General features: G+C 64.2%; 49 protein-coding genes, 2 tRNA genes and 1 pseudogene (2 of these 52 cut by a window edge). 27 read left to right on the top strand and 25 right to left on the bottom strand.

Translation table 11 applies throughout. The features are described 5' to 3' along the window. Positions 1–450, top strand: partial view of a carboxynorspermidine decarboxylase gene (locus U5A82_RS12265; protein WP_326291151.1) — the 3' portion only. The gene continues 723 nt to the left of window position 1, outside the view; the window shows 450 of its 1,173 coding nt (coding positions 724–1,173); its start codon lies off the left edge, out of view; its stop codon occupies positions 448–450. 148 nt (positions 451–598) lie between these two features. Further along, the gene (locus tag U5A82_RS12260; protein WP_326291150.1) at positions 599–1,798 is read left to right on the top strand and encodes a type III PLP-dependent enzyme; all 1,200 of its coding nucleotides are present in this window, start codon (positions 599–601) and stop codon (positions 1,796–1,798) included. A gap of 69 nt (positions 1,799–1,867) precedes the next feature. On the opposite strand, the gene U5A82_RS12255 is transcribed toward U5A82_RS12260, so the two are convergent. From U5A82_RS12255 to U5A82_RS12225, 7 genes are read right to left on the bottom strand one after another with little or no spacing between them, the layout of a single operon-like run. Further along, positions 1,868–3,073 (bottom strand): class I SAM-dependent RNA methyltransferase, encoded by a 1,206-nt coding sequence (locus U5A82_RS12255; RefSeq protein WP_326291149.1) that lies wholly within the window; start codon positions 3,071–3,073, stop codon positions 1,868–1,870. Next, positions 3,070–4,446, bottom strand: a complete 1,377-nt coding sequence (locus U5A82_RS12250) for an NAD(P)H-hydrate dehydratase (RefSeq protein ID WP_326291148.1) — start codon at positions 4,444–4,446, stop codon at positions 3,070–3,072. The genes U5A82_RS12255 and U5A82_RS12250 overlap by 4 nt, the downstream gene beginning before the upstream one ends. Further along, complete coding sequence (locus U5A82_RS12245) at positions 4,443–4,820, bottom strand: hypothetical protein (RefSeq protein ID WP_326291147.1); 378 nt, start codon at positions 4,818–4,820, stop codon at positions 4,443–4,445. The genes U5A82_RS12250 and U5A82_RS12245 overlap by 4 nt, the downstream gene beginning before the upstream one ends. Beyond that, a complete protein-coding gene (locus U5A82_RS12240) occupies positions 4,817–5,533 on the bottom strand; it encodes an N-formylglutamate amidohydrolase (protein WP_326291146.1) in 717 nt (238 codons plus the stop codon). Before U5A82_RS12240 ends, U5A82_RS12245 begins: the two co-directional genes overlap by 4 nt. Continuing rightward, positions 5,530–6,429: a 4-(cytidine 5'-diphospho)-2-C-methyl-D-erythritol kinase gene (locus tag U5A82_RS12235; RefSeq protein WP_326291145.1), complete on the bottom strand. Its 900-nt coding sequence runs from the start codon at positions 6,427–6,429 to the stop codon at positions 5,530–5,532. Before U5A82_RS12235 ends, U5A82_RS12240 begins: the two co-directional genes overlap by 4 nt. Beyond that, the gene (locus U5A82_RS12230; protein WP_326292924.1) at positions 6,416–8,050 is read right to left on the bottom strand and encodes a tetratricopeptide repeat protein; all 1,635 of its coding nucleotides are present in this window, start codon (positions 8,048–8,050) and stop codon (positions 6,416–6,418) included. Before U5A82_RS12230 ends, U5A82_RS12235 begins: the two co-directional genes overlap by 14 nt. Before the next feature lie 19 nt (positions 8,051–8,069). Then, positions 8,070–9,722, bottom strand: a complete 1,653-nt coding sequence (locus U5A82_RS12225) for an electron transfer flavoprotein-ubiquinone oxidoreductase (protein WP_326291144.1) — start codon at positions 9,720–9,722, stop codon at positions 8,070–8,072. 131 nt (positions 9,723–9,853) lie between these two features. Between U5A82_RS12225 and U5A82_RS12220 the strand changes: the two genes are divergently transcribed. Genes U5A82_RS12220 through U5A82_RS12205 form a run of 4 tightly spaced genes read left to right on the top strand, consistent with a single transcriptional unit; the run spans position 9,854 to position 13,993 of the window. Beyond that, positions 9,854–10,579: a uracil-DNA glycosylase family protein gene (locus U5A82_RS12220; protein ID WP_442802210.1), complete on the top strand. Its 726-nt coding sequence runs from the start codon at positions 9,854–9,856 to the stop codon at positions 10,577–10,579. Further along, entirely contained in the window at positions 10,576–12,354 is a 1,779-nt protein-coding gene (locus U5A82_RS12215) for a lytic transglycosylase domain-containing protein (RefSeq protein ID WP_326291142.1), read from the top strand. The genes U5A82_RS12220 and U5A82_RS12215 overlap by 4 nt, the downstream gene beginning before the upstream one ends. Beyond that, positions 12,354–12,881, top strand: coding sequence for a molybdenum cofactor biosynthesis protein B (gene moaB, locus U5A82_RS12210; RefSeq protein ID WP_326291141.1), 528 nt, complete (start codon positions 12,354–12,356; stop codon positions 12,879–12,881). Before U5A82_RS12215 ends, moaB begins: the two co-directional genes overlap by 1 nt. A gap of 44 nt (positions 12,882–12,925) precedes the next feature. After that, on the top strand, positions 12,926–13,993 hold the full coding sequence (locus tag U5A82_RS12205) for a PA0069 family radical SAM protein (protein ID WP_326292923.1): 1,068 nt from the start codon (positions 12,926–12,928) through the stop codon (positions 13,991–13,993). Positions 13,994–14,022: 29 nt separating this feature from the next. Here U5A82_RS12205 and dnaE read toward each other — a convergent pair whose 3' ends face one another. Beyond that, positions 14,023–17,571: a DNA polymerase III subunit alpha gene (gene dnaE / locus U5A82_RS12200; RefSeq protein ID WP_326291140.1), complete on the bottom strand. Its 3,549-nt coding sequence runs from the start codon at positions 17,569–17,571 to the stop codon at positions 14,023–14,025. Positions 17,572–17,709: 138 nt separating this feature from the next. Between dnaE and U5A82_RS12195 the strand changes: the two genes are divergently transcribed. Beyond that, positions 17,710–19,527 (top strand): diguanylate cyclase, encoded by a 1,818-nt coding sequence (locus tag U5A82_RS12195; RefSeq protein WP_326291139.1) that lies wholly within the window; start codon positions 17,710–17,712, stop codon positions 19,525–19,527. On the opposite strand, the gene U5A82_RS12190 is transcribed toward U5A82_RS12195, so the two are convergent. After that, positions 19,524–20,201: an ABC transporter ATP-binding protein gene (locus U5A82_RS12190; protein ID WP_326291138.1), complete on the bottom strand. Its 678-nt coding sequence runs from the start codon at positions 20,199–20,201 to the stop codon at positions 19,524–19,526. The genes U5A82_RS12195 and U5A82_RS12190 overlap by 4 nt on opposite strands. Then, complete coding sequence (locus U5A82_RS12185; protein WP_326291137.1) at positions 20,194–21,444, bottom strand: lipoprotein-releasing ABC transporter permease subunit; 1,251 nt, start codon at positions 21,442–21,444, stop codon at positions 20,194–20,196. Before U5A82_RS12185 ends, U5A82_RS12190 begins: the two co-directional genes overlap by 8 nt. A 579-nt stretch (positions 21,445–22,023) precedes the next feature. Between U5A82_RS12185 and U5A82_RS12180 the strand changes: the two genes are divergently transcribed. Beyond that, on the top strand, positions 22,024–22,497 hold the full coding sequence (locus U5A82_RS12180; RefSeq protein WP_326291136.1) for an Hsp20 family protein: 474 nt from the start codon (positions 22,024–22,026) through the stop codon (positions 22,495–22,497). A gap of 134 nt (positions 22,498–22,631) precedes the next feature. On the opposite strand, the gene U5A82_RS12175 is transcribed toward U5A82_RS12180, so the two are convergent. The 8 genes from U5A82_RS12175 to ccmC all read right to left on the bottom strand — a co-directional run bounded on the left by U5A82_RS12175 (position 22,632) and on the right by ccmC (position 29,651). Continuing rightward, the gene (locus tag U5A82_RS12175; protein WP_326291135.1) at positions 22,632–24,557 is read right to left on the bottom strand and encodes a potassium transporter Kup; all 1,926 of its coding nucleotides are present in this window, start codon (positions 24,555–24,557) and stop codon (positions 22,632–22,634) included. A 120-nt stretch (positions 24,558–24,677) separates the two neighbouring features. Then, complete coding sequence (locus U5A82_RS12170) at positions 24,678–25,322, bottom strand: tetratricopeptide repeat protein (RefSeq protein ID WP_326291134.1); 645 nt, start codon at positions 25,320–25,322, stop codon at positions 24,678–24,680. Beyond that, positions 25,319–25,729 carry a cytochrome c-type biogenesis protein gene (locus U5A82_RS12165; RefSeq protein WP_326291133.1) on the bottom strand — a complete coding sequence of 137 codons (411 nt, stop codon included), beginning with the start codon at positions 25,727–25,729 and terminating at the stop codon, positions 25,319–25,321. Before U5A82_RS12165 ends, U5A82_RS12170 begins: the two co-directional genes overlap by 4 nt. Next, a complete protein-coding gene (locus U5A82_RS12160) occupies positions 25,726–26,253 on the bottom strand; it encodes a DsbE family thiol:disulfide interchange protein (RefSeq protein ID WP_326291132.1) in 528 nt (175 codons plus the stop codon). Before U5A82_RS12160 ends, U5A82_RS12165 begins: the two co-directional genes overlap by 4 nt. A gap of 10 nt (positions 26,254–26,263) precedes the next feature. Beyond that, complete coding sequence (locus tag U5A82_RS12155; RefSeq protein WP_326291131.1) at positions 26,264–28,192, bottom strand: heme lyase CcmF/NrfE family subunit; 1,929 nt, start codon at positions 28,190–28,192, stop codon at positions 26,264–26,266. Between the two features lie 139 nt (positions 28,193–28,331). After that, on the bottom strand, positions 28,332–28,778 hold the full coding sequence (gene ccmE, locus U5A82_RS12150; RefSeq protein ID WP_326291130.1) for a cytochrome c maturation protein CcmE: 447 nt from the start codon (positions 28,776–28,778) through the stop codon (positions 28,332–28,334). An 11-nt stretch (positions 28,779–28,789) separates the two neighbouring features. Further along, on the bottom strand, positions 28,790–28,921 hold the full coding sequence (locus tag U5A82_RS12145; protein ID WP_326291129.1) for a hypothetical protein: 132 nt from the start codon (positions 28,919–28,921) through the stop codon (positions 28,790–28,792). 4 nt (positions 28,922–28,925) lie between these two features. Beyond that, on the bottom strand, positions 28,926–29,651 hold the full coding sequence (gene ccmC, locus U5A82_RS12140; RefSeq protein WP_326292922.1) for a heme ABC transporter permease CcmC: 726 nt from the start codon (positions 29,649–29,651) through the stop codon (positions 28,926–28,928). Positions 29,652–29,866: 215 nt separating this feature from the next. On the opposite strand from ccmC, the gene purF reads away from it, so the two are divergent. Both purF and U5A82_RS12130 read left to right on the top strand, forming a co-directional pair. Continuing rightward, positions 29,867–31,327, top strand: coding sequence for an amidophosphoribosyltransferase (purF, locus tag U5A82_RS12135; RefSeq protein ID WP_326291128.1), 1,461 nt, complete (start codon positions 29,867–29,869; stop codon positions 31,325–31,327). A gap of 122 nt (positions 31,328–31,449) precedes the next feature. Next, positions 31,450–32,166 (top strand): SDR family NAD(P)-dependent oxidoreductase, encoded by a 717-nt coding sequence (locus tag U5A82_RS12130; RefSeq protein WP_326291127.1) that lies wholly within the window; start codon positions 31,450–31,452, stop codon positions 32,164–32,166. 3 nt (positions 32,167–32,169) lie between these two features. On the opposite strand, the gene U5A82_RS12125 is transcribed toward U5A82_RS12130, so the two are convergent. Both U5A82_RS12125 and U5A82_RS12120 read right to left on the bottom strand, forming a co-directional pair. Continuing rightward, positions 32,170–33,435, bottom strand: a complete 1,266-nt coding sequence (locus U5A82_RS12125) for a cyclopropane-fatty-acyl-phospholipid synthase family protein (protein WP_326291126.1) — start codon at positions 33,433–33,435, stop codon at positions 32,170–32,172. A gap of 36 nt (positions 33,436–33,471) precedes the next feature. Then, positions 33,472–34,847: pseudogene (locus tag U5A82_RS12120) on the bottom strand (cryptochrome/photolyase family protein). A gap of 204 nt (positions 34,848–35,051) precedes the next feature. On the opposite strand from U5A82_RS12120, the gene U5A82_RS12115 reads away from it, so the two are divergent. From U5A82_RS12115 to U5A82_RS12070, 10 genes are all read left to right on the top strand, one after another. Continuing rightward, positions 35,052–35,537, top strand: coding sequence for an RNA pyrophosphohydrolase (locus tag U5A82_RS12115; protein WP_326291125.1), 486 nt, complete (start codon positions 35,052–35,054; stop codon positions 35,535–35,537). A gap of 53 nt (positions 35,538–35,590) precedes the next feature. Beyond that, positions 35,591–36,499, top strand: coding sequence for a DUF481 domain-containing protein (locus U5A82_RS12110; RefSeq protein WP_326291124.1), 909 nt, complete (start codon positions 35,591–35,593; stop codon positions 36,497–36,499). 59 nt (positions 36,500–36,558) lie between these two features. Beyond that, on the top strand, positions 36,559–37,788 hold the full coding sequence (locus U5A82_RS12105) for a hydrolase (RefSeq protein WP_326291123.1): 1,230 nt from the start codon (positions 36,559–36,561) through the stop codon (positions 37,786–37,788). Then, positions 37,785–38,804, top strand: coding sequence for an arginine N-succinyltransferase (locus U5A82_RS12100; RefSeq protein ID WP_326291122.1), 1,020 nt, complete (start codon positions 37,785–37,787; stop codon positions 38,802–38,804). Before U5A82_RS12105 ends, U5A82_RS12100 begins: the two co-directional genes overlap by 4 nt. Continuing rightward, the gene (locus U5A82_RS12095) at positions 38,801–40,060 is read left to right on the top strand and encodes an N-succinylarginine dihydrolase (RefSeq protein ID WP_326291121.1); all 1,260 of its coding nucleotides are present in this window, start codon (positions 38,801–38,803) and stop codon (positions 40,058–40,060) included. Before U5A82_RS12100 ends, U5A82_RS12095 begins: the two co-directional genes overlap by 4 nt. A gap of 27 nt (positions 40,061–40,087) precedes the next feature. Then, entirely contained in the window at positions 40,088–40,303 is a 216-nt protein-coding gene (locus tag U5A82_RS12090; protein ID WP_326291120.1) for a hypothetical protein, read from the top strand. A 94-nt stretch (positions 40,304–40,397) separates the two neighbouring features. Then, positions 40,398–41,282 carry a PAS domain-containing protein gene (locus U5A82_RS12085; RefSeq protein WP_326291119.1) on the top strand — a complete coding sequence of 295 codons (885 nt, stop codon included), beginning with the start codon at positions 40,398–40,400 and terminating at the stop codon, positions 41,280–41,282. Positions 41,283–41,453: 171 nt separating this feature from the next. Further along, positions 41,454–41,900, top strand: coding sequence for a TadE family protein (locus tag U5A82_RS12080; RefSeq protein WP_326291118.1), 447 nt, complete (start codon positions 41,454–41,456; stop codon positions 41,898–41,900). Continuing rightward, positions 41,897–43,522, top strand: coding sequence for a pilus assembly protein TadG-related protein (locus tag U5A82_RS12075; protein WP_326291117.1), 1,626 nt, complete (start codon positions 41,897–41,899; stop codon positions 43,520–43,522). The genes U5A82_RS12080 and U5A82_RS12075 overlap by 4 nt, the downstream gene beginning before the upstream one ends. 38 nt (positions 43,523–43,560) lie before the next feature. Continuing rightward, entirely contained in the window at positions 43,561–45,012 is a 1,452-nt protein-coding gene (locus tag U5A82_RS12070) for a cobyric acid synthase (protein WP_326291116.1), read from the top strand. Between the two features lie 53 nt (positions 45,013–45,065). Here U5A82_RS12070 and U5A82_RS12065 read toward each other — a convergent pair. Beyond that, positions 45,066–45,142 (bottom strand) — tRNA-Arg (locus tag U5A82_RS12065). Between the two features lie 58 nt (positions 45,143–45,200). Beyond that, positions 45,201–45,277 (bottom strand) — tRNA-Arg (locus U5A82_RS12060). A 113-nt stretch (positions 45,278–45,390) separates the two neighbouring features. Between U5A82_RS12060 and U5A82_RS12055 the strand changes: the two genes are divergently transcribed. After that, on the top strand, positions 45,391–45,891 hold the full coding sequence (locus tag U5A82_RS12055; RefSeq protein WP_326291115.1) for a hypothetical protein: 501 nt from the start codon (positions 45,391–45,393) through the stop codon (positions 45,889–45,891). Positions 45,892–45,930: 39 nt separating this feature from the next. Here the strand turns inward: U5A82_RS12055 and ppdK are convergent, their stop codons facing one another. The 3 genes from ppdK to U5A82_RS12040 all read right to left on the bottom strand — a co-directional run bounded on the left by ppdK (position 45,931) and on the right by U5A82_RS12040 (position 52,175). Beyond that, complete coding sequence (gene ppdK / locus U5A82_RS12050) at positions 45,931–48,630, bottom strand: pyruvate, phosphate dikinase (protein WP_326291114.1); 2,700 nt, start codon at positions 48,628–48,630, stop codon at positions 45,931–45,933. Positions 48,631–48,769: 139 nt separating this feature from the next. After that, positions 48,770–51,166 (bottom strand): glycine--tRNA ligase subunit beta, encoded by a 2,397-nt coding sequence (gene glyS / locus U5A82_RS12045; RefSeq protein ID WP_326291113.1) that lies wholly within the window; start codon positions 51,164–51,166, stop codon positions 48,770–48,772. 109 nt (positions 51,167–51,275) lie between these two features. Further along, positions 51,276–52,175: a glycine--tRNA ligase subunit alpha gene (locus U5A82_RS12040; RefSeq protein WP_326291112.1), complete on the bottom strand. Its 900-nt coding sequence runs from the start codon at positions 52,173–52,175 to the stop codon at positions 51,276–51,278. 134 nt (positions 52,176–52,309) lie between these two features. On the opposite strand from U5A82_RS12040, the gene U5A82_RS12035 reads away from it, so the two are divergent. The 6 genes from U5A82_RS12035 to U5A82_RS12010 form a co-directional block, all read left to right on the top strand. Next, a complete protein-coding gene (locus U5A82_RS12035; RefSeq protein ID WP_326291111.1) occupies positions 52,310–53,224 on the top strand; it encodes a TraB/GumN family protein in 915 nt (304 codons plus the stop codon). Continuing rightward, complete coding sequence (locus U5A82_RS12030; RefSeq protein WP_442802168.1) at positions 53,221–54,108, top strand: TraB/GumN family protein; 888 nt, start codon at positions 53,221–53,223, stop codon at positions 54,106–54,108. The genes U5A82_RS12035 and U5A82_RS12030 overlap by 4 nt, the downstream gene beginning before the upstream one ends. Positions 54,109–54,308: 200 nt before the next feature. Beyond that, positions 54,309–54,929, top strand: a complete 621-nt coding sequence (locus U5A82_RS12025; protein WP_326291110.1) for a 50S ribosomal protein L25/general stress protein Ctc — start codon at positions 54,309–54,311, stop codon at positions 54,927–54,929. A gap of 78 nt (positions 54,930–55,007) precedes the next feature. Continuing rightward, positions 55,008–55,580, top strand: a complete 573-nt coding sequence (pth, locus tag U5A82_RS12020; RefSeq protein WP_326291109.1) for an aminoacyl-tRNA hydrolase — start codon at positions 55,008–55,010, stop codon at positions 55,578–55,580. Positions 55,581–55,649: 69 nt separating this feature from the next. Then, positions 55,650–56,903 carry an HD-GYP domain-containing protein gene (locus U5A82_RS12015; RefSeq protein ID WP_326291108.1) on the top strand — a complete coding sequence of 418 codons (1,254 nt, stop codon included), beginning with the start codon at positions 55,650–55,652 and terminating at the stop codon, positions 56,901–56,903. A gap of 105 nt (positions 56,904–57,008) precedes the next feature. Then, positions 57,009–57,671: the start of an alpha-D-glucose phosphate-specific phosphoglucomutase gene (locus tag U5A82_RS12010; protein WP_326291107.1), read on the top strand. The gene runs 972 nt beyond the window's last position; only the first 663 of its 1,635 coding nucleotides appear in the window; its start codon is at positions 57,009–57,011; the stop codon falls past the right edge of the window.

The following is a 57,671-nucleotide window of genomic DNA, read 5'->3' as shown; positions in this document are numbered from 1 at the left end:
ATAAAGGCGCAGACAGGGTTGGAACTCTATATCGAACCGGGCGAAGCCATGGCGCTGGATGCAGGCATATTGATCGGCGAAATTCTCGACGTCATCGACAATGGCATGCCCGTCGCCATCACCGATATCAGCGCCACCTGCCACATGCCCGACGTGATCGAGGCGCCCTACCGCCCCGCCATGTTGCACGAGCCTGAGGATGGCCCGGTGACGCGCCTGGGTGGCCCCTCCTGCCTGGCGGGCGACATCATCGGCGACTATCGAATCCCCGGTGGCGCGGAACCCGGCGCCCGCATCGCGTTCCTCGACCAGGCCCATTATTCGATGGTGAAGACCAACACTTTCAACGGCGTGCCGCTTCCCGCGATCTGGCTCTGGAACTCGGAAACCGATCAACTCACGGAAATCAAATCCTTTTCCTACCAGGACTTCAAGGCTCGTCTCTCCTGACGCACGTTTCGTAGCAGGGCGCGCAACAAAATTTTCACACGCGCTTTACAGCAGGGACCCCTCCGCATATATCGACCGTCCGCTGCCCCATGGGACTTCCACCGCAAGGCAGCTTTTTCGCCCTGAACTACACTGGAGGTCCCTTGAATTGCACAAGCATCCTAGCGCGCTGGGGGTAGCAACCGCCCTCAAACCGGCAGCACCGGTAACGCTGATTCGTCCCGAAGCCGCTGCTCGGGCCGCCCGCTTCTTCGTTGAGAAGTTTCCGGGTCGCTCGCTCTATGCGGTCAAGGCGAACCCGTCGCCCGATCTGATCCGCACGCTATACGCATCGGGCATCACGCATTTCGACGTGGCCTCGATCGCGGAAGTGCGCCTGGTCGCGCAGACGCTGGCCGGTGAAGAAGGCGTCAAGCTGTGCTTCATGCACCCGGTCAAGGCCGAGGAAGCGATCGCGGAAGCGTATAACGTTCACGGTGTGCGCACCTTCTCGCTCGACACGATCGACGAGCTGGAAAAGATCATGCGCGCCACCAACGACGCGACCGATCTGGAATTGTGCGTTCGTCTGCGTGTATCGTCCGAACATTCGGAACTCTCCCTCGCGTCCAAATTCGGCGCGGAACTGGGCGAGACCCGCGAACTGCTGATGGCAACCCGTCAGGCTGCAGACGCACTGGGCATCTGTTTCCACGTCGGCAGCCAGGCGATGAGTTCCCAGGCCTATAGCGATGCGATCGAGCGCGTCCGCGCCGCGATCGTCGATGCGGCCGTCACGGTCGATATCATCGATGTCGGCGGCGGCTTTCCGTCCGTCTATCCGGGCATGGAACCGGTCGCGCTCGAAAATTATTTCGAGGCGATCCATCGCGGTTTCGAAAGCCTGCCGGTCAGCTATTCGTCGGAGCTGTGGTGCGAGCCGGGCCGGGCCTTGTCGGCTGAATATAGCTCGATCATCGTGCGCGTCGAACGCCGCCGGGGCACCGAACTCTACATCACCGATGGCGCTTATGGCGCGTTGTTCGATGCGGCGCATATCGGCTGGCGCTTCCCCGTCGCCCTGCTGCGCGAGGACGAGAGCGAGGAGGCATTGGAAGCCTTTTCCTTCTACGGCCCGACCTGCGACGACATGGACCATATGGTCGGTCCGTTCATGCTGCCTTCGGACGTGAATGTGGGCGACTATATCGAAATCGGGATGCTGGGCGCCTATGGCGCCGCCATGCGGACCGGCTTTAACGGCTTCACGTCGGAAGCGACGATCGAGGTGGAGGATGAGCCTATGGCCAGCCTCTACACCGAAGTTCTTCCCGTGCGCCGTCGCGCAAACGTCATCAAGCTGGGCTAAGCCTCACGCAGCTTTCCCCAGGAGAGGATTGCCATCCCTCGCTGCTTCCCCCGGCAGCGAGGGATTTTTTTATCGGCGGAAGATGCCGACCAGTTCGACATGGGTCGTCCACCGAAACTGTCCCACCGGCTTGACGTTGTCGAGCCGATAGCCCGCACCGACCAGATGCGCCGCATCCCGCGCGAAGCTGGCGGGATTGCACGACACATAGGCGATCAGCGGCACGGCGGACGCCGCCAGTTGCAACACCTGTTCCCGCGCGCCGGCACGCGGCGGATCGAGGATGACGGCGGCAAAGCGGTTCAATTCCTCGGGTGTCAGCGGCCGCCGGAACAGGTCGCGATGATCGGCCGCGAGCCGCCGCTGCGATCGTGCGCCCGCCTGCTTGAGCGAGAGGATGGCGTCCCGCGCCCCCTCCCCGGCATAGACCGGACGCCCGGCGCCCAGCGCCAGCCCAAAAGTGCCCAGCCCGGCAAAGAGATCGGCGATCGCGCCCGTCTCAGGCAATGCCTCGCGCACCGCCCCGACCAACGCCGCCTCGCCATCGGGCGTCGCCTGCAAAAAAGCGAAGGGCGGAAAGCCCACGGCCACGCCGCCAAAGCTGACGGTCACCGCTTCCGGCTCCCAGCGCGTCTGCTGCCCGTCGCCCTCGTCTATGGTCAGGCGCGCCAGTCGCTGCGCCCGCGCGAAATCGCCCAGCGCCTCGTCCGCTGCCAGCCCCTCGACCCGCACACCATCCAGCAACAGGTCGACGCCTTGGTCGGTCAGCGACAGCCGCACATGCGCCGCGCGCTTGTCCGGCAGGATCGTCGTCAACAAGTCCCGGAGCGGCGCCAGCAGCGCGAACAGGCGAGGGTCCAGCACCGCGCACATGTCGAGGTCGATCAACCTGTGGCTGCCCTCCTCGGCAAAGCCGATCGTGACGCGATTGCCCGCCCGCGCCGCGCGCAGCGATGCCCGTCGCCTGGTCATCGGCGGCGAAATATGTGGCGGCAGTACGGCCGCAGGCACCACGCCCTGCCCGGCCAAGGCCCCGACAACCCGCCCGGTCACGAAATCGGCGTAGCTTTCCTCGTCCAGTTGCTGGATCTGGCAGCCGCCGCAGGCCGGGAAATGCAGGCATGGCGGTTCGACATGATGGACACCGAAAGCGACACTTCCATCCGGTCGAATCCGGTCGCCCGGCGCGGTCAGGGGGAAGTGGCGGCCATCGGCGGTGACGCCGTCGCCCTTGGCCGCGATGCGGATGATGGTGTCTAAGTCGCTGTCTCTCACAATCGCGCGGCGATAGCCGCTGGCAGGGTGGTTAGCAAATCATCCGCGACAAAGGCCGCACCAGCCCGTCGCGCCGCATCGCCATGCAACCACACCGCTTCGCACGCCGCCCGGAACGGATCGCCCGTGACCGCCAGCCGTGCCGCGGCGATTCCGGCCAGCACGTCGCCGGTTCCCGCCGTCGACAGCCAGGACGACGCGCCCGTCGCCACAGCCACGCGGCCATCCGGCGCGGCGATCACGCTATCTGCGCCCTTATAGATGACCACGCTGCCCGATGCCCGAGCCGCCGCCAGCGCCCGATCGATCTTGCTGCCTGGCAGCGCGCCGAACAACCGTTGAAACTCCCCCTCGTGCGGCGTCACGATCGCGCCTTTGGGAAGAGTTCTCGCACTTGTCTCACCCAGCAACGTCAGCGCATCTGCGTCGAGCACCAGCGGATGCCCGGCATTCAGCGCGGCGCTCAGCCGCGCCCGCGCCGTCGTGCTTCGTCCCAGCCCCGGCCCGACAAGCAAGGCCCCGATCCGTGGATCGGAGAAGCTGTCGCCGCCATGCTGCTGCCGAACGATCGCATGGGGTGACAGGGGCCGAACATCGTCCGTCACCAGCCGCACCATGCCCGCGCCGGCATGCGCAGCCGCTGCCGCCGCCAGCATCGCCGCGCCGGACATCTCGCCCCCGACCACCGTCACCAGCCCGCGCGTATATTTATGCGCGTCAACCGAGGGTGCGGATAATATCGGCGCGTCCAGTCGATGCACCTGGCTTGGCAGGTCGATCCCGATATCCGCCAGCACCAAACGCCCCATATGCGCCGCCGCAGGATAGAGAAGATGGGCAGGCTTATAGGCACCCAGTGCGATGCACGTGCCAAAGCGCGGTAGGGCCGACAACAGCGCGCCGCTGTCGCTATCTACCCCGCTCGGCACGTCGACGGCGTGACTGATCGTGGCCGTATTCGCCAGATAGCATAGTCGCGCCACCATCGCATCGTCCAGACCGCGGGTCAGTCCGATGCCGAACAGCGCATCGATCAACTGGCTCGCCGGGTAGGCGGTCATCATATCGTCGACCGACCCGCCCCAGGCCGCCCGCGCGCGCAGCGCAGAAGCCGTCCGGCTTTCGCCTAATGCGGCGATCCGGACCGGCACCCCGCGCTCCCGCAAGCGGCGGGCGATCACATAGCCATCGCCGCCATTATTGCCCGGCCCGCACAGGACCAGGGCATCGCGCCGATGCCCCGCGCGCCAGATGATGTCGGCCGCCGCTGCGCTGGCGCGTTCCATCAGGTCGTAAGCGTCCGTACCCGCTGCGAAGGCCGCCTGCTCCGCCGCGCGCATCTGCGCAGCAGTCAGGATCGGCCCGCCGGTCATCGTCCCGCACCGCCAACTTGTGCTGGAAGCCGGTAGCGGTCATTGCCCGCCACCACCTCTATCCGCTTGTCGTCCAATATGTTGAGCTTCGCCGCCTCCGCGCCATCCGCCGCCTCCAGCCCGCGCCCGTCTTCCAGCACGGTAAAGCGCCGGAACCCACCATCGGGATGGCGAATCGTCAGCGTCTTTCCGGCCCGTTCGACCAGACAGTCGCGCGTCCATGCGCCCGAACCCGCAAGCGCGCATTCCACCTTGCCGTCATTACCCTGCGCATCACTGGCGGTCGCGCCTGACTGGTCCCGCGATAGCGAGGCATCCCCGCCACAGCCGGACAGCAGCATCACAGCGGCGAAAGCGATCCCCAAACGCATCATACCAATCTGCTCCTGCATTCCAGCACCACCGGTCCCAACAGCGATGCGAAGCGCGCCTGCCCTTGGGCGTCGCCCACCAGATCCTGCCGCATCTCCACGCCCAGATAGGGGATGCCATTGGCTTCGGCATGCCGGTTCATCGTCGCATTGAGCAATGTCCCGGCATAAGGCAGCTGATCGCCGACCTTCAGCCCTGCCGCTTCCAGCATGGGAATGGCGATGCGCGCGGCACGATCGTCCCGATTGTAAAGTATCCCGATATCCCACGGCCGCTGCTGCTCCGGATCGCTCGCCAATCGTGGCGTGAAGCTATGGACCGACAGGATGAAAGGCGACGTCATCCCATCCAGAAGGTGGGCAATCCGCCGATGATAGGGATGATGGAACCGTATCATCCGGTCGCTCAGGTCCGCGTCCCGGTTTCCCGCTATGGCATGACCGTCGCTCATGACCGGCAGCAGTCCGGCGGCGTCCTCTTCCCGGTTGAGATCGATCACCAGCCGCGACACGCCACCCAATATGGCCGTCGCGCCGAGTTGACCCGCCAGCAATCGGCTGACCTCCGCCACACCAATGTCGATCGCGATATGGTTGCGTAGCAGGCCGGGATCGATACCCAGGTCGATATCGTCGGGCACATGGGCGGAGGCGTGATCTGCGACGATCAGCAGGTCCAGGTCTCCGCCGTCGATCTGGCTATAGGCTTGCGTCATACGCTCCTGATCCGTGTTTCCATCGTCCACCAATCGGCACTGGCCCGCCGCACCGCCTGCGCCGCAGCAGCCAGCGCGGCGTCGTCACGAAACAGCGCGAAGCATGTCGCGCCTGATCCCGACATGCGCGCCAGCAACAGGCCGTCCTGCGCCTTCAGGACCGCCAGCACATCGCCGATAACCGGGGCCACCGCCAGCGCAGCGGCCTGGAGATCATTACGGCCATCTTCGCGCAACGCGGCAAAGCTGACGGCGTCGAGCGCACCGCGATCAATCCGGTCCCATCCCGCAAATACCCGCGCGGTGGACACGCCGACGCCGGGATTGACCAGCAGCATCGGCAATCCTTCCAGTCCCTCGACCACATGGCGCGTCAGCCTCTCGCCCCGGCCTCCGACCAATTGCGTCACGCTCGCGATGCAGGCCGGCACGTCCGATCCCAGGTCCAGCGCCAGTCCGGCCAGTTCCGCCGGATCGATCCGCACATCCCACAAGCGCACCAACAGGCGCAGCGTCGCTGCGGCATCCGCCGATCCCCCGCCGATGCCCGATGCGACCGGCAGCCGCTTGGTCAGCCGGATCGTCGCACCGCGCTGCTCGCCCAGATAGGCCTGCAAAGTGCGCGCGGCCCGCATCACCAGATTGTCGGTTCCGGCATCCAACGTCCCGCCGAACGGCCCGTCGATGGTCAGGTCGATCGCGCCGTCGTCCGTCGCCCACCCCTGCAATCCGTCGCCATGCTCTGCAAACACGAACAGGCTTTCCAGCGCATGATAGCCATCGTCGCGCCGCGCCCGCACATGCAGGGCGACATTGACCTTGGCGTAGGCGATCTCGGTCATCGCAGGCGGCGAACTATCGTCCGCGCTGCCCAGCGTCGGGTCAGGGTGCGGCATATTCGGGCGTCATCCCTATCTTGCGCTTGGCCGCCAGCCGTGCGGCCGCATCCCCTTCGGCAAAGACCGAGGCAGCGGCCCAGGCGTAGCGCGCTTCATAGCGCCGTCCCGCCGTCCAGAGCGCATCGCCCAGATGCTCGTTGATCGTGCTGTCGGTCGGCGCGCCCGCCGCCGCGCGCTCCAATACCGGCACTGCCGCATCGACATTGCCGGTCACGAACTGCGCCCATCCCAGCGAATCGGTGATGGACGCATCCTGCGGCTTCAACGCGCTCGCCTTCTTCAGCAATTCCAGCGCCGCCCCGACATTCTGCCGCCGCTCGATCTGCGCATAGCCGAGATAGTTGAGGATCGTCGGTTCGTTGGGCGCGATCGCCGCAGCGCGCTCCAGGACGGCGCGCGCCTCGTCCCACCTATTGCCCTGTTCCAGCGCGCTGCCTTCGAACAGCAGCAGCGTCCAAGGCATCTGGTCCACGGCATAGCCCGCCTGCGCCTGCCGAAAGGCCGCCGCCGCACCGTCGAAATCCTGTTTCTGCGCCAGCAGGCGGCCCAGCCGCACATGCCGTTCCGCCTCCGCACCCGGCTCGGCCGCCTGTGCGCGCGCCAGCATCAAAGCGCCGTCCAGATCGCCGGCCGCCGCCAGGGCATCGATCAATTCGGCTTGCGCCATCGCGCCATACCAGCCGTCGACCGACACTTTTCGCGCTTCGGTCGCGCCGCCCGCCGGATGCCCCTGCGTCGTCAGCAGATGCGCGGCGATGATATGCGGCTCCGCCCCGCCGGGATCGGCGAACGTCGCTATCCGCGCCAACCGCAATCCCAGCGGCGATACGTTGGTGTCGGCCGATACGTCCAATGCCAGTCGCGACAGCAGCCGGGCATAGCCCTGCGCCGGGGTCGTCGCAGCACCCCATGCCTTGAGCCTTTTGCCCTTTTCGATGTCAGCGCGCGCGCGTGCGAAGCTGGCGCTACCGACTGGCAGCAACATCAGCGCTTCGGCCTTGGCGCCCTGTGCGGCGAGTTGACCGGCGAAGGCCAGCCGCGGGGCCGCGCCGTCGCCACTGCGGATCGCCAGCGCCCGCCGGATCGCAGGCACCGCCGCCGCCAGATCGCGGCGCGCCAGCGCCTGCAATGCCGTATGTTCGTCAACATAGCGCAAGCCCAGCGACGCGAAGCGATCCTTGCCGTTGATCACCGGCGGCGCATATGTCTCCTCGCCCAGCGATATCCAACTGCGCACGAGCGGTCCGATAAAGGCGAAATTGCCCTCTTCCATCATGCGATCGGTCAAGCTGCGCGCCGCGACCCAGTCCTTAGCCGTCAAAGCTTCGCCTATCAGCAGCAGCGTCCCATCACGCGGCAACGCGCCCGCCGCGTCCAGCAGTATGGCCGACTGCCGCGTCAGCGACCGGTCTCCACTTTCCAGGGCCTGAACATAGGCGCGGCGCGCGATTTCCAACCGCGCCGGGTCTTGCTGCAAAGCCTCCCGATAGCTGGCCACCGCCTGGCCCAATGCGCCATCGCCATCCGCCATCCGCGCGCGGGCATAGGCGTGGAGCGGACCACTGGGGTCGACCGACGCCCCCGCCGGGGTCGGAAACACCACCGGGGCCGTCAGCATCAACAACAATGTCAAGCGCTTACATATTGGGATAATTCGGCCCTCCGCCGCCCTCGGGCACGACCCAGTTGATATTCTGGGTCGGGTCCTTGATGTCGCACGTCTTGCAATGGACGCAATTCTGCGCGTTGATCTGGAAGTGGGGCAGCCCCTCCTCCTGACCCACCACTTCATAGACGCCGGCGGGACAATAACGTTGCGCCGGCTCGTCATAAAGAGGCAGGTTGTAGCTGATCGGGATGGCCGGGTCCTTCAGTTGCAAATGAACCGGCTGGTCCTCCTCATGATTGGTGTTCGACAGGAACACCGACGACAAGCGGTCGAAGCTGACGACGCCATCGGGCTTGGGATAGGCGATCTTCGCGCAGGCGTCCTTATGCCAGATCTTTTCATTGTCCGGCTTGTGCTTCATCGTGAATGGCAGGCCGATCTTGAGCGTGCGCATCCACATGTCGATCCCGGCGAGCACCGTGCCGATCGTGCCGCCGAACTTCGACAGCAAAGGCTCGGCATTCTTGACCAGCTGCAACTCGGTCGCGATCCAGCTGCTGCGCAGGCGATCCTCATAATCGCTCAGCACATCGCGCGCGCGCTCATTCTGGATCGCCTCGAAGGCAGCCTCTGCCGCCAGCATGCCGGACTTCATCGCCGTGTGCGTACCCTTGATCCGGGGCACGTTCACGAAGCCTGCGCTGCATCCGATCAGCGCGCCGCCGGGGAAGACCAGCTTGGGAATCGACTGCCAGCCGCCCTCGTTGATCGCGCGCGCGCCATAGGACACGCGACGCCCGCCTTCCAAGAACTTGCGGATCTCCGGATGCTGCTTCCAGCGCTGGAACTCCTCGAACGGATAGAGATGCGGGTTGCGATAGCCCAGCCCCACCACGAATCCTAGCGCCACCTGCCCATTGGCCTGATGGTAAAGGAACCCGCCGCCATAGGCATCGGTCAGCGGCCAACCCTGCGAGTGGATCACCAGCCCCGGCTGATGCAAGGCGGGATCGATGTCCCACAATTCCTTCATGCCCAGGCCATAGACTTGCGGCTCAACGTCCGCATCCAGCGCGAACTGGCGTTTCAAAACCTTGGTCAGATGGCCGCGCGCGCCTTCCGCGAAAAAAGTATATTTGGCATGCAGCTCCAGGCCGGGCTGATAATCACCTTTATGCTCGCCATCCCGCGCGACGCCCATGTCGCCGGTCGCGACCCCCTTCACGCTGCCATCCTCATTGTAGAGGATTTCGGCGGCAGCGAAACCGGGGAAGATTTCGACGCCCAACCCTTCGGCCTGTTCCGCCAGCCAGCGGCACAGATTACCCAGCGACCCGGTATAGGTGCCCTTGTTGTGCATCCAGCCGGGCGTCAGGATATGGGGCATGGCGATCTTACCGGTCTTGGTCAGGAACCAATGCTGATTGTCGGTCACGGGCACATCGGCCAGATTACACCCCATGTCGCGCCATTCGGGCAGCAATTCGTCGAGCGCCTTGGGATCGATCACCGCACCGGACAGGATATGGGCGCCGATTTCCGAGCCCTTCTCCAGAACGCAGACGGCCAGTTCCTGGCCCGCCGCCTCTGCCTGCTGCTTGAGTTTGATCGCCGCCGACAGGCCGGCCGGTCCCCCGCCGACGATCACGACGTCGTACGGCATCGATTCCCGTTCGCTCATTCATCCCTCCATCCGGGCGACCGGCGGGCTGCACCCCGTTCTTCCGATCGCCGCATTACTCCAACCGTTTACCAGTCAAGGCGATGAAGCACCTTGACCCACTCGTCAACCTCTGGCCCTAACTGTTCATGATGCGGGGATTATTGCAGAATGATGCGGTGGCCGCCGACGCCTATCTGGCGTGGTGGCAACTGGCTGGCGTGGATTGCGCCATAGGCGAAACGCCTGTGAACTGGCTGCGCCCGGTCGCCGCACGGCCGTCGCCTTCGCCCGCTGCCGTCTCCGCCGCGCCTGTAATCGACAAGCCCCGAACACTCGAATCGTTCCTTGTCTGGTTGGCGGATGATCCTGCACAGCCTGAGCAGCGCTGGGCGGGTCCACGGATCGCGCCCACCGGCGGCGCGCAGGCTGCGCTGATGGTCGTGACCGACCTCCCCGATCCGGTCGATATGGGCGAAGGGCGTCTGCTGGCTGATCGCGCCGGATTGCTGTTCGACGCGATGTTGCGCGCCATCGGTCTCGATCGCGACGCCATCCACCTGGCGTCCCTGTTCACCGCCCGCCCGCCAGGTGGCATGGTCGAGGCATCGGATCTGGAAATCGCGGCCACCCGGATGCGAACCCATATTTCTCTGGCCCGGCCCCATCGCCTGTTGCTGCTCGGCGACAGGACGATCCGTGCGCTGATGTCGACGGATGGAGCGTCACTTCCTAATAGTTTACGCCAATTTAATCATGATGGCGGCACTGTGCCCGCTGTCGCCACATTTCATCCCCGGCTGCTGCTGACCCAGCCTGCAGCCAAGGCGGAATGCTGGCGCACCCTGCAAAGCCTGATCGAGGAAGCCCGTCCGTGATTCGCGCCGCGACCAAAATATCCCGCCTAGCCCTGATCGCATGGGGCATGTCCGCCGCCCTGCCCGCCCGCGCCGACACCGCTCCGACCCTTCCCACATGGACGACCGAAACATCCCCGTTGCAACTGAGCGACGGCGACAAGGCCCGATATCGCGCCATCTTCACCGCGATCCAGGCGCAGCAATGGAACGATGCGAAGGCGATGGTCGCCGCGCTCGATCCGCAGGACGCCGTCCGCCCGCTGGCCTTGTCCGAACTTTACCTGGCCAAGGGGTCGCCCCGCGTCGAACTGTTCGACCTACTCGACCTCATCAACAAGGCCGCCTGGCTGCCCAAGGCGGACCAGCTTTCCCGCCTGGCCCAGCGCCGTGGCGCAACCATCCTGCCCACGCTGCCGCAGATCCAGAAGATGGTGTGGCTGGGCGCGGCCCCCCGCCGCCAATATGTCGCCGCCACCAAGACGGACGTTCTGGCGCAGGCGCTGGCCGGGCAGATCCAGACCTATGTCAAGAATGACGATCCGATCGGCGCGGAAGCCTTGCTCGCCACCGGCGAGCCTGGCTTGACCCCCGAAGGCCTGACCGAAGTGCGCCAGCGCGTTGCCTGGGCCTATTATATCGAAAATGACGACACCAATGCCCGCCGCATGGCCGCGCGCGCGCTCGAAACCCGGACCGGTGGCGACTGGACGGTGCAGGCGCACTGGACGACCGGCCTGGCATCCTGGCGTCAAAATGATTGCCGCACCGCCGCGCCCGCTTTCGCCAATGTCGCTGCCTTCGCGTCGGACGCCGATATGCGCGCTGCCGGTGCCTATTGGGCGTCGCGCGCCTATATGGTCTGCGGCGAAGCGGAAAAGGTCGCCAATTATCTGAAGCAGGCGGCCCGTTCGGATGAGACATTCTACGGCCTGCTCGCCCGCGAATCGCTGGGCCTGCCGTTGGGTGGCGCGCCCGTCGGCAACCGCTTCGGCGCGCTCGAATGGCAGAAGCTGGCGGGCAGCCCCAATGCCCGCGCCGCCATCGCCCTGTCCGCGATCGGCGAAAGCGCGCGCGCCGACGAACTCATCCGTTACCAGGCGAAGATCGGCGGCAGCGACCAATATGACGCGCTGCTACGCCTAGCGGGAGCGCTCAACCTGCCCGCGACCCAGTTATGGCTGGCCCATAACGGTCCCGCCGGCAAGCAGCCCGACAGCTTCGCCCGCTTTCCGGCCCCCGACTGGCGCCCCGACGGCGGCTGGCGGGTCGATCCCTCGCTGATCTACGCCCATACGTTGCAGGAATCGGGCTTCCGATCCGACGTGGTCAGCAGCGCGGGCGCGCGCGGCCTGATGCAGGTCCGTCCCGGTACGGCGGGCGATGTCGGCCTGTCCAACGCGGCGCAACTCTTCGTACCGTCGACCAACATGGAATATGGGCAGCGCTATCTGGAAGCCCTGCGCGACATGAGCGCGACCGGCGGCCTGCTGCCCAAGGTGATGGCCGCCTATAATGCCGGGCCGCAGCCGGTGGATCGTTGGAACACCCAGGTCCACGACAAGGGCGATCCGCTGCTGTTCATGGAATCGCTGCCCTATTACGAAACCCGCGCCTATGTGAACATCGTCATGCGCAATTACTGGATGTACCAGATCCAGGCGAAGGGCAGCGCCGATTGCCTGACCGGCATGGCGCAGGGGCTGTGGCCGACCTTTCCCAATGCCAAGGGTGTCAAGCTGGTGCGCATCAGCAAGGCGGACGGTCGCGCCAGCATGGGCGGCGGCGCGGACTGATGCCGATCGACGACAGCCGGGCCTTCATCCCGGTTCGGATCGCCGTGCTGACCGTATCGGACACGCGCAGCCCGGCGGACGATCGTTCCGGCAATACGCTTGTCGAGCGACTGGAAGGCGTCGGCCATATCCTGGCGGCCCGCAACATCGAACGCGACGACACATCCGCCATCGTCGCGCGCCTCCATGCCTGGATCGAAGATCCGCAGATCGACGTGATCCTGACGACCGGCGGCACCGGCGTCACCGGGCGGGACGTCACGCCCGAAGCGATCGCGCAGGTGCAGGACAAAGAGATCCCGGGGTTCGGCGAACTGTTCCGTTGGCTCAGCTACCAGAGCATCGGCACCTCGACCATCCAGTCCCGCGCCACCGCCTGCGTCGCGCGCGGCACCTATATTTTTGCGCTGCCCGGCTCCACTGGCGCGGTGAAGGACGCATGGGACGGCATCCTCGTCACGCAGCTCGACAGCCGTTTCCGCCCCTGTAATTTCGTCGAACTGATGCCACGCCTGACAGAACGCTAGCCTGACCGCATTGACATGATGTTCGCATTATGTTCTCATACGCCATGGCGATCGAAAAGGGCAGAGGCGCAACGCTGAATGGCGACAGTCGCCGTTTCAACCTGCCCCAGCGTGAAGCCGACGGCGATTGGCTCGACGCTATCACGGACATAGACGGCGCAGTCGCCCGCACCCGGACCCAGGTCACGGTCGAATATCCCCGCACGATCCTGACCCGCAATAACAGCCCCGATGTCGGCTTCGATCGGTCCATCAATGCCTATCGGGGTTGCGAACATGGTTGCATCTACTGTTTCGCCCGGCCCAGCCATGCCTATCATGACTTGTCGCCGGGGCTGGATTTCGAAACCAAACTCTTTGCCAAGCCGGACGCCGCCAAACTGCTGCGCGCCGAATTGTCCAGGCGCGGATACGTCGTCGCGCCGATCGCCATGGGCACCAATACCGATCCCTATCAGCCGATCGAGAAGGACTGGCGCATCACCCGCGACGTGCTGGAACTGCTGGTCGAAACCCGTCACCCGACCTTCATCACCACCAAGTCCGATCGGATATTGCGCGACATCGATCTGCTGTCCGACCTTGCGCGCGACGGCCTCGTGGCGGTGATGCTGTCCGTCACCAGCCTGGACCCGGCGGTCGCCCGAACGCTCGAACCGCGCGCGCCGCATCCGCTGCGGCGGGTAGAGGCGATCCGCCGATTGTCGGAGGCGGGCATACCGGTCACGGCCAATATATCGCCCATCATTCCCGGCATCACCGATCATGAGATCGAAGCGATCGTCGCGCGTGTCGCGGCGGCGGGCGCGCGCGACGTCGGCTTCATCCCCGTGCGCCTGCCCCATGAAGTCGCGCCGCTCTTTCGCGCCTGGCTCGACACCTATTATCCCGACCGTGCAAGCAAGGTGATGGCGATCATCAACGACCTGCGCGGGGGCAAGGACAATGATCCCAATTTCGGGACGCGCATGCGGGGACAGGGCGTATGGGCCGACCTCATCCGCACCCGCTTCGCCAAGGCGCGCAAACGGGCGGGTCTGGGGGCGGACAGGCTTATCCTGCGCACCGACCTCTTCCGCCCACCCGAAGGCGCGCAGATGCGGTTGTTTTAAGAGCAGACCGGGGATGCGAGACTATAGCGTCATCCCACCAGTCGTGGTTTCCACGCCGGCTTGGGATTGCGCGCGCGAAACCCGTCCTCCCGCGCTTCCATCGATCGTTCGCTGAATATCGATACGCCCTTGAGGGTCGCCAGCGCCTCCTTCTGATCCGCGTCGATGCTGAACCCGTCGCCGATGAAGATGCGCGCCGCTTCGCTGCCGCTGATCGGCGCGCGAATATAGATTTCGCTGCGTCCGCCCCGTGCCTTCGCCAGCGACGCCTCCAGTGGTTTGATGGCATCGGGTGTCAGCACGTCGAGGACCAGTTCCAGCCGCGACGCGCTGGCGATGTTTCTGAACGCATCGACCCCGCGTACCGTCACCCGGGGCGTCTCCTCACCCGGCAACCGATCCAGTTCCACGATCAGCAGCGCGCAGTCGCCATCGGCCGCCAGTTCCTCGATCGCCTTGCATGCGGCTTCGTCGAAACAGCTTGCCTGAAACTGGCCGCTCTGGTCGGAGAAGGTCGCGTTGGCATAGCGCGCGCCGCGCTTCGTTTCGCGCCAGCGGACATCTTCCACCATGGCGGCCATGATGGTCATGACCCGACCTTCGGCATTGGGCGTACCCATCGGCGCCTGGCAGATGACGCCATAGCTGCGTGCCCCGCGCGCATCGGCCAAATGCTTGTAGCGATCGACCGGATGCGCGGAGAAGTAGAAGCCGAACGCCTCCTTCTCCTGCGCCATGCGATCGGCCACGCTCCAGGCCTGATGCGGCGGGATGCGCACGTCCGCATGGGGCGTTTCGACATCGCCGAACAGCCCGCCCTGCCCGCTCTCGCGCGCCTGCGCATTGCTGGACGCGACCGACAATATGGTTTCCGCCGCCGCATGCACGCCCGCGCGATCGGCATGGATGCCGTCGAACGCACCCGCCGCAGCCAGACTTTCCAACTGCCGTCGGTTGAGCAGGCGCGGCTCGATCCGGTCGGCAAAGTCGTCCAGGCTCTTGAACGGCCCGGTCGCCTCCCGCTCGGCGACAAGCTGCTCCATCGCCTTCTCGCCCACGCCCTTCAGCCCCCCCAGCGCATAGCGCACGGCAAAGCCCAGCCGCTTATCCTCGCCCTCACACGGCACCGGCTCGACCGTGAAGTCCGCCTCGCTGCGATTGAGGTCGGGCGCCAGGCAGGTCAGCCCCATGCGCCGCATGTCATCCACGAACACCGTCAGCTTTTCGGTCAGATGGATATCGAACGCCATCGACCCGGCGTAGAATTCGGCCGGATAATGCGCCTTCAACCACGCCGTCTGATAAGCGAGCAACGCATAGGCCGCCGCGTGACTCTTGTTGAAGCCATAGCCCGCGAACTTGTCGATCAAATCGAACAGTTCGTTCGCCTTGGCCGGTTTGATGTCGCTGGCGGCGCACCCTTCGACGAAGCGCGATCGTTGCGCGTCCATCTCCGCCTTCACCTTCTTGCCCATGGCGCGGCGCAGAAGGTCCGCGTCGCCCAGGCTGTAGCCCGCCAGGATCTGCGCGGCCTGCATCACCTGTTCCTGATAGACGAAGATGCCGTATGTCTCTTCCAGGATCGGTTTCAGCAGGATATGGGGATATTCAATATCCTCTTGCCCGTTCTTGCGCCGCCCGAACATCGGGATATTGTCCATCGGGCCGGGGCGGTAGAGCGACACCAGTGCGATGATATCGCCGAAATTGGTCGGGCGCACCGCGGCCAGCGTTTTGCGCATGCCTTCCGATTCCAGCTGGAACACGCCGACCGTGTCGCCGCGCTGGAGCAGGTCGTAAACCGCCTGATCGTCCCAGGCGAGCGTGTCGAGATCGACCGTCACCCCGCGCGCCGCGATCAACTGCACCGCCTTCTGCAACACCGACAGCGTCTTGAGGCCAAGGAAGTCGAACTTCACCAGCCCCGCGCCCTCGACATATTTCATGTCGAACTGCGTCACCGGCATGTCCGATCGCGGATCGCGATAGAGCGGCACCAGTTGCTGCAATGGCCGGTCGCCGATCACCACGCCCGCCGCATGGGTGGAACTGTGGCGCGGAAAACCCTCCAGTTTCATCGCATAGTCGATCAGGCGGCGGACCTGATTGTCATTGTCATATTCGGCGCGAAATTCGGCGACGCCGTTCAGCGAGCGTTCCAGCGTCCAGGGATCGGTCGGATGGTTGGGCACCAGCTTGGCGAGCCGGTCGACCTGCCCATAGCTCATCTGGAGCACGCGGCCGGTGTCCTTCAACACCGCGCGCGCCTTGAGCTTACCGAAGGTGATGATCTGCGCCACATGATCCGCGCCATATTTCTGCTGGACGTAACGGATCACCTCGCCGCGCCGCGTTTCGCAGAAATCGATGTCGAAGTCTGGCATCGACACGCGTTCCGGGTTCAGGAAGCGCTCGAACAGCAGGCCCAGTTGCAACGGGTCCAGATCGGTAATGGTCAGCGCCCACGCAACGAGTGACCCCGCGCCCGAACCACGGCCCGGCCCCACCGGAATGTCATGATCCTTCGCCCATTTGATGAAGTCGGCGACGATCAGGAAATAGCCGGGAAAGCCCATCTGGATGATGATGTCCGTCTCGAACTTCAACCGGTCGAAATAGGGCTGACGGGCTTCCGTTCCGAGTATCCCGGCTTTCTCCAGCCGCGCCTCCAGCCCGGCCGTCGCCTGATCGCGCAGCATGCGCGCCTCGCCCTCGATATCGCCGGCCAGGCTGGGCAGGATCGGCTTGCGCTTAGGTGCGGCCACGGCGCAGCGCTGGGCGACGACCAGCGTGTTGGCGAGCGCTTCGGGCAGATCCTCGAACAATCGCTTCATTTCGCCGACCGGCTTCATCCAGGCATCGGGCGAGCTTGTGCGGCGATCGGGCGTTTCGACATAGGCGCTGTCGGCGATACACAGCATCACGTCATGCGCTTCATGGAAATGCGGTTCGGCAAAGCAGGTGGGATTGGTCGCCACCAACGGCAGGTCGCGCGTATACGCCAGGTCCAGCAAAAACGGCTCCGCCTTGCCCTCGATCGGATCGAGCCGCCGACAAATTTCGATATAAAGCCGCCCGGAAAACAGCGCCTCCAACCTTTGGGCATAGGCCAGCGCCGCGTTTGGCTGATCCTCTGCGAACAGTCGCGCCAGCGCGCCTTCGGCCCCCGCTGTGAGCGCGATGACGCCGTCCGTGCGCCCCTCCAGCGCCTCGACCGTTACGTGCGGCACTTCCTCGACCGGCCGGTCGAGATGCGCCATCGACACCAGCGCGCAGATATTGTCGTAGCCGGTTGCATCCTGCGCGTAGAGCGCGATCCAGTCATGCACCGGCGGCGCATTGGCTGGTCGTCCCGGGCGCAGCACGCCCAGCATCGCGCCGATGATCGGCTGCACCCCCTCATCCTTGCACCCGTCGGAAAAGGCCATCGACCCGTACAGCCCGTTGCGGTCCGTAATCGCGGCGGCGGGGAAGCCCAGCGCCTTGGCCTGTTTGGCGATCTTCTTGGGGTCGATCGCCCCCTCGAGCATGGTGAAGGAGGAAAAGACGCGCAGGGGTACGAAGGGAGCATGAGGCATGCAGGCAATCTAGGGAGTCTGCACGATTCGGCCCAGCCCCCCCCACACGAATTCCGTGGATAAACCGGACTGTCCGATCCACAGCAGCCTAAATCCTTAACAGATTGCCAACCTGTCGCGCCTATCATCGGGCGCATCATGCGTTTATCCACGATCACCAATTGGGCCTATGGGGCCACTGTCGCCCTCACCCTTGCTTCCGGCGCCACCATGTTGATGGCGTCCAGCGCGGAGGAGCGCGAACGCGCCGCCGTGGCGCAGCGCGCAACCTTCGATCAGCTCACCGCGACGCTGGAAGAGGATGTGTATCGCCTGACCGAACAGGCGCGCGGGTTCGTCATCAGCGGCGACCCCAGCCATCTGATCGCCTATCGACGCGAGAAGGAAGCGCTGCGCTCGGTAGAGCATCGGATTGCACATCTGAAGGACGCCGGTGCCAACGAAGGCGAGTTGGGCGCGTTGCGGCAGGCGCTCCATTGGGCCGACAGCCTGACCGACGAGCAGGACGCCGCCATGCGCGCGACGGAGGCGGGCGACGAAAAGACCGGCCGCACGATCCTGTTCGGCGACGAATATGGGCGCGAAATGGACCGGGTGGCGGCGCAGGTCGGCAAGTTCCAATATATGCTGGACCAGCGGACCGACCAGGCGGTGATGCGCGCGACCGACACGGCCCGCCAGTGGCGCACCATGTCGGAAGTCATGCTCGGCATTACCGCCCTGCTGTTCCTGTGCGTCCTCTATTTCGTGTTGAAGCAGCGCATTCTGCGCCCCGTCGTGCGCCTCAGCGACGTGGTCACACGCCTCGCCGCGCAGGATTATGACGCGATCCCACCCAATTCGGCCCATGTCGACGAAATCGGCGACATGGCGCAGGCGATCCGCATCTTTCGGGAAAACGGGCTGGAACGACAAAGGCTGGAGCAGGAGCGCGATGCCGATCGCACCATGCGCGACCTGCTGTCACGCCTGACCCAACGTCTTCAGGGCTGCGACAGCGTCACCGACCTGGTCGACGTCGTCCGCCGTTTCGCGCCGGAGATCGCGCCCGATTTCCCCGGCCGCCTCTATATCCACGACAATCGCCGTAATGCGATGACCCAGGCCTGCGACTGGCTGTCCCCCACCTATTCGCGCACCGAATTCGCCCCCTTCGCCTGTTGGGCCTTGCGGCGCGGCCAGACCCATCGCCCGATCGGCGAAATGGTCGATATTCCCTGCGAGCATCTCGACACCAAAGCCGCCACTGGCACCGTCAGCACGATATGCATCCCGCTGGCGGCGCAGGGCGAAAGCATCGGCATGCTCTATTATGAGGAGCCGACCCAGGGGAGCGCCAGCCAGTTGGAGCGCACCGGCAAATATCTGGATATGCTCGCGGAAAATATCGGCCTGGCGCTCGCCAATCTGCGCCTGCGCGACGTGCTGCGCGACATGGCGATGGCGGACGCGCTCACCGGCCTGCCCAATCGCCGCCAGTTCGACATCATGCTCCAGGCGTTGGTAGGCGATGCCGAACGCAATGCGTCGCCCCTCACCTGCCTGATGGTCGACATCGATCATTTCAAGCGCTTCAATGACAGTTTTGGCCATGATGCGGGCGATGCCGTCCTGCGTGCGGTCGGCATGGTGCTGGCCGACGCCCTGCGCGAAAACGGCCATGCCTTCCGCCTGGGCGGCGAGGAATTCGTCGTTCTCATGCCAGGCTTCAGCCTGGATCAGGCGCTCGGCCGCGCGATACAGATACAGCGCCGCATCCAAAATTTGCGGATAGACCATCATGGCAGGGAATTGGGCGCCATCACCGCCAGCTTCGGCCTTGCCACATTCCCCGATCACGGGCGGGTCGACCGGCTGCTCCAGACCGCCGATGCCGCGCTGCTGCGCGCCAAGGCGGAAGGCCGCGACCGCGTGCTGGTGGCGACCGTTAGGGACGCCGCCGCCGCAGCGGCCTAGGCGCCTTCCAGCACGCCTTCGTGCAGGCGCACGACCCGGTCCATCTTCTGCGCCAACCGCTCATTATGGGTCGCGACCAGCGCGGCCGATCCTTCGTCCCGCACCAGGCGCAGAAACTCCGCCAGCACGACATCGGCGGTGCGCTCGTCCAGATTGCCCGTCGGTTCGTCCGCCAGCACCAGTGCGGGCCGGTTGGCCAGCGCGCGCGCCACGGCGACACGCTGCTGCTCGCCCCCGGACAATTGGCTCGGACGGTGGTCCAACCGATGGCCCAGCCCCAGCGAGGTCAGCAGCAGTTGCGCCCGTGCTTTGGCCGCCGCCATGTCCACATCGCGGATCACCTGGGGCAGGACGACATTCTCGGTCGCGTTGAAATCGGGCAGCAGATGGTGGAACTGATAGACGAAGCCCAGCGCATCGCGGCGCAGCCGGGTGCGTCCATCATTGTCCAGCTTCGCCGCTTCCTCGCCCGCGATGCGGATCGATCCGTCGAACCCGCCTTCCAGCAGGCCGACCGCCTGCAACAGGGTCGACTTGCCTGAGCCCGATGGCCCCAGCAGCGCCACGATCTCGCCCGGCCCGACGGTCAGGTCGATGCCGCGCAGCACGTCTATGGTCACGCCGCCCTGCGTGAAACTGCGCGCAAGGCCGGTAACGTGGAGGATGTCATTCATAGCGCAGCACCTGCACAGGATCGGTATTGGCGGCCTTGAAGGCCGGATAAAGCGTGGCGAGAAAGCTGAACACCAGCGCCATGATGCAGATGACCGTGATCTCCATAGGATCGGGCTTTGAAGGCAATTCGGTCAGGAACCGGATGGAGGGATCCCACAAATTCTGCCCCGTTACGAACTGGATCGCGTTGACCAGGCTTTGCCGGAAGAAGAGGAAAGTGAACCCCAGCACCATGCCCGCGACCATGCCCAGCGTGCCGATGGTGACGCCCACCGTCATGAAAATCTTGACCAAACCGGCCCGACTGGCCCCCATCGTCCGCAATATCGCAATGTCGCGCGTCTTGGCGCGCACCAGCATGATGAGCGAGGACAGGATATTGAACACCGCCACCAGCACGATGATGGACAGGACGACGAACATCGCAACCCGCTCCACCGCCAGCGCCTCGAACAGCGACGCGTTCATCTGCCGCCAATCGGTAATAGCCGCGCGGCCGGCAACCTTGCCGGCCAACGGTTCCAATATCTGGCCCACCTTGTCGGGATCCACCGTCTCGACCTCGATCATGCTGACGACATCGCCCAGCAGCAGCAACGTCTGCGCGTCCTCGATCGGCATGACGACCATCGCTTTGTCATAGTCATAGACGCCGACCTCGAAGATCGCAGCGACCTTGTAGCCTACCTCCCGGGGGACGGTCCCGAAGGGGGTGGATCGTCCGGCGGGATTGTAGATGGTGATCGTATCGCCGAGTTGGACGCCCATATTTTCCGCCAGTCGCGAACCGATTCCCACCTTGCCGCTGTTGGGCGTCAGATTGTCGAGGCTACCGGCCAGCACCTTGCCCTTGAGCGTCTTGTTATTGCGAATGTCGGCGACGGTCATGCCGCGCACTAGCGCGGGCTCGAACCGGCCTTGGAAGATCGCCCCCAATGGCTGCTCGATCATCGGCGTGGCGCTGGTGACGCCGGGCGTCGCCTTCGCCTCTTTCAACACCGACTGCCAGTCGGGCAACCGCCCGCCATAGCCCTGCACCACGGCATGACCGTTCAGGCCGACGATCTTGTCGAACAATTCGGCCCGAAAGCCATTCATGACGCTCATGACGATGATGAGCGCGGCGACGCCCAGCATGACCGCGGCCAGGCTGATGCCGGCGACCAGGAAGATGAAGCCTTCGCCCTTGCCCGGCAGCAAATAGCGTTTGGCGATCATGCGTTCGTAACGGGATAAAATCATGTGGCGCGGACGGCCCTTTGAAATGGATATGCGGCGGGTCTAGAACATTCCGAAGTCGGCTGAAACAGTCCACGGCGCCGAGCGCATGGAAAACAGATGGATAGATAAGCCTGCCTAACGGCAAGCATTGCCGAATTGTTGCATTGTCGCCACAGGCACGGATGGAAAATAACACGGCCCCGATTTTGCCCGTGAACTCGGGGCCGCAGCGGTCATAGCAAGACAATCGAAGCACAGGTAAAAGGCCGTGGTTCAGGGATACTGCATCCCGCTTCGAGCTTAGGGGGCTGAGAAGCGGTTGAGGCAGGCCAAGGGGGAGACGAGCAATCGTCCATTAAGCACCCGGATCGTGAAAGCACGATCCGGGTGTTTTTTTATTGCGGCCCTTTTACAGGCTCGTGACGGCTTAGGCGATGGGACAAAGCGTCCACCCTCCCCCTTTTTTCGTCCACGCCCGAACCTCTTGAAAGCGCAAATCAGCCGACCATATCAAGGGCGTCCGGCCGCCGCATGGGGCCGGGCATTGTATCACCGGATGCCTGATGGGTCCGGCTTGTTCATTTTGCTCTATAGGAGATTATGACAATGCGTAGCTTCGACCTTACCCCCTATCGCCGTTCCACCGTCGGTTTCGATCGTCTGTTCGACCTGATCGAAAATAACGCGCGGCTGGCGCAGGGGGACAATTACCCGCCGTTCAACATCGAACGCCTGTCGGAAGATCGTTACCGCGTGACTCTGGCCATCGCCGGGTTCCGGCCCGACGAAATCGACATCACCGCCCAGCAGAACCTGCTCCAGGTGATCGGTCGCAAGGACGATGCCTCGTCGGCTGACCGCTCGAAATTCCTGCACGTCGGTATCGCGAACCGCAGTTTTGAACGCCGGTTCGAACTGGCCGATTTCGTGCGCGTGGAAAAGGCGGATCTGGCAGACGGCCTGCTGACGATCGAACTCGTGCGCGAAGTGCCCGAGGCGATGAAGCCCAAGAAGATCGCCGTTAATGGCGGTCAACTGGTCGACATCACCGCCAAGGATCGCGACGCCGCCTGATCAGGTCTCAATGACAAAAACGAAGGGCGCGACCGCAAGGCCGCGCCCTTTTTGCTGTCCTATTTGGAAACGATCGCTCAGCATCGTTACGGTCTATACGGTGTGAACTTCCATATATGAAAAGGTACGATCGCTCAGATTTCGACCTGGCTGCCCAATTCCACGACGCGATTAGTGGGCAGTCGGAAAAACTCCATCGCGCTTTCCGCGTTGCGCAGCATCCAGGCGAAGATCTTCTCGCGCCACAACGGCATGCCCGGCTTGGCCGACGGCAGCAGGGTCTGCCGCGCCAGGAAGAAGCTGGTGTCCATCATCTTGAACGCCTGTCCGCAGCCGGTGACATTCTTGAGCGCGGCGGGCACGTCCGGTTCCTGCATGAAGCCATATTGCAGCACCATGCGGAAGAAACCGCGGCCCAGATCCTCCAGCTTGCACCGGCCGTCATCCTCGACCACGGGCACATCCCTGATCTTGACGGTCAGCAGGATCACCCGCTCGTGCAGCACTTTGTTATGCTTGAGGTTGTGAAGCAGCGCATGGGGCACCCCGTCCGGCGTGGAGGTCATGAAGACAGCCGTGCCGGGCACGCGCACCGCGCTGTTGGCGGCGGACGCCACAAAGACCGGGATCGGCATCGCCGCTTCGCGCAACCTGTCCTGCACCAGCCGGCGACCGCGCGACCATGTGGTGAGCAGGGTGAAGATGATGAAGCCGATCAGCAGCGGGAACCAGCCACCATCGGGCACCTTGGTCAGGTTCGCCGCCAGATAGGCGCCATCGACCAGATAGAAAATGCCCAGGACCGGCGCAGCATAATACCATTTCCAGTGCCACAGGCGGTACATGACGACGGTCAGCAGCACATTGTCGATGAACATCGCGCCCGTCACCGCGATACCATAGGCGGCCGTCAGGTTGGACGAGGTCTTGAAGGTGAGGACCAGCAGGATCACCATCACCATCAAACCCCAGTTGATGAGGGGGATGTAGATCTGCCCGGCGGTCGACGCGCTGGTATGCTCGATCCGCAGACGCGGCATGAAGCCGAGCTGGATCGCCTGCTGCGTGACCGAAAAGGCGCCGGAAATCACTGCCTGCGACGCGATGATCGCCGCCAGCGTCGCCAGGATGATGAGCGGCAACTGACCCCATTGCGGCGCGAGGTTGTAGAAGGGACTGTGGAGTGCGGCTGCCCCTTCGCGGAACAGCAAAGCGCCCTGCCCCATATAGTTGAGCATCAGCGCAGGCAGCACGAAAGCGAGCCAGGACACGCGGATCGGGTTGCGGCCGAAATGGCCCATGTCCGCATACAGCGCTTCGGCCCCGGTGACGGCCAAAACCACCGACCCCAGCGCCAGGAAGGCGGGCAGCGGATCGGTCACGAAGAACATCACCGCCCAATAGGGATTGAAGGCGAACAGGATGCCCGGCGTCTTGATGATGGACAGCACGCCCAGAGACGCGATCGTGATGAAATAGGTCAGCATGATCGGACCGAAAAAGGCCGCGACACGGTTGGTGCCAAGGCCTTGTATCCAGAACAGGCCAAGCAAAATGACGACCGCCACAGGCAGAATGACGGGCGCAAGGTCGGGATTATAGACCGTCAGACCCTCTACCGCCGACAGCACCGACACGGCAGGCGTGATCATCGAGTCGCCGTAGAACAGCGCGGTCGCGAACACGCCTAGCAGCACGATTCCCCGCGACCAGCGCTGTGTCTTGGTCTGCCCGTTGATCAGCGCCAGCAGCGCCAGGCTGCCGCCCTCGCCCTTGTTGTCGGCGCGCATGATGATGCTGACATATTTCATCGTCACGACCAGCATCATCGACCAGAACATCAGGCTGATGACGCCCAATATATGGTCGGGGTCCAGATCGAGATGATGATGCCCGGCGAAGGTCTCGCGGAAGGCGTAAAGCGGGCTGGTGCCGATGTCGCCGAACACGATGCCGATGGCACCGACGACCAGCTTCAACGTCGCTTTTTGCCGCGCATGACCATGACCGCCCTCTTCCTCATCGGAAGCCGGAGCGGTGTTGGGAAGGAGGTCAGCCATGAAGGATCATGCTCGTATCGACACCCAATCGGCGGCGACTGCGGAATAGTCCGCGTCCCCCGTAAAACGCCGCGCCCTATCACGGCTCTGGTAAGCGCGCAATGCGGACGCTGCACTGCATCATGGTGCCTTCTGCGCACCTGCATTCAGCATCGCGTCGATACGCGCGATATTGGCGTCCAGTTCCGCTTTGATCTGGCTGCCGCTCGGCGCGCTGGCGGCGAGCGGCGCCCACAGGTCGCGCGCGGCCTGCAACTGCCCGTTGCGGGCCAGCGCGAGGCCGTAGAAATAGCGGGGCGCCGGACCTTCCATGTCCAGCGTCAGCGCGCGGCGATAGGCGAAGTCGGCGCCCGGCGACAGCACGCCGTCACCATGGGCGACCAGCGCATTGCCCAGTCCCAGCCACAAATTCGCGTCATCGGGCGTGGCGCGTATGCCCGACAACAGGATGTTGGCGGCTTCCTTCGTCTTGCCCTGGCGACCCAAGCCGTCGGACATCATCAGCCATTGCCCCGCAGACCCATAACGCTCAGCCAAGCCCCGCCGCTGTTCGGCGAGTTTTTCGTCGAATTTGTCGCCTGCCGTCTCCTTGCTGGCACGGGGTGTGCCGGCCAGTCCCGGATTGCCCTGCCAGGCATAGCCGGCCAAACCCAGCAGCAGCGCGGCGGCTGTCATCTCGCGGGTGGCGCGGGGAATGCGGCCGATGAGGAGCATCGCCGCAAAGGCCGTGATCGCCAAGCCAAAGGCTATGAACCAACCTGTCATGCCCTCGTCCCCCGCTTGATCCGACCACGCAGCAGCAGAAGACCCAGGCCGAGCAGTAGCACCGGCGCTGCCCAAAGCGGCCAGAGGATCGGCGCGGCGGTGGGTTCGTAGCTCACCCAGTCGCCATAGCGGGCGATCAGCCAGCTGCGGATCACCTCGGGTTGTTCACCGGCCATGATCCGCTCCCGAATTTGCGAGCGCATGTCGCCTGCCATGCTGGCGTTGCTGTCCGCGATGGACTGGCTCTGGCAGGTCAGGCAGCGGATGGTTTCCATCAGCGCCTTGGCCTTACGCTCCAGCGCCGGGTCGTCGATCTGCCGGTCGGCATAGGGTGCGGGCGGCAACGCCGTCTGGGCGGCGAGCGGCGACGCGAACAAAGCCAGCAGGAGGGCGAGCATCAGCCTCATTGCGCTTCCTTCAACCGGTCCAGGATCATCGGTACATCGTCGGCGCGGATATCGCCGATATGCTGATAGGCGATGCGCCCCTTGCCATCGATCACGAATGTTTCAGGCACGCCCGACGATCCGAGCGCCATCTGCACCGCGCTGCGGGCATCCAGGCCGATGCGCGCATAGGGATTGCCGTTGCGCTTGAGGAAAGCGTCGACATCCGATCGCGCGTCGCGGATGGCGATGGCGTCGATCTCGACCCCCGCCTGCTTGAGCGCCATCAGTTGCGGCGCTTCGGCGGCGCAGGGGACGCACCAGCTGGCGAAGACATTGAGCAGGCGCGGCTTGCCGGTGGCGAGTTGCGCGCTCGCGAGCGCCGGTCGATCGCTGGCGGCGGCAGGCAGGGTGAAGGCGGGCAAGGGCTGGCCGACCAGGCGCGAACGGATGATGCGATCGTCGGGCTTGAACAAGCCGCTGGCGAACAGGCCGATGAAGGCGAGGAACAGCACCAACGGCAGCCAGATGAGGAGTTTCTTCATGCCCCAATCCTCATGCCAGAGCCTCCCGCGCCCGCCATTTCAGAAGCCAGCCGCGCCGTTCCCGGCCGATGAGTGCTAGCGCGCCGCCCAGCGCGATCATGATGCCGCCCAGCCAGATGAGCGTGACGAAAGGCTTCCACCAGATCCGCAGCTGCCAGCGGCCGCCTTCGACTTCCTCGCCCAGCACGACATAGAGCTGGCCGTCCCAGCGGGTCAGCAGGGCTGCCTCGCTGGTGGAAGTGGGCGGCGAGGCGAAGAAGCGCGACTGCGGCCGGATCAGCACCGACGATCCGCCGCGGCTGGCGTCCATATCGGCTTGCAAGGCCGTCCAATTGTCCCCGGCGATCGGGGTGATCTGGCGGAAGCGGATCGACCAGCCTGCGGTTTTGATCGTGTCGCCGGGGCGGGCCGCCACCAATTTCTCGACCGTGAAGGCGGAATCGCAGGCCATGCCGGCCAGGCTGACCGCGCAGCCCAGATGCGCGACGACCATGCCATAGGTGAACAAGGGCGTGCGGAGCAGCTTGCGCTTCCACAGCGGGGCCAGGCTGGCCGCACCGACCGCGACAGCGACGACAAGGCCCAGGAAAGGCAGGATGCCTATGCGACCCCAGGCGAAAAGAGACAGCGAAATGGACACCAGTAGCGCGATGCACAGGGGGATCAGCAAACGCCTGCCGACCAGCTTCGCCTGATCCTTACGCCACCGTAACGATGGGCCAGCCGCCATGGCGACCATCAGCGCGAGCGCGATCGGTCCGGCGATCCGGTCGAAATAGGGTGCGCCCACGGAAACTTTGTGACCGAAGGCTTCGGTCATCAACGGATAGAGCGTGCCGATGAGGACGAGACCTAGGATAACGGTCAGCAGCAGGTTGTTGACCACCAGCACGGTTTCGCGGCTGACCAGTTCGAACGGCGCGCCTTCGCGCACCGATCCGATCCGCCAGCCGAACAGCGCCAGCGCGCCGCCGATATACAGAGCGAGCAGACCAAGGATGAAACTGCCCCGCGTCGGATCGACGGCGAAGGCATGGACGCTGGTCAGGATGCCCGATCGCACCAGGAAGGTGCCGACCATCGACATGGAGAAGGCGACGACCGCCAGCATGACCGTCCATGCGCGCAAGGCGTCGCGGGTCGCCAGCACGGTGACGCTGTGGAGCAACGCCGTCGCCGCCAGCCAGGGCATCAGCGACGCGTTCTCGACCGGGTCCCAGAACCACCAGCCGCCCCAGCCCAGCTCATAATAGGCCCAATAGCTGCCCGCCGTGATCCCCAGCGTCAGCAGCACCCAAGCGCCCAGCACCCAGGGGCGCATCGCGCGGGCAAAGGCCGCGTCGACCTGCCGCGTCAGCAATGCGCCGATGGCGAAGGAGAAGGCGACCGACAGGCCGACATAGCCCAGATAGAGGGTCGGCGGATGGAAGGCGAGGCCCGGGTCCTGCAACAGCGGGTTCAGCCCCTGCCCGTCCGCAGGCGCCGGATCGATCCGGGCGAAGGGGTTGGAGGAGAAGAGCAGGAAGGCGTAGAAGCCCAGCGAAATCGCCGCCTGCCCGCCGAGCGTCGCCATATGGGCGTTGCGCTGCAAGGCGCGCTCGAACAGCGCGACGGCAGCGCCAGCCACGCCCATGACCGTGACCCAGAGCAGCATCGAGCCTTCATGATTGCCCCAAGTGCCGGCGAATTTGTAAAGCCAGGGCTTCATCGAATGGCTGTTGGTGACGACCAGCAGCACCGACATGTCCGATCGCATGAACAGGGTGATAAGCGCGGCGAAGGCGATCGCGGTCAGCACGCCCTGCGCCACGGCGGCGGGGCGGACGGCGTCGAGCAGGTCAGGCTTGCCGCCCTTGAGTCCCGCAAATGCCAGAACGAGTTGCAGCAGCGCCAACGCGGCGGCGAGCCAGAGCGCGGCGAGGCCGGTTTCGGCGATCATGCGCGCTCATCCTTGCAGATTTTCACGTCATGCTGAACGTGTTTCAGCATCCATTTCCCCGCCGATAGCAAGGATCTGATCGGATGGATGGACCCTGAAACAAGTTCAGGGTGACGATATAGGAGAAGCCGGGCGGCCATCACTTGTCCGCCTTCATCTCGTGCGTCGTCTCATTATAGTTCATGCCTTCCAGTTCGCGCGGCATGTAACGTTCGTCATGCTTGGCGAGCAGGTTGCTGGCAACGAACAGGCCCTTGGAGTCGAACGCGCCTTCGGCCACGACGCCGCTGCCTTCCTTGAACAGGTCCGGCGCGATGCCGCTGAAGGTGGCGGGCACGGTCGCTTTTCCATCGGTGACGTCGAAACGGATGGTGACGCCGTCGGCCGCGCGTTGCAGGCTGCCCTTGACCACCATGCCGCCCAGACGGATCGCCTTGCCCGGCTCTACACCCTTGGTCTTCACGTCGTTGGGGGCGTAAAAATAGGCCGCTTCGTCCTTAAGCGCCGATGCCGCGAGCAGGCCTGCACCGATCAGCGCAACCAGAGCGGCGAGCGCCAGGATCAGCCTCTGATGCTTGGCTTTCATGCGCCGAACCTTCATCCGCGATCCGACAGTTGATCGGCGCGCCGTTCCGCGCTGCGCATCGCGCGCCAGCTCGCCAGGCTGACGATCGCGGTGCCGACCAGCGTCACGGCATAGGCCGCCGCCACGAAAGCCCATTGGTTCATCGCCCTACCCTCGCGCCAGGCGCTGCATGCGCGCCTCGACCTTATTGTCTGCCAGCATCGCGCGCATCCGCATCAGCACGATCGCGCCGAATAGCAGGGTGAAGCCCAGCAACGTAAAAGCCAGCGGCCAGAGCAGCGTGCCGTCGATGCTCGATCCACGCAGCGTGATCGATGGCCCCTGATGCAGGCTGTTCCACCATATGACCGAGCGATTGATGATCGGAATGTTGATCGCGCCGACCAAGCCGAAAATCGCGGTGACGTTGCTCACGCCGCCCTGTTGCCCCTGCCGCGCGCTGGCATTGCCGAGCGCGATATAGCCGAGATAGAGAAAGAGGAGCACCAGCATCGACGTCATCCGCCCGTCCCATTCCCACCAGGTGCCCCAGGTCGGGCGGCCCCAGATCGATCCGGTCATCAGGCAGATGGCGGTGAACAGCGCGCCCGGTCCAGCGATCGCGCGCCCTGCCAATGCTGCAAGCGGATGACGCCAGACCAGTTGCATCAGCGCCGCGATCGCAATGCCCGACCAACCGCCCATGCCCAGCCAGGCGGCGGGAACGTGGATATAGAGTATGCGGACCGTCTGCCCCTGAAGATAGTCGGCAGGCGTCACGAACAGGCCGAAGACGCATCCGGCGAGCAGCATCAGCAGGCCCGGCCAGAACAGCCATCCCGTCAGCGGACGCGCGATCTTCAGGAAGCGGGCGGGATTGGCGAAACGATGCATCAGGGCTGCGTCTTTAGCCGGGCGCGCAGAGCAATGCCAGTGGGGCATTTGGCCGATGGCGAAGCTGCCGAAACGCAGCGTTGCCACGGACTGCGACGCTTTTTTGTTACAGGAGGGCGACAAACGGGAAGGGAGCGACTATATGCGCGCACAACAGATGCCCGCTGGGTCGCACCGAGGGGGCATCACGAACGGCTATGGAACCGCTCACACCCATGTTTACGACCAATCCCTTCGACGACGACAAGTTGCGCGAGGAATGTGGCATTTTCGGCGTTTCCAGAGCGGAAACGGCGTCTGCCATCGTCGCGCTAGGCCTTCATGCGCTGCAACATCGCGGACAGGAAGCCGCTGGCATCACAAGCTGGGATGGGCATGATTTCCATACCCACCGGGCGATGGGCCATGTGGCGGGCAATTTCGACCGGGACGAGGTGATTCGCGGCCTGCCCGGCGATACCGCCTGCGGCCATGTCCGCTATTCCACCACCGGCGAAACGTCGCTGCGCAACGTGCAGCCGCTCTATGCTGAGCTGAATTCCGGCGGTTTCGCGATTGCCCATAACGGCAATATTTCCAACGCGATGAAGCTGCGTCGCGAACTGATTCGCCGCGGTTCCATCTTCCAGTCGACGTCCGACACCGAAGTCATCATCCATCTGGTGGCGACGTCGAGCTATCGTACGCTGCTCGACAAGTTCATCGACGCGCTCAAGCAGGTCGAGGGCGCCTATTCGCTGATCGTCATGACGCCCGAGGGCATGATCGCGTGCCGCGATCCGCTGGGCATAAGACCGCTGGTCATGGGCATGCTGGGCGATTCGACCATCTTCGCGTCGGAAACCGTGGCGCTGGACGTGGTCGGGGCCGACTATGTACGCACCATAGAACCGGGCGAACTGGTGATCGTCACCAACGACGGGGAGACGCGGTCGCTGCGTCCGTTTGGCGATACCCACCCGCGCCCCTGCATCTTCGAACATGTCTATTTCAGTCGCCCCAATTCGATCGTCGACGGCTCCAGCGTCTATTCGGTTCGCAAGGCGATCGGCGCGCAGCTCGCGATCGAAAATCCGGTCGAGGCGGACTATGTCATTCCGGTGCCCGACAGCGGCGTGCCGGCAGCGATCGGCTATGCCCAGCAGTCGGGCATTCCGTTCGAACTGGGGATCATCCGGTCGCACTATATCGGCCGCACCTTCATCCAGCCGGGGGACAAGGTCCGCCATCTGGGCGTGAAGCTGAAGCACAACGCCAACCGCGCGCTGATCCAAGGCAAGAAGATCGTGCTGATCGACGATTCGATCGTGCGCGGCACCACGTCGCTGAAGATCGTGCAGATGATGCGCGAAGCCGGCGCGGCGGAGGTCCATATGCGGATCGCATCGCCGCCGACCAAGCATAGCTGCTTCTACGGCGTCGACACGCCGGAGCGGACCAAGCTGCTGGCGCACAAGCTGGATGTTGGCGGGATGCAGGATTTCATCCACGCAGACAGCCTGTCCTTCATCTCGATCGACGGCCTCTACAAGGCGCTGGGCGAAGCGAAGCGCGCGGACATCCGCCCGCAATATTGCGACGCCTGCTTCACCGGCGACTATCCCACCACCCTGACGGATCAGGATGATGTGGTAGTGACCAACCAGTTGGAACTGCTGGCCGAACGCGTCGTCTGACGATTTCCCCTCGACCCGTTGGTCCTGCGTAGCCACTGAGCGAAGTCGAAGTGGCGTGTCGAAGGATGCTTCGATACGGGACTTCGGCAAGCTCAGCCCCTACTCAGCACGAACGGATATATATGTCGTCTTCCGACCTTCCCCTCTCCGGCAAATTGGCGCTCGTCACCGGCGCGAGCCGTGGTATCGGCGCTGCGACGGCCGAAGCGCTGGCGGCTGCGGGCGCGCATGTCGTGCTGACGGCGCGGACCAGCGGCGGGCTGGAAGAGGTCGAGGACCGCATCCATAAGGCCGGGGCCAGCGCGACGATCGCGCCGCTCGATCTGACCGATGGGGACAGCATCGGTCGTCTGGCGCAGGCGATCGGCGGGCGCTGGCAGGCGCTGGACATTCTCGTGCTCAATGCCGCGACGCTGGGCGCTTTGGCCGCTGTGCCCGCGATCGACGCCAAGGAATTTGCCCGGCTTCTGACGCTCAACATCGCCGCGCCACAGGCGATGATCGCAGCCTTTGATAGCATGCTGCGCGCCAGTGGCGATGCGCGGGTCGTGGCGCTGACATCGTCTGTCGCCACGCCGCGCGCCTATTGGGGCGCCTATGGTGCGTCGAAGGCGGCGCTGGAAACGCTGGTCGGCGCTTATGGTGAGGAGATGAAGAACATCTCCGCCATCCGCACCCATATCGTCGATCCGGGCGCAACCCGCACGGCGATGCGCGCGCGAGCCTTCCCCGGCGAAGATCCGGCGAGCCTCAAGGGGCCTGACGTGGTGGGCCAGGCGATACTGGACCTCGTGCTGTCCGACGCGCCTACGGGACACAAGTTGCGCGTCGACGGGTGAGCGTCAGGCGGGCTTGACTAGCGTCACCTGCGCCACGTCGATGCCGCCGCCGCGAAATCCGCCTTCACAATACATCAGATAATAACGCCATAAGGCCACGAAATGCTGGTCGAAACTGGTCGGCAAAAGGCCTTCGTCGATCGCTTGGTCGAAGCGTTCCCGCCAGCGGCGCAAGGTTTCGGCATAGTCCAGTCCGAAGCGATGGACGTCGCGCCATTCCAGCCCCTGCTGCTGCGCCAGCGCGGCAAAGCGGCTTTCCGACATCAGCATGCCGCCAGGGAAAATATAGGTCTGGATGAAGTCGGCACTGCGGGCGTAGCGTTCGAAGATGGCGTCATCGATCAAGATATACTGGATCGCCGCCTTGCCCCCGGGCTTCAGCAGGCGATGGATCGCGGCCAGATAGGCGGGCCAATAGCGCTGCCCCACGGCTTCGACCATTTCGACGCTGGCGATGGCGTCATATTGGCCCTGCGCATCGCGATAGTCGGTCAGCAGTATCTGCGCGCCGCTGCCCAATCTGTCGCGGACATAGTCGGCCTGCTCGGTCGACAAGGTCAGCCCGCTATAGAAGATGGCGCAACGCTCCATCGCCTGTTCGGCCAGACCGCCCCAGCCGCAGCCGATTTCTAGCAGCGACGCGTCGTCATGCAGATCGAGCCGATCGAGAATCGCATCGACCTTACGCTGCTGTGCAATCTCCAAATCTTCGCTTCGATCATCAGGGTCAGCGAACAAAGCACTGGAATAATGCATGTTCCTGTCCAGCCACAGGCTGTAGAAATCATTGCCCAGATCATAATGATAGGCGATGTTGTGGCGCGATCCGGTGCGGTTGTTCCGGCGCGCCCAATGCATCGCCTTGCCCAGCCAACGGCCCGGACCGCGCGGTCGCGCCACTTGTCCCAAGGCCACGGCATTGCGCATGAACAGGGCGAAGAGCGGGACCGGATCGGGGCTATCCCATTCGCCCGCCGCCCAGGCGCGATACCAACCCGCCGATCCGCCCAGAGCGAGCCGTATCAGGGCGCGCCAGGCTCGCAGGTCCACCACGCAATGCGGCCCCGGCGTGCGACCGCCCAGCAATCTGCGCGTACCGTCCGGTAGGGACGCATCCAACGCCCCCTGATCCAACCCAAGGTCGATCCGATCCAGCAGTCGGTGGAATAGCGGCGCGAACACCCGGGACATCAGGCCGGGATTATGGGATCGGGGCGGACGCCGCACGGACAAGGCGCGCCTGCCGCGCCGCGGATCGATTGCATTCATGGCGTCGATCCTGCCGCAAGCCAGCGGCGGCTGCAATCACCGCTTCATGCGGCGATAGGCATCCAGTGCGCGTTCGCGACCTTCCCTATGGGCGATGACCTTGGCGGGATAATCGGCAGGTCGCGCATCATGGGCATCGGGATCGTGGATCACCGTGTCGGACAATGCGGCCAGTTCCGGCACCCATTGGCGGATATAGTCGGCCGCATCGAACTTGTCCGACTGGGTCAGCGGCGCCATGATCCGGGTGAAGAGATTGGCGTCGACGCCACTGCCCGCAACCCACTGCCAGTTGACGCTGTTGTTGGCATAATCGGCGTCGACCAGCGTATCCCAGAACCAGCGCTCGCCATGCCGCCAGTCGATTAGGAGATGCTTGATGAGGAAGCTAGCGGCAATCATGCGAACGCGGTTATGCATCCAGCCCGTGGTCCAAAGCTGTCGCATGCCCGCGTCGACGATCGGATAACCGGTCTTCCCGGTCTTCCAGGCCGTGAAGTCCGCGCCCGCCTCACGCATATCACGCCAGGGCAGTGCGTCGAATTCCGCTCGCGCATTGTCCGACCCGTAACGAGGGAAGGTGTAGATCTGGACATGGGCATAATCGCGCCAGATCAATTCCTTGAGGAAGACAGTTGCGTCATGGCCTGAAGCATTGACCCGATGCCAGACATAGGCTGGCGAGACCTCGCCGAAATGAAGATGGGGCGACAGGCGCGACGTCCCTTCGATCGATGGGAGGTTGCGCGCGGTCGGATAGTCGCCAGCCTCGTCGATAAAGGCGGCGACACTATCGCGTGCCCCCTTCTCGCCCGGCGTCCAGTCGGCGGCAAAGCCGGTCGCCCAATCCGGCTTTGTGGGAAGGAGGCCCCAGTCTTCCAGCGAATCGCTCTGCGGCCATTGTGCAGGCGCCTCGATCTTGTGGGTAGCAGGTGCGGGCGAGGGCGGCGGCATATGCTCCATGACCGCGCGGGCGAAGGGCGTGTAGATGCGGTACATGCCCCCGGCTCCGGTACGTACCGCACCCGGGGGAGCAGCAATCCGCCTTCATGCAGGCACAGGTCCAATTCCTTGGCGACGGCCTTTTCCGCGTTGCGCCACCAGGGTTCATAATGATGCAGCGCGTGAACCCGCGACGCGCCGACCTCTTTCGCCAACCCGGCCAGGACATCGGCGCATTGGCCCCGGCGCAGGATCAGGCGCGATCCCTTGGCGCGCAGGCTCTCATCCAGCCGCGCCAGGCTATGGTGAAGCCACCATCGCGCCGCGCCGCCCATGGCCCATTGGCGCGGACCTTCATCGTCCAAGATATAGACCGGGATGACCGGCCCTTCGCCGACGGCGGCGGCCAGAGCGGCTTGATCGGACAGGCGGAGATCCTGGCGAAGCCAGAGCAGGACGGGATCGGACATGTCAAAGCCAATGCGCCGGGCTTTGCCTGGTTCCAAGCGGCCCTTGGGGCATATTGCGTTGATCGCCTGACGAACGTCTCGTCGCAAATCGCGGCGTCGGCGATTCGTTCGATGGACGGGACGCGTCCCTGCTCCTATTCTGTTTTTCTATCATGACGCGCTTTGCAGGGCGAAGACGTCAGGGCGATATCTTTTGGGGACGACATGGCATCGATGCCGAACGAACAGCTATTGGCTTACCGGCCCTGCGTGGGAATCATGCTCGTCAACATGGACGGCAAGGTGTTCGTCGGTCAGCGACTCGATAATGTCGTAGAGGCATGGCAAATGCCCCAGGGCGGCATCGACGAGGGCGAAGAGGCGAAAGCTGCGGCGCTCCGCGAGCTGGAGGAGGAAACCGGCATTCGTCCCGAACTGGTCGAGATCATCGCCAAGGCGAAGGACGAGCATTTCTACGATCTGCCACCCGAACTGGTCGGCAAATTGTGGGGCGGGAAATATCGCGGTCAGCGCCAATATTGGTTCCTGGCCCGTTTCGTCGGCAAGGATAGCGATATCGATATCCAGACCAAGCACCCCGAGTTCCGGGAATGGCGATGGACCGCGCCCGATACGCTGCCCGAGTTGATCGTGCCGTTCAAACGCAAGCTGTATCGCGATATATTGCAGGAGTTTCGGGCGCTTATCTGACGGATCGGCGCTTTGGGGCTTAAATTTCGCTGTCGCTTGGTTATGACAGGGGCATGCGTGCCTGTCTGATCCCTCTTTCGCTGCTGACTGCGGCTGTTCCCACCATGGGCCGGGCCGACGAACCCGCCCTGCTGCCGATCGCCGTACGCGAGATGATGGAAGCGGCCATCGCAAACGGCAACGAAACCGATATCGCTACGATTTCCAAGATCGCGAAGCAGACCAATCCTGGGTCCGCCGATGAAATCCAGCGCATGGTCAACAGTTGGAAGGAGCGGACCAAGGCGACCCACGACACGGTGATCCGCGAAGCGCGGTTCAACGAGTTGTGGACCGGGCGGGTCGAGGCGGGCGGGTTTCGGTCTACGGGGTCCACCAGCGAACTGGGCATAACCCTGGCCGCCACAGCGACCCGCGCGGGGCTGCAATGGTCGCACAAGCTGACCGGCGCGGTCGACTATCGCCGCGCCAACGGCGTGACGTCGCGGGAGCGTTACTTCGCAGGCTATGAGCCGCGCTACGAGTTCGACCCGCGCGGTTTCGTCTACGGCCTCGCCCAGTTCGAGCGCGATACGTCGATCGGCTATGACGAGCGCTATACGACGTCGGTCGGCGTCGGTTACAAGCTGATCGTCAGCAAGCCGGTGGACCTGTCAGCCGATATCGGCCCATCGATCCGCCATGCCAAATATATGATCGGCGAGCGCGAGACGAAACTGGGCGTGCGTGGCTCCATGGCGCTGGCCTGGCGCGCGACGCCGACCGTGACGTTCAAGCAGACCGCATCGGGCTATGCGGAGAGCGACGTCTATACGCTCAACGCGCTGTCGTCGGTGGAAACGAAGGTCAGCACCCGCCTGTCGGCCGCCTTCTCCTATAATATCCAGTATGAATCGGAGACTTTGCTGTCGAGCCGCGACCTCGACACGCTGAGCCGCCTGACACTGACCTATGATTTCTGACGCGTGCAATTTTGCTGCCGGGGTGGAGACAGGCCCGGCGCTCTGATAGACCGTCTTGGATGACGGTCTTTTCATCGCAGGAGCAGAGGCTGCTCGATCATGCCGCAGCCGCGCCCATGTTGGCGCAGACGCAGGCCTGGGCAGCGATCAACAGCGGATCGCGCAATCTGGAGGGGCTTGCCCGGATGGCGGAGGTCCTGGCGGACGCCTTTTCCGTCCTGCCCGGCGACCTTCGTCTGGTCGATCCAGCACCGGTCGAGAGCGTCGGGGTGGACGGACATATCCAGCCGATCGCGCATGGCCGCCACCTCCATCTGTCGGTGCGTCCCGACGCCCCCGTCCGGCTGCTGATGACGGGGCATATGGACACGGTGTTCGCCGCCGACCATGTGTTCCAACAGCAACGATGGCTGGAACCCCATATTCTCAACGGTCCCGGCGTCGCCGATATGAAGGGCGGGATCGCGGTCATGCTGGCGGCGCTGCGTGCGATCGAGGCGTCGGAGGCGGTTGCGACCATCGGCTATGACGTGATCATCAATAGCGACGAGGAGGTCGGCAGCCCCTCCTCCGCCGCGTTGCTGAAGACGGCGGCGGCGGGCAAACTGGCGGCGTTCACCTACGAGCCTGCCGCCTTGCCCGACGGTACGCTGGCTGGCGCGCGCGCGGGCAGCGGGAATTTCTCGATCACCGCCACGGGCCTGAGCGCCCATGCGGGGCGCAATCCGGACGATGGTCGCAACGCCCTGATCGCCGCCGCCGATCTGGCGTTGCGGCTGAAGGCGGGCAGCGGTGCCGGCTTGTCCTGCAATCCGGCCAAGATCGACGGCGGCGGGCCGAACAATGTGGTGCCCGATCACGCTATATTGCGCGTCAATTTCCGGCCCAGAACGCCCGAGGACGAAATCGCCGCGCGCGCGCTGATCGACCGGGCGATGGCGGACGTGGCGCGGGACCATGACGTCAGCCTGCACCTGCATGGTGGCTTCGGGCGGCCGCCCAAGCCGATGGATGGCAAGGCGCTGGGCTTGTTCGGGTTGGTGCGGTCATGCGGCGCGGACCTGGGCCTCGACATCGGCTGGCGTGATACGGGCGGCGTATGCGACGGCAATAATATCGCGGCCTGCGGCGTGCCGGTGGTCGACACGATGGGCGTGCGCGGCGGCAGCATCCATAGCGACGCCGAATTTCTGCTGACCGACAGCCTCGCCGAACGGGCGCAATTGTCCGCGCTGGCGCTGTGGCGCATGGCGCGGGGCGATTATGGAAGAGAGGGGATGACCGCTTGAGCTTCATCATGCGCATCGCGCGCGCGGACGATTTGCAGACGCTGTATGAAATGGCGAAACTGACGGGTGGCGGCTTCACCAACCTGCCACCCGACCGCAAGGCGCTGACGTCCAAGCTGGAGCGCACCGAGCAGGCGCTGGCGCGGGAGGGCGATGGCATCGCGGACGAACTGATCGTCATGGTGCTGGAAAATGTGGAAACGGGTCAGGTGCGCGGCACGTGCCAGATATTTTCCACCGTCGGCCAAAGCGCGCCCTTCTACAGCTATCGTCTGGGCGTCTTGACCCAGCATAGCCGGGAACTGGGCCGCACCTTTCGCGCGCAGATGCTGTCGCTCACCACCGATCTGGAAGGGTCGGTGGAGGTTGGCGGCCTGTTCCTCCATCCGCGCGAGCGCGCCGAGGGCCTGGGCCTCTTGCTGGCGCGCAGCCGCTACCTCTATATCCGCAGCCATCGCGCGCGCTTCGGCGATCGGGTGATCGCGGAACTGCGCGGTGTCATAGACGAGGCGGGCGGATCACCCTTCTGGGATGGGCTGGCGGGGCGCTTTTTCGGCATGAGTTTTCAGGAAGCGGACGAATTCAATGCCGTGAACGGCAACCAGTTCATCGCCGACCTGATGCCCAAGACCCCCATCTATACCGCGATGCTGACCGACAGCGCCCGCGCCGTCATCGGCCTGCCCCATCCCAATGGCAGGGCGGCGATGCGGATGCTGGAAACGGAGGGGTTCGACAATGCGGGCTATGTCGATATCTTCGATGGAGGACCGACCATGCTGGGGCAGATCGACCAGTTGAAGACGATCGCCGGCGCGCGCGACATCACCCTGTCCGCTACGCATGAGAAAGGCGGGGACAAGATGCTGATCGCGACCGGGCAGTTGGCGGACTATCGCTGCACCTGGGGCTTCGTGCAGGAGGATGCGGACGGCGCGGTGTCGCTGGATGCCGCCAGCGCTGCACGGTTGAGGCTGGAAACGGGTGATGCATTCACAATGGCGGGGCGGGCATGAGCGTCAGGGAAATCAATTTCGACGGGATCATCGGTCCCAGCCATAATTATGCAGGACTGAGCCTGGGCAATCTGGCCTCCGCCAGCAATGCCGGTGCGGCGTCCCACCCCCGCGCGGCGGCGTTGCAGGGCATAGAGAAGATGCGCGGCAATGTCCGGCTGGGCTTGCGCCAGGGCATATTCCTGCCGCAGTGGCGACCCGACGTCGCCTGGCTGACTAAGCTGGGCACGGATGTCGGCGGCGCGCAGCCGCATATCCGCGCGGCCGCCATGTCGGCATCGTCCATGTGGGCCGCCAACGCCGCCACCATATCCCCGGCCAGCGACACCGCCGACGGACGCACGCACCTGACCGTCGCCAACCTCGTCACCATGGCGCATCGCAGCCATGAGTGGCCGCAGACGCTCGCCCAGTTGCGTGTTGCCTTTTCCGACACGCGGGCCTTCGTCATTCACGATCCGATCCCCGCCCCCTTCGGCGACGAAGGCGCGGCCAATCATATGCGTCTGGCCGAACGCCATGACGAACCGGGGGTCGAGGTCTTCGTCTATGGCCGGTCGGGGGGTGCCTTTCCCGCCCGCCAACATGTGGAAGCCAGCAAGGCGGTCGCCCGGCTCCACGGTCTCGATCCGGCCCGTACCCTGTTCGTCGAACAGTCCGAGGCCGCGATCGCGGCGGGCGCGTTCCACAATGACGTCGTTGCGGTGGCAAACGAACGCGTGCTGTTCAGCCATGAGCAGGCCTTCGCCGACAAGGACATGTTCTACGCCGACCTGCGCGCCGCCTTGCCCGGCGTCGAGATTATCGAAGTGCCCGCGAGCGCGATCAGCCTGGCCGACGCGATCAAATCCTACCTCTTCAACGCGCAACTGGTGACCTTGCCCGATGGCACGATGGCGCTGATCCTGCCGACGGAGGCACAGGAGACGCCGGCAGTCTGGTCGTGGCTTGAACAGATGGCCGCGGGCAATGGTCCGATCCGTCGGCTGATCCCGGTCGATGTGCGTCAGTCCATGGCCAATGGCGGCGGCCCTGCGTGCCTGCGGTTGCGCGTCGTGGCCGATCCGGCCGACATCGATCCGCGCTTTCTGGTGGACGAGGCAGGGCTGGACGAAATTGCCGACATCGTGTCCCAATATTGGCCAGAATCCATAGAATCCCAGGATTTGGGCGACACACGGCTGATTGCCCGCATCGAACAATCATGGTTAACACTTGTTGACCATTTGCAGCTGTCGGGCGACTTGTTTCCCTGAACGGCGGGCAAGCCGGACGGGATGAGCATGGAACGGATCAAGCGCCTCTTCACCATCAAGACCAAGTTCGAGGCATTTCTGGTGATCTATGCGCTGGCGCTGGGTGCAGCCGAGCGGGGGCATGTCTACATGGAGCAATATCCCGGCACCGGCGGTCATCTGCTGGCGCTGGCCTGTTCGGGCGCGGTCTTCATGGCCGGAGGCAAGATACTGGACGCGTTGGAATATCAGCGCGGCCTATAAACCCGAACTGCTTCCATAACGGACCGAACTCGGCAGCGATTTCCAAAAGCTCTGATCTATCCTGCATCCGTTCCCGATAACGGAGTGCCGATATATGCTGGATGATCGTCGCAGGCGCAGCGTTCCCGCCGCCGAACTGGTCCGCAATTTCGCGCATTGGCGCGAAGTGGGATCGCGCGAGCCGGTGATGGTGACGCACCATGGTCGGGAAACCCATGTCTTCATGGGCCTGGATCGGTTCCGCAACATGACGGTCGGTGACGAGGATGCACCCGCGCCCGATCGCACGTTCGAACTGGCCGCCCGCATCCATCAGGGCCTGGTCCTCTGCCGCGCGGATCTGTGCATCGATCATGTGAACGGCGTGGCGCTGGCCATGGCCAGGCGTTGGGACCGGCATTTGGAGGGGCAGATGCTTTGGGACGCCTTTCCCGAACTATCCGGCACCCTGACGGAGGCGCATATCCGCCATAGTCTGATGTCCGGGGAAGCGAGTGCGGCCGACATCCCCTCTCCCTTCCGCGACGATGTCTGGCTGCATGTCCAGACCTTTCCCTTTGCAGACGGGGTCGCGCTGTTGTTGCGCGACATCACCGCCGACATGCAGCGCCATCGTCTGGCCGACGTCAAATCCGCGATCCTCAAGGCAATGGGCGTGCATGGCGGCGTGGGCTATGCCCGCGTGTCGATGCGCGGCTTCATCGACGCAGTGAACGACAGTTTCTGCGCCATGGTGGGCCTTACGCCCGAGCGGCTGGCGGACGTGCCAGTCGCGGACCTGGTCGCACTGCCCGCACGCCCCCAGTTTCGCGAGCGACTTGAGCAAGTGCTGCGGGGCGAAGGCGATATCCGCTTCACGACCCAGTTGCTGACCAATGACGGCGCGGTCGCCTTGGTCGAAGCCGCGATCGCAAGGCTGCATGGCATCTATGGCACGGAGGGGGCGGTGATCGTGACGACACCTATCGGTGGACCGTAAATTAGCGACAACAACGTCCATAGCGGACCGATGCCGACGGTCCCTGGCAACATTTACGCCAAAGCGCGCCGGAGATGGTTCACGCCCGATCGCGCCCTTACGCAAAATCCGTAAAGGTCGCGCAAAACATGGCAAACGCGATATTGAACCGTTCGCCGTAGCATCGTTCCCATGTTCTACCGCGCCCCATCCTTCGCCCGATCGCGCCGACTGCTGGTCAGGCTGCTGCGCCACCAGGCGGGCAGCAGCCTGATCGAGGCGGCCTTCGCCCTGCCCGTCCTGATCCTCCTGCTGATGGGGATGCTGGCCTATGGCAGTTGGTTCATGACGGCCCATAGCCTTCAACAAGCGGCCAATGACGCGGCCCGTGCGTCGGTAGGCGGGCTGAACGGGGCGGAGCGGCGCACCCTGGTCGACCAGAGCCTGGTCGCGGCCCGTTCCGCCTTCCCCGTGCCTGGCGCGCAGACGATTGCCATCAGCGCCGTCGAAAACAACGGCTATTACACCGTGACGCTGCGCTACAACCTGTCCAATGCGCCGCTGTTCGCCGCTATCCCCTTCCCCCTGCCCCGCGGAACGCTGGAACGCAGCGCGGTCGTTCGGATGAGCGGCCAATGATCCGCCCGGGCTTTTACCGGGCGCTGGCGCGGAACCAGCAGGGTGGTGTCATGCTGATTCTGGCCGGATCGCTGTTCATGATGGCGGGTGCCGCCACGGTCGCCGTCGACCTGGGATCGGTCTATCTCGCCCGCCGCCAGTTGCAGGGCGTGGCGGATGCCGCCGCGCTGGCAGCGGCCGATGGCGGTCGAAGCGCCGCGGAGCAGCTCGTCGGGCAAAGCGGTATCGACGGCGTCGCTCTGGCGGCGTTCAACAGCGGCAGCTATTCGCCCGATCCATCCATACCGATCGCGCAACGGTTTCGCGTCGGCGATCCCGCTGGCGGCGCGATGCAGGTCGAAGTCCGCCGCCGGACACCGCTGTTTTTCGGCCGATTGCTGGTGGGGCGGGACGGCGTCGACCTCACCGCCCGCGCCACCGCCGCGCGGACCGATGCGGCCGCCTTTTCGCTGGGCACCGGGCTGGCGTCGTTGAGCGGCGGGGTGCCCAACATGCTGTTGTCCAGTCTGGCGGGGACCGAACTCAATCTGTCGGTGATGGACTGTAACGGGCTGGCCAGCACAGACCTGGACCTGTTGGGAATGGCCGACGCGCTGCGCGTGCGGACGGGCCGTGATGGCGAAGCCTATGGCGCCTTGTTCGACCGAAACATTCCGCTGTCCGACCTGCTGGGCGCGATGGCGGACAGCGCCGGTCAGGGTGCTGCCGCGAACACGCTGCTGGCCTTGTCCAGCCGCATAGCCGGACGGTCGGTACGGCTGAGCGATATCGTCGATCTTGGCCCCGTGCGGGGCGCCACGAGCGCGACGGGGCAACCCCATATCGTGCTGGACGCCTTTGCGATGCTGCGCATGGTGCTCAGCCCGCCGTCGGGGACATCCGTGCCCATGGACTTGCGCGTCACCGTCCCGGGGCTGAGCAGTAGCCGCCTGATGCTGGTGACGGGGGAAGGACAGACGCGATCGCCACTGTTGAGCGTGACCGCCAAGCGGGACGTCGTGCTGCGCACGGCCCAGACGCGCCTCTATCTGGAAAGCACGGTCGGCGCGGCGCTGTCGGGCATCGCGTCGGTGCGTGTGCCCCTCTATGTCGAACTGGCGGCGGCGGAAGCGCGGCTGTCCGACATCCAGTGCGGCCCCGATGGTGGCGTCACGCTGGCGGTGACGCCATCGGTGAGCACGGCGATACTCGGCGACATCGACGTGAACGCGCTGACCAATTTTTCCGCGCCCGCCAATCCGCGGCCTGCCCTGCTGGCGCAGACATTGGGCACGCGCGTCACGGGCTATGCCCATATTCCCTTGGGCGGAACGCAGACCCATAGCGTCCATTTCTCGCCCGGTGAGATCGCCATGCAGCAGGCCAAGACGGTCAGCACGCAGGATGTGACGCAGGGTATCGCTGCCGGGCTGGCCAGCCAGACCCAGATCCAGGTATCGCTGCTCGGCCTCACCGTCAGCAACAGCCCGCTTAGTCCGTTGGTCGGAGCTGTGCTTGGCACCACGGCGCCTTTGCTGGATGGCATCATCAACAGCGTCACCGCAACGCTGGGCGTCCGGGTGGGGTCGGCGGAGGTCCGCGTGCATCAGCGGCGATGCGGCATGGCGTCGGTGGTCGCCTGACCCTTGCTTTCGCTGCGCTCCGCCGTCAGGAGCGGCGCATGGGCGCTATCATGTTGCAGGGAACCGGATCGGACGTCGGCAAATCGGTGCTGGTGGCGGGCTTGTGTCGCGCGCTGGTGCGCCGGGGCTATCGCGTGCGGCCGTTCAAGCCACAGAATATGTCGAACAATGCCGCCGTCACCAGCGACGGGGGCGAAATCGGGCGCGCGCAGGCCTTGCAGGCGATCGCCTGCGGCGTGGCGCTGCATACGGACATGAACCCGGTGCTGTTGAAGCCGCAGGCCGACCGGACATCACAGCTGATCGTTCATGGTCAGGTTCGCGGCGCGCTAGGATCGGGCAATTTCCGCAGCGCGCGGGGGCAGTTGCTGGGCGCGGTCATGGAAAGCTACGACCGGCTGCGCCAGCAGTGCGACATCGTCGTGGTGGAAGGGGCCGGATCGCCGGCGGAAATCAATCTGCGCGGCGGCGACATCGCCAATATGGGCTTTGCCCGCGCTGCCGACGTGCCGGTCATTCTGGTCGGGGACATCGACCGGGGTGGCGTGATCGCGGCGGTGGTGGGCACGCGCACGGTCATCGATCCGGAAGATGCCGCGATGATCCATGGTTTCCTCATCAACAAGTTTCGCGGCGATCCAGCGCTGTTCGAAGATGGCTATCGCCAGATCGAGGCGCTGTCGGGCTGGCGCGGCATGGGCGTGGTGCCCTGGCTGGATGCGGTCGCGCGCCTGCCGAGCGAGGATGCGGTTATACTGGAGCGGCGTAGCCATTCGACCGACGCGCCGCTGGTGATCGCCTGCCCCGTGTTGCCGCGCATTTCCAATTTCGACGATCTCGATCCGCTCAAGCTGGAGCCGGGCGTGGATCTGCGCATGATCGGGCCGGGTCAGGCTATTCCCGGCGACGCGGCGCTGGTGATCCTGCCCGGCTCCAAAGCGACGATCGCCGATATGCGCGCGATGGTCGCCCAAGGTTGGGACATCGACATCCGCGCGCATCATCGGCGCGGGGGTGCGGTGCTGGGCCTGTGCGGCGGCTATCAGATGCTGGGTCGCACGATCGCCGACCCGGAGGGCGTGGAGGGACCGGCCGGATCGGTCGCCGGGCTGGGCCTGCTCGACGTGGAGACGCGCTTGTCCGGAGCGAAAACGCTGGAGCAGGTTCGGGGTGAGGCGCTGGGCGCGGATTTTAGCGGTTACGAGATGCATATGGGCGTCACCAAAGGGCCTGACTGTAGTCGGCCCTTTGCGGTGATCGACGGCGTGCGGGCCGATGGCGCAATCAGTCGCGACGGTCGGGTGATGGGCAGCTACGTCCACGGGCTGCTGGGCAGCACGGCCCTGCGCGACGCGTTGTTGCGGCGGTTGGGGGGGCAATCGGCGGGGGCGGACTATGACCGATCGGTGGAAGACGCCTTGGACGAGATTGCCGCGTTGCTGGAAACCCATGTCGATATCGACGCCATGGTCGCACTGGCGATGGCATAAGTCGCGACGCAAAAAAGGCGGCCTGACGCCGCCTTTTCCTGTCGATCGAATGATGGTGCACCCAGAGCGATTCGAACGCCCGACCCTCAGATTCGTAGTCTGATGCTCTATCCAGCTGAGCTATGGGTGCGAAGGAAAGACGAGCGGACCGCGGCTATAAGCCCGGCCCAAAAGCCCTTCGAAAGAAATGGTGCACCCAGAGCGATTCGAACGCCCGACCCTCAGATTCGTAGTCTGATGCTCTATCCAGCTGAGCTATGGGTGCGTGGAGACGCGCAGATAGAAGCGCTTGGCCGATTGGGCAAGCCCCTTTTTTGCACTTTTGTGGCCTGGCAACTTTTATCCCTCGTCCCTCGTTCAATGCGCCAGGAGGACGCCATGATGAGCTTCAATCTAAATCAGGTCGCGTTGTTGCTGGTGGTGCTGGTCATAGGCTGGCTGCTGGGGTTGATGATGAGCGGGCGCGGCAAATATAAACGCCTGTGGCACGACGAACAGGCGGTGCATCGCAACGCGATCAAGGAACGCGATGCCCGCATCGAAGCGTCCAATGCGCGTATTACGGAGCTGGAGCGCCAGTCTGCCGGTCCGATCGGGGCTGGCACGGCCACGGCGGTGGCAGGTGCGGTGCATGGCCGGGACGATCTGAGCAGGATCAGCGGTATCAGCCAGGCGCAGGAAGTGTCGCTGAACGAAGCGGGTTATCAGCGCTACGGCCAGATCGCAGCACTCAATGCCGAGCAGGAAGCGACGCTGGAAGCGCGGCTGGGTCTGAAACCGGGTACGATCATGCAGGAGGACTGGCGCGGACAGGCGCTCGCGCTGGAACGGGACGGCACCAAGCCCGGCCTGCTCAGCCGTCTGACGGGATCGCACTGAAACGACAAAGGGCGGGGTTGATGCCCCGCCCTTTTTCTATCACTTCTTGGCGAGCGCCGCCTGCGCTGCGGCCAATCGAGCGATCGGCACGCGATAGGGCGAGGCCGACACATAATCCAGGCCCGTCGCCTCGCAGAAGGCGATCGAGGCCGGATCACCGCCATGTTCGCCGCAAATGCCGAGCTTAATGCCGGGGCAAGTCTTGCGGCCACGCTCCGCCGCGATCTCGATCAATTCGCCCACGCCTTCGACATCGATGCTGACGAAGGGATCGCGGGCGAAGATGCCCTTGTCTACATATTGCGTCAGGAAGCGGCCTGCGTCGTCGCGGCTGATGCCGATCGTCGTCTGCGTGAGGTCATTGGTGCCGAAGGAGAAGAACTCGCCGACTTCCGCGATCTCGCCTGCCTTGAGCGCGGCGCGCGGCAGTTCGATCATGGTGCCGACCAGATATTCGACCTTGTTATTCTGTTCCTCGAACACTTCGACAGCGACGCGATCGACGATCGCCTTCATCAGTTCCAGTTCCTTGGCGGTCGCCACGAGCGGGATCATGATTTCCGGGATCGGCGCTTCGCCGCCGCGCGCCTTGACGATCAGCGCGGCTTCGAAGATCGCGCGCGCCTGCATCTCGTAGATTTCGGGATAGGTCACGCCCAGTCGGCAACCGCGATGGCCGAGCATCGGGTTGAATTCATGCAGTTCGGCGGCGCGACGCTTGAGCGTGTCGACGCTGACGCCCGCGCCCTTGGCCACTTCCTCGAACTCCGCTTCGCCGTGCGGCAGGAATTCGTGCAGCGGCGGATCGAGCAGGCGGATGGTGACGGGCAGGCCCGCCATTACCATGAAGATCTGCGCGAAATCGTCCCGCTGTTCCGGCAGCAGCTTGTCGAGCGCGACGCGGCGGCCCTTCTCGCTGTCGGCCAGGATCATTTCGCGCACGGCGGTGATGCGCGCCGCGTCGAAGAACATATGTTCGGTACGGCACAGGCCCACGCCTTCCGCGCCGAACTCCCGCGCGACCTTGCAGTCCTGCGGCGTTTCGGCGTTGGCGCGCACCTTGAGGCGACGGACCTTGTCGGCCCACACCATCAGCGTGCCGAAATCACCGGCCAGTTCGGGCTGCACGGTCGGGACTTCACCGGCCATCACTTCGCCGGTCGATCCGTCGATGGTCAGGATGTCGCCTTCCTTCAACTCGCGGCCGCCGACGCGCAATATCTTGGTCTTGCCGTCGATCGAGATGCCGCCCGCGCCCGAGACGCAGGGGCGACCCATGCCGCGCGCCACGACGGCGGCGTGGCTGGTCATGCCGCCACGCGCGGTCAGGATGCCCTTGGCCGCGTGCATGCCGTGAATGTCTTCGGGGCTGGTTTCGACGCGCACCAGGATGACGGCGTCGCCCATTTCATTGCGGCGCTCGGCAGTGTCGGCGTCGAACACGATCGCGCCCGAAGCCGCGCCGGGGCTGGCAGGCAACCCCTTCGTCAGCACGTCGCGCGGGGCGCTGGGATCCAGCGTGGGGTGCAGCAACTGGTCGAGCGCGGCGGGATCGACGCGGGCGACGGCTTCTTCCTCGGTGATGAGGCCCTCATGCGCCATGTCGACGGCCATCTTCAGCGCGGCCTTGGCAGTGCGCTTGCCCGAACGGGTTTGCAGCATCCACAGCTTGCCCTGCTGCACCGTGAACTCGATGTCCTGCATGTCGCGATAATGGGTTTCGAGGATTTCGAACACCTTCGCCAGTTCGGCATAGGTTTCGGGCATCGCCTCTTCCATCGACAGCGGCTTGGCCCCTGCCCGCTCGCGCGCGGCCAGCGTCAGATATTGCGGGGTCCGGATGCCCGCGACGACATCCTCGCCCTGCGCATTGATCAGATATTCGCCATAATAGGCATTCTCGCCGGTGGACGGATCGCGGGTGAAGGCGACGCCGGTGGCCGAGGTTTCGCCCATATTGCCGAACACCATCGCCTGCACGTTGACGGCGGTGCCCCATTCGCCGGGGATGTTGTTGAGGCGGCGATAGACCTTCGCGCGCTCCGACTGCCAGCTGCCGAACACGGCGCTGATCGCACCCCAGAGCTGGTCATGCACATCCTGCGGGAAGGGCTTGTTCCACAGCTTTGCAACAAGCGCCTTATATTCGGCGACCAGCGCCTTCCAGTCTTCGGCGGTCAGTTCGGTGTCGAGCGTATAGCCGTTGTCTTCCTTGGCGATTTCGAGCGCTTCCTCGAACGCGCCATGGTCCAGTTCCAGCACGACGTCGGAATACATCTGGATGAAGCGGCGATAGCTGTCCCAGGCGAAACGCTCGTCACCCGATGTGTTGGCGAGGCCGATGACGGTTTCGTCGTTGAGGCCGAGGTTGAGGACGGTGTCCATCATGCCCGGCATCGACGCGCGCGCGCCGGAGCGGACCGACACCAGCAGCGGATCGGCGGCATCGCCGAACCGCTTGCCCGTGATCCCCTCAATATGGGCGATGCCGCTGGCGACTTCGGCGGTCAGGCTTTCGGGATATTTGCCGCCATCGACATAATAGCGGGTGCACATGTCGGTCGTGATGGTGAAGCCCGGGGGCACCGGCAGGCCGATCGCGGCCATGCCGTCGAGGTTCGCGCCCTTGCCGCCCAGCAGGTTGCGGTCGCCCTGCCCGCCATCATCCACACCGCCGCCGAAACGATAGACATAACGCGTCGCGGTGCTGCTCATGATGGCCTCTTTCGTATCAGTCATTCCCGGCTCTCCCTGCACTGATTGCCGATGATATTGCATTGCAACAATTTTGCCGCATTTAGCGACATAACCCACGGGTGAATAGGATATTTCCGGCTTAACTTCGCATATTTCCCGCCTATCCTGAAATATCCTTATTCTATCCCGTAATTTTCGAGAAGTCGGCGACCTTATGCACCGCGTCCCGCACCCGCGCCAACACAGCGAGGCGAGTTGTACGCTTCACCGGGTCGTCGTCATTGACCGTGACCGTTTCAAAGAAGACATCGATCGGCGCGCGCAGCATCGCAAGAGCTGCCATGGCGCCCTCGAAATCTTCCGACGCGACGGCTTGCGCCGCGTGCGGTTCGGCAGTGTCGAGCGCGGCGATGAGGTCAGCTTCGGCCTTTTCCGGGGTGTAGGACAGGACCACATTCGTCATGCCAGCGGAGGCTGGCATCTCAAGCGTTTGCGCGCCTCCGCCTGAGACCCCAGCCTGCGCTGGGGTGACGGATGGGGCGGGCGCTTCCTTCTTTAGGATGTTCGCGGCGCGCTTGTATCCTGCGAGCAGGTTGGCGCCATCGTCGGTCGCGACGAAGGACTGGAGCGCGTGGACCCGGGCGAGCAGGCGGACGAGGTCATCCTCGCCGCCGAGCGCGAACACCGCGTCGATCAAGTCGTGGCGCACGCCCGCTTCGCGTTGCTGGACCTTGAGGCGGTCGGCGAAAAAGTCGAGAAACGGCACGTCCGACGCGGCAAATGCGCCGACGAATGATTTGATTTCCGGCCGGGACAGATTGGCGGCCTGCCATTCCGTTTCCGTCACCCGCGATGGGTCCAGACCGAATTTTGCCAGCGTCTGCGCGTCGACATCGGCTAGCGCCTTGGTATTCAGGAACACATGTCGATAGACATGGTCGCTCAGCGCGAAGGCGTGCACCTTTTTGAGGTTCAATCGCAGCCCATTGTTTTCCAACAGCCGCAAGATGGAAAGGGCTGCGCGACGCAGCGCGAATGGGTCTTTCGATCCGGTCGGCCCCTGCTCGATACCGAAGAAACCGACCAGCGTATCCAGCTTATCCGCTAAACTCACCGCCACCGTCACCGGCGCGGTAGGCACATCATCGCCCTGCCCGACAGGCCTGTAATGGTCGCGGATGGCGTCGGCGACGGCATCGGGCAGGCCTTCGGCGCGAGCGTAATAGCCGCCCATGATGCCTTGGAGTTCCGGGAACTCGCCGACCATTTCGGTGACGAGATCGGCCTTGGCGAGGCGGGCGGCCTGTTCGGCGAGGTCGGCCAACTCAACTTTCGTCATGCCAGCGTAGGCTGGCATCTCAGGCGTTGGCGCGTTGCCGCCTGCGACCCCAGCCTGCGCTGGGGTGACGGTGGGGGCCGGGGTGACGGTGGGGGTTGGGTTCGCGGTTATGGATGGCGTGATGATCCCCTCTTCGACCAACCATCGCGCCAGCTTGGCGACCCGCTCCACCTTGTCGGCGACGGTGCCCAGTTTCTCGTGGAAGGTGATGCGTTCCAGCTTCTTTGCATGGTCGGCGAGCCGCGTCTTGCGGTCCTGCTCCCAGAAGAAGCGGGCGTCGCTCAGGCGGGCGGCCAGCACCTTGCGGTTGCCCGCGACGATCGCTGCACCGCCATCCTTCGCCTCGATATTGGCGGTGCAGATGAAGGCAGGAGCCAGTTTCCCGTCCGCATCGCGCAGCACGAAATATTTCTGGTTGATGCGCAGCGTCAGCTGGATGACTTCGGGCGGCACTTCCAGGAAAGCGGGGTCGAAATCGCCCAGCAGCGGCACCGGCCATTCGGTGAGGCCCGCATTTTCGGCGATCAGGCCCCTGTCCTCGATCACGCTATAGCCCTGCGCGGCGGCGGCTTCGCTCGCCTTCGCCTCGATGATGACCTGCCGTTCCTCATGGCTGACGATCACATGGCAGGCGCGCAGTTTTTCGACATAGTCATCCGCGCCGCCGATGGTGATGTCGCCGGCGTGGTGGAAGCGATGGCCGAGCGTCGTGTAGCTCGACGCGATGCCGTCGACCGTGATCTCGACCAGCTGTTCGCCCAGGATTGCGACGATGCCCTTCAACGGGCGGACCCAGCGCAGGCTTTCGGTCGTCTGGCTGGCGGTGCCCCAGCGCATCGATTTGGGCCAGGGGAAGGCGCGGATGACCGCTGGCACGGCTTGCGCCAACACGTCGATCGTGGCGCGGCCGGGCTTGTTGACGACGGCGAACCAGACGCCGTCGCGATCCTCCAGCTGGTCCTGCGTCAGGCCGGTCTTGCGCAGAAAGCCTTCAAGCGCCTGCGCGGGTGCGGAGGTGCGCGGGCCTTTAAACTCCTCGCTGACCGCCGCGGTTTCGAGCGGCAGGCCGCGGGCGATCAGCGCCAGGCGGCGGGGCGTGACGAAGCGTTCGATCGCGGCGGCCTTAAGGCCCGCCTTCGCCAGTTCTTCGGTGAAGAGCCGGGCGAGGTCTTCGCTGGCCTTTATCTGCATACGCGCGGGGATTTCTTCGCAGCGCAGTTCGAGGAGGAAATCCGTCACAGGATTTCATCCGATGCCCTAGCAGAGGCTGGAGCCTCAGGCCGGAGAGCGCACCGCATGACGCACGAAATCCCAGCCGTCGTTGGGATGACGGAAATAGTTGTCTTCATCACGCGGTCCACCCCGGATATTGCGCGGTCCATTGGTCGGCGTTGCTGGCGATCCAGGCTTCGCAACTGCCCTTCGCCATGTCGCGCACCTGGCCCATATAGCTGGCGCGTTCCTGCACGGAAATCACGCCGCGGGCCTGGAGCAGGTTGAACACATGGCTGGCCTTGATCGCCTGGTCATAGGCGGCGAGCGGGACGCCCTTGTCGATGCACTGGCCCCATTCGGACTGGCAATCCTTGAACCAGCGGAACAGCTTGTCCGTGTCGGCGACCTCGAAATTCCATTTCGACATCTGTTTCTCATTTTCGAGGAATACGTCGCCATAGGTGACGCCCGCATCGTTGAATTTGAGGTCGTAGACGCTGTCGACGCCCTGGATATACATGGCGAGGCGTTCGAGGCCGTAGGTCAGTTCGCCCGCGACCGGCTTGCAGTCATAGCCGCCCATCTGCTGGAAATAAGTGAACTGGGTGACTTCCATGCCGTCGCACCAGACTTCCCAGCCCAGGCCCCAGGCGCCCAGCGTCGGGCTTTCCCAGTCATCCTCCACGAAACGGATATCGTGGACCAAGGGATCGATGCCGATTTCCACCAGGCTGCCCAGATAGAGTTCCTGCAGGTTCGCCGGGCTGGGCTTCATGATCACCTGATATTGGTAATAATGCTGGAGCCGGTTGGGGTTTTCGCCATAGCGGCCGTCGGTCGGGCGGCGGCTGGGCTGGACATAGGCGGCGTTCCACGGCTGCGGCCCGAGCGCGCGCAGCGTCGTCGCGGGGTGGAAGGTGCCCGCGCCGACTTCCATGTCATAGGGTTGCAGGATGACACAGCCCTGTTTCCCCCAATAGGCATGGAGGGTCAGGATCAGGTCCTGGAAGGAAAGCACTTTGCCTTCGGCCACGGATAGTCCCTGTCAAATAGCGTTGTTAAGATGTCGCGCGCCTTGGCCCATGGGGTTGAAAGGGTCAAGGAAAAGCGGCGGCAAACAGGGTTAAGCGGCTTGCCCTGATGCGCGGCGCTCCCCATGAAAGGCGCATGAGCATCTTTCGATCCCTCCCCCGCCTGCTGGCCGCCGCCCTGCTGCTGATCGGCGCGGGTGCGCAGGCGCGCCCTGCCCCGTCCGCCCCCGCTGTCGCGACACCCGCGCTCTGGGCGGTGCAGGACGCGGACACCACCATCTATCTGTTCGGCACGGTTCATGTGATGAAGCCGGACATCGACTGGTTTCACGGCGATGTGAAGCGCGCCTTCGACCGGTCGGACCAACTGGTGCTAGAAATCATCGAGCCGGACGATCCCAGCGCGATCGCGACGGCGATGGCCGGAATGGCGATGGCGAAGGACGGGGTGAAGCTGTCCGACCGGCTGACCCCGGAAGCGCGCACCCGATATCAGGCGGCGATGGATGCCAATGGCCTGCCTTGGCGGACGTTCGACATGTTCAACCCGTGGATAGGCGGCCTGGCCCTGTCCGTCGCGCCGCTGGAGCGGCTGGGCTACAAGAATGATCTGGGCGCGGAGAAGATTTTGCGCGGCGCGGCGCAGGGTGCGGGGAAGACAGTCGATGCGCTGGAAACGGTGGAGCAGCAGGTCGGCTTCTTCGCGAGCCTGCCGATGGAACAGCAGGTCGAGTTCCTGAACGCCACCGTCGATGGCCTGCCGGAGATGGAGAGCGAATTTGGCGATCTGCTCCGATACTGGCAGGCGGGACAGCCCGACAGGCTGGCGAAGTCCATGAACAAATCGCTCGAAGCAACCCCCGAACTGGCGCAGGTGCTGCTGACCGGGCGTAACGCCCATTGGGCGCAGTGGATCAAGGCGCGACTGGCGCAGCCCGGCACGGTCTTCGTCGCAGTGGGCGCGGGCCATTTGGCGGGCAAGGGCAGCGTGCAGGATCAGTTGCAGGCGTTGGGCCTGCGCGCGCGCCGCATCCGGAATGTGAAACCATGATGCGCGCCGTCACGCGCCTGCTGGCTTTCTTCGCTCTGACGCTGGTCGCTGCCTGCGGACAGGAGCCGGCGCCAGCGCCCAAGGTGCAGGCTGGCCCGGCCCTCTGGCAGGTGCAGCGTGGGGCGCTGAACGGCTGGCTGTTCGGGACCATCCATGTCCTGCCCAAGGGCGTGGCCTGGGATACCCCGACGATCAAGGAGGCCATGACCGCAGCGGACCGGCTGGTGCTGGAAGCCCAAGATTTGCAGGACGAACAGAAGACCTTGTCCCTGTTCGAGGCGATGGGCCGCAGCCCGGGCCTGCCGCCGCTGGAACGGCGTGTGCCGGACACGGAAAAGGCAGCATTGGACAAAGCGTTGGCCGATGGCGGGACCAGCAGCCAGGCGCTGTCAGGCTATGAAAGCTGGGCGGCCGCGATGCTGCTGTCCGCCGCCAGCCAGCAATCGCTGAAAGTCAGTCAGGATGACGGCGTGGAGCCGGTGCTGATCGCGACATTCAAACAGGCGGGCAAGCCCATCGGCGGGCTGGAGACGGTGGAGCGACAGTTCGCCGCCTTCGACACGCTGCCGGAAGCGGCGCAATCGCGCCTGCTGGTCCAGACCATCCATGAAGCCAAGGGCATGAAGGCGCTGTACGACCGTATCCTGACCGCCTGGTCGAAGGGCGACATGGATGCGATCGCGAAGGAAGACCAGATCGGCGAGCAGCCCGATCCGGTGGTCGAGGACGCGATATTGGTCGCGCGCAACCGCGACTGGGTGAAGGCGATCGCGCCGATGAAGGGGCGGCCGTTCATCGCGGTGGGCGCGGGCCATCTGACGGGCCGGGACAATCTGATCACGCTGCTGGAAGCCAAAGGCTATAAGGTGACGCGGGTGCAGTAATGCCTCCTCCGCTACCGCTTGGTTCGAGCTTGTCGAGAACATGTCCATCCTTCTCGACAAGCTCGAACCGAACGGAACTTGGGCAACATCGCCCTCCCCCTTGCCTTTGCGCCCTTTTCTGCTAAAGGGCCGCCTTCCCGCTATGGTCATCCCTGGAGGCGTGGCGGGAACGTACATCAATTTGCTTTTGGAGATATGCAATGAGCGAGCAGCTTACGCTGTCGGCCGAGGCACGCGATCGGGCAGGCAAGGGAGCCTCCCGCGCCCTCCGCCGTGAGGGCCGCGTACCCGCCGTCATCTATGGAATGAACGAAGAACCCCTGTCGATCCATGTCGAGGAAAAGCTCCTCAACAAGCAGCTCGGCACCGGCCACTTCTTCAATTCGGTCATCATGGTCGAAGTCGGCGGCAAGACCGTCCGCACCCTCGCCAAGGACGTGGCCTTCCACCCCGTCAGTGACCGTCCGCTGCACGCCGATTTCCTGCGCGTGTCCGAACATGCCACCGTTCACGTCCATGTGCCCGTGCGCTTCGAAAATGAAGACGCCTCGCCTGGCCTGAAGAAGGGCGGCGTTCTGAACATCGTCGCGCACGACATCGAACTGGAAGTCGATGCCGCCGAAATCCCCGACGAAGTCGTGGTCGACCTGACCGGCCTGGAAGTGGGCAATTCGCTGCACATCAGCGCCGTCACCCTGCCCAAGGGCACGAAGGCCCTGCACGCGGACACCGACTTCTCGATCGCGACCGTCGTCGCCCCGTCGGCGCTCAAGAGCGCCGAAGGCGAAGCGGACGCTGAGGAAGCCGTCGAGGGCGAATAAGCCTTTCGCCCTTTCAAGGCTGGAAAATTCGATCCCGTCCGCCTACCCGGCGGGCGGGATTTTCTTTGGAGCATGGACATGCAGATCTGGGCCGGCCTGGGCAATCCGGGCGCGCAATATGCGATGCATCGGCATAATGTGGGCTTCATGGTCGCGGACGTGATCGCCGACCTGTATCGCTTTTCGCCGCGGAAGAAGCAGTTCCAGGGCTGGGTGCAGGAAGGGCGGATCGGTCCCGAGAAGATCATCCTGCTGCAACCCGCAACCTTCATGAACGAAAGCGGGCGATCGGTGGGCGATGCGATGCGCTTCTACAAGCTGACACCGCAGGACGTGAGCGTCTTCCACGACGAACTCGACCTGGCGCCGATGAAGGTCAAGGTGAAGCGTGGCGGCGGCAATGCCGGGCATAACGGCCTGCGATCGATCGACACGCATATCGGGAATGATTTCCGTCGCGTGCGCATCGGCATCGGTCATCCGGGTCATAAGGACAAGGTTCATGGCTACGTCCTGGGCAATTATCACAAGAGCGAGATGGATGCCTTGGCGCACATGCTGGGTGCGATCGGCGCGGAGGCCGAGTGGCTGGCGAAGAATGACGACGCCCGTTTCATGAATGATGTCGCCAGTCGACTGCAAGACGACTGAATTATTTCCCAATTTTATACCGATAGTAACCGAATCGGATATAGTGGAGGGCTTGAGAGGAGCCTTCCATTGCTGGTTGACGTGTCGCCGGACGAGATTGCGATGGGCATGTATGTGCATGGCTTCAAGGGAAGCTGGCTCCATCATCCTTTCTGGCGCGCGAAATTTCTGGTCGACGACGACCGGGTTCTGGAACGGATCAGGTCCAGCACGGTCGACGCGGTGATCATCGATATCGAGAAGGGCGCTGGCGCGGCGAGTCCCGCAACCTCGCCCCATGTGGCTACCGTTCAGGTCGAAAGCATCGCTCGCCCTTCCAGACCCTATAGACGTCCCGACAGGCAACCCCCTTACCAGCGCGACCCGGACAGCATCGAAGTGGAACGCGCGCGTACGATCATCGCCAGGGGCAAGCGGCTGGTCCTGCGCCTGTTCGATGATGCGCGGCTCGGCACATTGTCCATGTCGAACGAGATTGTCGGCCTGGTGGAGGAGATATCCGCCTCGCTCGAACGCAGCCGCACCACGCTGATCAGCATCGCCCGGCTCAAGACCAAGGACGAATATACCTATCTGCATTCCGTCGCCGTCTGTGCGCTGATGATGAATTTCGGGCGGCAACTGGGCATGGATGAAGCCGAAATACGCGACCTGGGCATTGCGGGCCTGTTTCACGATGTGGGCAAAATGGCGGTGCCGATCGACCTGCTGAATAAGGCGGGCAAGCTGTCGGACGAAGAATTCGCCCAGATGAAGCGGCACACGGCTGCGGGGCATGATCTGCTCAAGGCCTGCGACAAGGTGCCGTCTGTCGCGCTGGACGTGGCGCTGCATCATCATGAGCGTATGGACGGCACCGGTTATCCGGACGGGCTGCGGGGCAACGCCTTCTCCCTTGCCGCGCGCATGGGCGCGATCTGTGACATTTACGATGCCCTGACGTCGGACCGCATCTACAAGGAAGCCTGGACACCGGCGGACGCGATAAGCCGGATGCGCGGGTGGACCGACCATCTCGACCAGGATCTGCTCTTTTCCTTCATGCAGAGCATCACCGTCTATCCACCGGGCATGCTGGTGCGCCTGCGATCGAACCGGCTGGGCATCATCCTGCCGAACGGCAGGCGGGCAAGCCGACCGCGCGCCCGCGCCTTCTATGCCATAGCGGACGGCACGTTCATCGCCGCGCAGGACGTGGCGCTATCCGACAGCCTGAACACGGATCAGGCGATGGCGGCGGCGGTGCCCGCACATTGGCCGATCGGCGATTGGACCAGCTTGCAGGCGCATCTGCTGGCCGGGAGCTATGTTCCGCCCGGTTGATGTAAAAACCCCGTGCGCTCTTCGCATTTTTCCATCATGAACCGACCGTCTCATCGTCGCGTCTTGCCGCGCGGCGGCCAAACCCACGCCTAAACATCGGAGATCATGGTGCCGATCCAGACCGTTTCGACAACGCCTTTCGACGACCAGAAGCCCGGCACGTCGGGCCTGCGCAAGAAGGTCCGCGTGTTTCAGCAGCCCCATTATGCGGAAAATTTCGTCCAGTCGGTGTTCGACAGCCTGGACGGCTTTGCCGGGCAGACGCTGGTGGTGGGCGGAGACGGCCGCTACCTCAACCGTGAAGTCATCCAGATCGTCCTCAAGATGGCGGCCGCCAATGGCTTTGGCCGGGTGATCGTGGGCCAGGGCGGCATATTGTCCACCCCCGCCGCGTCGCACCTGATCCGGTCGTTCGGCGCGTTCGGGGGCCTGATCCTGTCGGCCAGCCACAATCCGGGCGGGCCGGACGAGGATTTCGGGATCAAATATAATATCGGCAATGGTGGCCCCGCGCCGGAGAAGGTGACGGATGCGATCGCCGCACGATCACTGGTCATCGACAGCTACAAGATACTGGACGCCGCCGATGTCGATATCGACACGATCGGAACCGGCACGATGGGGGCTATGGCGGTCGAGGTGGTCGATCCGGTTGCGGCCTATGCCGAGCTGATGGAAAGCCTGTTCGATTTCGCGGCGATCCGCGCGCAGATCAAAGGCGGCTTCACCCTGGCCTTCGATTCGATGAGCGCCGTGACCGGTCCCTAT

Origin of the sequence: Sphingobium sp. CR2-8 (assembly GCF_035818615.1) — a bacterium.
In the GTDB taxonomy this organism is placed as follows: Bacteria; Pseudomonadota; Alphaproteobacteria; order Sphingomonadales; family Sphingomonadaceae; genus Sphingobium.
Note: the sequence above shows the minus strand (reverse complement) of the source record. Positions and strands in the feature narration are given on the sequence as shown.

What these genes read in the sequence shown, in the direction of transcription:
- U5A82_RS12250 (WP_326291148.1), bottom strand. Translation starts at nt 4,446, where the DNA reads ATGACCGGCGGGCCGATCCTGACTGCTGCGCAGATGCGCGCGGCGGAG.
- U5A82_RS12245 (WP_326291147.1), bottom strand. Translation starts at nt 4,820, where the DNA reads ATGATGCGTTTGGGGATCGCTTTCGCCGCTGTGATGCTGCTGTCCGGC.
- U5A82_RS12240 (WP_326291146.1), bottom strand. Translation starts at nt 5,533, where the DNA reads ATGACGCAAGCCTATAGCCAGATCGACGGCGGAGACCTGGACCTGCTG.
- U5A82_RS12235 (WP_326291145.1), bottom strand. Translation starts at nt 6,429, where the DNA reads ATGCCGCACCCTGACCCGACGCTGGGCAGCGCGGACGATAGTTCGCCG.
- U5A82_RS12230 (WP_326292924.1), bottom strand. Translation starts at nt 8,050, where the DNA reads ATGCTGACGGCCCCGGTGGTGTTTCCGACCCCGGCGGGGGCGTCGGTC.
- U5A82_RS12225 (WP_326291144.1), bottom strand. Translation starts at nt 9,722, where the DNA reads ATGAGCGAACGGGAATCGATGCCGTACGACGTCGTGATCGTCGGCGGG.
- U5A82_RS12220 (WP_442802210.1), top strand. Translation starts at nt 9,854, where the DNA reads ATGCGGGGATTATTGCAGAATGATGCGGTGGCCGCCGACGCCTATCTG.
- moaB (WP_326291141.1), top strand. Translation starts at nt 12,354, where the DNA reads ATGCCGATCGACGACAGCCGGGCCTTCATCCCGGTTCGGATCGCCGTG.
- U5A82_RS12205 (WP_326292923.1), top strand. Translation starts at nt 12,926, where the DNA reads ATGGCGATCGAAAAGGGCAGAGGCGCAACGCTGAATGGCGACAGTCGC.
- dnaE (WP_326291140.1), bottom strand. Translation starts at nt 17,571, where the DNA reads ATGCCTCATGCTCCCTTCGTACCCCTGCGCGTCTTTTCCTCCTTCACC.
- U5A82_RS12195 (WP_326291139.1), top strand. Translation starts at nt 17,710, where the DNA reads ATGCGTTTATCCACGATCACCAATTGGGCCTATGGGGCCACTGTCGCC.
- U5A82_RS12190 (WP_326291138.1), bottom strand. Translation starts at nt 20,201, where the DNA reads ATGAATGACATCCTCCACGTTACCGGCCTTGCGCGCAGTTTCACGCAG.
- U5A82_RS12185 (WP_326291137.1), bottom strand. Translation starts at nt 21,444, where the DNA reads ATGATTTTATCCCGTTACGAACGCATGATCGCCAAACGCTATTTGCTG.
- U5A82_RS12180 (WP_326291136.1), top strand. Translation starts at nt 22,024, where the DNA reads ATGACAATGCGTAGCTTCGACCTTACCCCCTATCGCCGTTCCACCGTC.
- U5A82_RS12175 (WP_326291135.1), bottom strand. Translation starts at nt 24,557, where the DNA reads ATGGCTGACCTCCTTCCCAACACCGCTCCGGCTTCCGATGAGGAAGAG.
- U5A82_RS12170 (WP_326291134.1), bottom strand. Translation starts at nt 25,322, where the DNA reads ATGACAGGTTGGTTCATAGCCTTTGGCTTGGCGATCACGGCCTTTGCG.
- U5A82_RS12165 (WP_326291133.1), bottom strand. Translation starts at nt 25,729, where the DNA reads ATGAGGCTGATGCTCGCCCTCCTGCTGGCTTTGTTCGCGTCGCCGCTC.
- U5A82_RS12160 (WP_326291132.1), bottom strand. Translation starts at nt 26,253, where the DNA reads ATGAAGAAACTCCTCATCTGGCTGCCGTTGGTGCTGTTCCTCGCCTTC.
- U5A82_RS12155 (WP_326291131.1), bottom strand. Translation starts at nt 28,192, where the DNA reads ATGATCGCCGAAACCGGCCTCGCCGCGCTCTGGCTCGCCGCCGCGTTG.
- ccmE (WP_326291130.1), bottom strand. Translation starts at nt 28,778, where the DNA reads ATGAAAGCCAAGCATCAGAGGCTGATCCTGGCGCTCGCCGCTCTGGTT.
- U5A82_RS12145 (WP_326291129.1), bottom strand. Translation starts at nt 28,921, where the DNA reads ATGAACCAATGGGCTTTCGTGGCGGCGGCCTATGCCGTGACGCTGGTC.
- ccmC (WP_326292922.1), bottom strand. Translation starts at nt 29,651, where the DNA reads ATGCATCGTTTCGCCAATCCCGCCCGCTTCCTGAAGATCGCGCGTCCG.
- purF (WP_326291128.1), top strand. Translation starts at nt 29,867, where the DNA reads ATGTTTACGACCAATCCCTTCGACGACGACAAGTTGCGCGAGGAATGT.
- U5A82_RS12130 (WP_326291127.1), top strand. Translation starts at nt 31,450, where the DNA reads ATGTCGTCTTCCGACCTTCCCCTCTCCGGCAAATTGGCGCTCGTCACC.
- U5A82_RS12125 (WP_326291126.1), bottom strand. Translation starts at nt 33,435, where the DNA reads ATGAATGCAATCGATCCGCGGCGCGGCAGGCGCGCCTTGTCCGTGCGG.
- U5A82_RS12115 (WP_326291125.1), top strand. Translation starts at nt 35,052, where the DNA reads ATGGCATCGATGCCGAACGAACAGCTATTGGCTTACCGGCCCTGCGTG.
- U5A82_RS12110 (WP_326291124.1), top strand. Translation starts at nt 35,591, where the DNA reads ATGCGTGCCTGTCTGATCCCTCTTTCGCTGCTGACTGCGGCTGTTCCC.
- U5A82_RS12105 (WP_326291123.1), top strand. Translation starts at nt 36,559, where the DNA reads ATGACGGTCTTTTCATCGCAGGAGCAGAGGCTGCTCGATCATGCCGCA.
- U5A82_RS12095 (WP_326291121.1), top strand. Translation starts at nt 38,801, where the DNA reads ATGAGCGTCAGGGAAATCAATTTCGACGGGATCATCGGTCCCAGCCAT.
- U5A82_RS12090 (WP_326291120.1), top strand. Translation starts at nt 40,088, where the DNA reads ATGGAACGGATCAAGCGCCTCTTCACCATCAAGACCAAGTTCGAGGCA.
- U5A82_RS12085 (WP_326291119.1), top strand. Translation starts at nt 40,398, where the DNA reads ATGCTGGATGATCGTCGCAGGCGCAGCGTTCCCGCCGCCGAACTGGTC.
- U5A82_RS12080 (WP_326291118.1), top strand. Translation starts at nt 41,454, where the DNA reads ATGTTCTACCGCGCCCCATCCTTCGCCCGATCGCGCCGACTGCTGGTC.
- U5A82_RS12075 (WP_326291117.1), top strand. Translation starts at nt 41,897, where the DNA reads ATGATCCGCCCGGGCTTTTACCGGGCGCTGGCGCGGAACCAGCAGGGT.
- U5A82_RS12070 (WP_326291116.1), top strand. Translation starts at nt 43,561, where the DNA reads ATGGGCGCTATCATGTTGCAGGGAACCGGATCGGACGTCGGCAAATCG.
- U5A82_RS12055 (WP_326291115.1), top strand. Translation starts at nt 45,391, where the DNA reads ATGATGAGCTTCAATCTAAATCAGGTCGCGTTGTTGCTGGTGGTGCTG.
- ppdK (WP_326291114.1), bottom strand. Translation starts at nt 48,630, where the DNA reads ATGACTGATACGAAAGAGGCCATCATGAGCAGCACCGCGACGCGTTAT.
- U5A82_RS12035 (WP_326291111.1), top strand. Translation starts at nt 52,310, where the DNA reads ATGAGCATCTTTCGATCCCTCCCCCGCCTGCTGGCCGCCGCCCTGCTG.
- U5A82_RS12030 (WP_442802168.1), top strand. Translation starts at nt 53,221, where the DNA reads ATGATGCGCGCCGTCACGCGCCTGCTGGCTTTCTTCGCTCTGACGCTG.
- U5A82_RS12025 (WP_326291110.1), top strand. Translation starts at nt 54,309, where the DNA reads ATGAGCGAGCAGCTTACGCTGTCGGCCGAGGCACGCGATCGGGCAGGC.
- pth (WP_326291109.1), top strand. Translation starts at nt 55,008, where the DNA reads ATGCAGATCTGGGCCGGCCTGGGCAATCCGGGCGCGCAATATGCGATG.